Source organism: Bacillus sp. FSL R9-9497, from assembly GCF_038005805.1.
GTDB lineage: Bacteria > Bacillota > Bacilli > Bacillales > Bacillaceae_G > Bacillus_A > Bacillus_A cereus.
Map to the genome: position 1 here is coordinate 300,001 of NZ_JBBOTY010000001.1, position 57,671 is coordinate 357,671.

A 57,671-nucleotide genomic window follows, 5' to 3' on the forward strand; every position below is an offset into this window, starting at 1 on the left:
CTAAGGTAGCGAAATTCCTTGTCGGGTAAGTTCCGACCCGCACGAAAGGTGTAACGATTTGGGCACTGTCTCAACCAGAGACTCGGTGAAATTATAGTACCTGTGAAGATGCAGGTTACCCGCGACAGGACGGAAAGACCCCGTGGAGCTTTACTGTAGCCTGATATTGAATTTTGGTACAGTTTGTACAGGATAGGCGGGAGCCATTGAAACCGGAGCGCTAGCTTCGGTGGAGGCGCTGGTGGGATACCGCCCTGACTGTATTGAAATTCTAACCTACGGGTCTTATCGACCCGGGAGACAGTGTCAGGTGGGCAGTTTGACTGGGGCGGTCGCCTCCTAAAGTGTAACGGAGGCGCCCAAAGGTTCCCTCAGAATGGTTGGAAATCATTCGTAGAGTGCAAAGGCATAAGGGAGCTTGACTGCGAGACCTACAAGTCGAGCAGGGACGAAAGTCGGGCTTAGTGATCCGGTGGTTCCGCATGGAAGGGCCATCGCTCAACGGATAAAAGCTACCCCGGGGATAACAGGCTTATCTCCCCCAAGAGTCCACATCGACGGGGAGGTTTGGCACCTCGATGTCGGCTCATCGCATCCTGGGGCTGTAGTCGGTCCCAAGGGTTGGGCTGTTCGCCCATTAAAGCGGTACGCGAGCTGGGTTCAGAACGTCGTGAGACAGTTCGGTCCCTATCCGTCGTGGGCGTAGGAAATTTGAGAGGAGCTGTCCTTAGTACGAGAGGACCGGGATGGACGCACCGCTGGTGTACCAGTTGTTCTGCCAAGGGCATAGCTGGGTAGCTATGTGCGGAAGGGATAAGTGCTGAAAGCATCTAAGCATGAAGCCCCCCTCAAGATGAGATTTCCCATAGCGTAAGCTAGTAAGATCCCTGAAAGATGATCAGGTTGATAGGTTCGAGGTGGAAGCATGGTGACATGTGGAGCTGACGAATACTAATAGATCGAGGACTTAACCATATAATATGTAGCAATGTTATCTAGTTTTGAAGGAATATGCCTTCAATAGTTTGGTGATGATGGCAGAGAGGTCACACCCGTTCCCATACCGAACACGGAAGTTAAGCTCTCTAGCGCCGATGGTAGTTGGGACCTTGTCCCTGTGAGAGTAGGACGTCGCCAAGCAAGAACCTAAGTCATTTCGACTTAGGTTTTTTTGTGTTTATTTTTATTTACCGAATGCTATAATCCATAAATTTAATAAAGCTAAAGACGAAAAAGAATGAAATAGCCACTAAAGTAATACTTAAAATAGGACACATTATTTCTATCATAAGTATATATTTTAAATAATGAGATGCTATAAATAAGTATTTAATAATTACAGAAATTACTGCAATAGAGAAAAATAAATAGGATAATAGCATAGTTCTTTCTTTAACAGTTATCCTCCTTAGAAATTAAATCGTTATAATAATACAAGAGTGTATATATTTTGATTTAAAACATACTGAAGTGCCATTTAAAAGATTATACGTAAAATAGATGTCTAGAAATATATATTCTAATTCCCTTTTCTTCTTGCATATAGTTGCAATTCTTCTTTTGAATATAACTAAAACACGAACGTTATTGACTACTAATAAAAAAACATTCGATTATTTATTGACATTGTTTATGAAATATTGTTAATATAACCATAGAAACAATAATATAAGACCTCATATAATCGCGGGGATATGGCCTGCAAGTCTCTACCTAACGACCGTTATTCGTTAGACTATGAGGGAAAGTCACTCGGTATTTTTCTATTCACAAGGGATACGTATGCCTGAGTAGAGCGCTTTCTCTCATAGTAAAAGAGAAACTGTTCTATTTCAGGCTTTTTTTATTTGAATCGGGGGGATTCTAATATGAAATCACTAGTTGGAGTCATAATGGGAAGTACGTCAGACTGGGAAATAATGAAATATGCTTGTGACATTTTAGATGAATTAAATATACCGTATGAGAAAAAAGTTGTATCCGCTCATCGGACTCCGGATTATATGTTTGAATATGCAGAGACGGCTCGTGAACGTGGATTGAAAGTTATTATTGCTGGAGCTGGTGGAGCAGCACATTTACCAGGAATGGTTGCAGCGAAGACAAATCTTCCTGTAATTGGAGTTCCAGTTCAATCAAAAGCATTAAACGGCTTAGATTCATTATTATCCATCGTCCAAATGCCAGGAGGTGTTCCAGTTGCAACTGTTGCAATTGGTAAAGCCGGTTCAACGAATGCTGGATTACTTGCCGCACAAATACTTGGATCATTCCATGATGACATACATGATGCATTAGAATTGAGACGAGAAGCGATTGAAAAAGATGTGCGTGAAGGTAGTGAGCTAGTATGACGAGAATCATTTTACCTGGAAAAACAATCGGCATTATTGGAGGCGGCCAGCTAGGAAGAATGATGGCATTGGCAGCTAAGGAGATGGGATATAAAATTGCTGTTTTAGATCCTACAAAGCATTCGCCATGTGCACAAGTTGCTGATATTGAAATTGTTGCACCATATGATGATTTAAAAGCAATTCAGCATTTAGCAGAGATAAGTGATGTTGTCACATATGAATTTGAGAATATTGATTATAGATGTTTACAATGGCTTGAAAAACATGCGTACTTACCACAAGGTAGTCAGTTGTTAAATACAACGCAAAATCGTTTTACAGAAAAGAATGCGATTGAGAAGGCTGGGTTACCAGTAGCAACGTATAGACTAGTTCAAAATCAAGATCAGCTTACAGAAGCAATTGCTGAGTTATCATTCCCTTCCGTCTTAAAAACGACGACAGGTGGATATGATGGGAAAGGGCAAGTTGTTTTAAGAAGAGAAGCTGATGTTGAGGCAGCAAGAAATCTTGTGGATAAAGCAGAATGTATTTTAGAGAAATGGGTGCCTTTTGAAAAAGAAGTATCAGTTATTGTGATTCGTAGTGTAAGTGGTGAAACAAAAGTGTTTCCAGTAGCAGAAAATATTCATGTAAATAACATTTTACATGAATCTATCGTTCCAGCTCGCATTACAGAAGAGCTTTCTCAAAAAGCAATTGCTTATGCAAAGGTACTTGCGGATGAATTAGAACTTGTGGGAACACTAGCTGTAGAGATGTTTGCTACAGATAATGGTGAGATTTATATTAATGAATTAGCGCCACGACCTCACAATTCAGGACACTATACACAGGATGCATGTGAGACGAGTCAATTTGGTCAACATATTCGAGCAATCTGTAATTTACCTCTAGGAGAAACAAATTTGTTAAAACCAGTTGTCATGGTAAACATTTTAGGCGAACATATAGAAGGGGTCCTAAGACAAGTGAATAGATTAACCGGGTGCTATTTACACTTGTATGGAAAAGAAGAAGCAAAAGCACAGCGAAAAATGGGGCATGTTAATATTTTAAATGATAATATTGAAGTCGCTCTAGAAAAAGCGAAGAGTTTGCATATTTGGGACCATCAAGAACAACTGTTGGAGGGAAAAAGATGATTAGTCGTTATACACGCCCTGAAATGGGTGCGATTTGGACGGAAGAGAACAAATTTAAAGCGTGGTTAGAAGTTGAGATTTTAGCTTGTGAAGCATGGGCTGAGCTTGGCGATATTCCAAAAGAAGATGTTAAAAAAATTCGTGAACATGCATCATTTGATATTGATCGTATTTATGAAATTGAAAAAGAAACACGTCATGACGTAGTTGCATTCACTCGTGCTGTATCAGAAACGCCAGCATTAGGCGAAGAACGTAAATGGGTTCATTACGGTTTAACATCTACAGACGTAGTAGATACAGCATTATCTTACATCTTAAAACAAGCGAATGAAATTATATTAAAAGACTTAGAGAACTTTGTAAGCATTTTAGCTAACAAAGCGAAAGAGCATAAATACACAATCATGATGGGAAGAACACATGGTGTTCATGCAGAACCAACGACATTTGGTTTAAAACTTGGTCTTTGGTATGAAGAAATGAAACGTAACGTAGAGCGTTTCAAACAAGCTGCTGATACAGTTCGTGTTGGTAAACTATCTGGTGCGGTTGGTACATATGCAAATATCGATCCATTCGTAGAAAAATATGTTTGTGAAAATTTAGGATTAGAAGCAGCACCAATTTCAACACAAACATTGCAACGTGATCGTCATGCACACTACATGTCAACACTTGCACTAATTGCAACATCTATCGAAAAGATGGCAGTTGAGATTCGTGGTTTACAAAAGAGTGAAACACGTGAAGTTGAAGAAGCTTTCGCAAAAGGTCAAAAAGGTTCTTCTGCAATGCCACATAAACGTAATCCAATTGGTTCTGAAAATATGACTGGTTTAGCTCGTGTTATCCGCGGTTATATGATGACAGCTTACGAAAATGTTCCATTATGGCATGAGCGTGACATTTCTCACTCTTCGGCAGAACGCGTAATTTTACCAGATGCTACAATCGCATTAAATTACATGTTAAATCGCTTTGGTAATATCGTTAAAAACTTAACTGTATACCCAGAGAATATGAAACGCAATATGACAAGAACATACGGCTTAATTTATTCTCAGCGCGTAATGCTTACACTAATTGACAAAGGTATGGTACGTGAAGAAGCTTATGATATCGTACAGCCTAAAGCGATGGAAGCTTGGGAAACACAAGTACAATTTAAAGAGCTTGTAGAAGCTGATGAGCGTATTACAAGCAAGTTAACACAAGAAGAAATTAATGAATGCTTCAACTATGAGCATCATATGCAACACGTTGATACAATCTTTGAACGCCTTGGATTAAACGAAGCGTAAAATTTCATATGGCACAGAATAGAGTCATTCTGTGCCATTCTTTATAAAAACATTATTCACATTTTTCAAACTACAGGGGGCTTGCGAAATGCAAAAGCTAGAATTGCTGTATGAAGGTAAGGCAAAAAGAATTTATCGTACAGAATCAGCAGATATGGTTTGGGTAGAGTACAAAGATAGTGCGACTGCTTTCAATGGGGAGAAAAAAGAGACGATTACAGGAAAAGGTCGTTTGAACAATGAAATTACAACTTTATTGTTCAGAAAGTTACAAGAAGTGGGAATTAAAACGCATTTTGTTGAGAAGTTATCTGAAACAGAACAACTTGTTAAAAAAGTGAGTATTATTCCTTTAGAAGTTGTCACAAGAAATGTAATTGCAGGAAGTCTTTCAAAACGATTAGGAATGGAAGAGGGAACTGTACTTGCAGAACCAATCGTAGAATTTTACTTCAAAGATGATGATTTAGGAGATCCGCTTGTAACGGAAGATCATATTCGTGTATTAAACGTTGCATCACCAGAGCAAGTAAGTGTATTACGAGATATGGCTCTACAAATCAATCAAGTGTTGATTGATCATTTCGCAAGCTGTCGTGTAAGATTAGTAGATTTCAAATTAGAGTTTGGTGTAACGGAAGAAGGAGAAATCATTTTAGCGGATGAAATTTCACCAGATACTTGCCGTTTATGGGATGAAACGAGCAATGAAAAGTTTGATAAAGACGTATTCCGTCGTGATCTTGGAAATTTAACAGATGCTTATGAAGAGATTTTAAAACGTTTAGGGGGAATTTCACATGTATAAAGTTAAGGTATATGTAACATTAAGAGAGAGCGTATTAGATCCACAAGGAACAGCAGTAAAAGGAGCACTTCATAGTCTTTCATTCACAGAAGTACAAGATGTTCGAATCGGAAAGTACATGGAACTAACAATTGATAAATCTGTATCTGATTTAGATAGCAAGGTAAAGGAAATGTGTGAAAAACTATTAGCGAACGTTGTAATGGAAGACTTCCGTTATGAAGTTGAGGAGGTTGTCGCACAGTGAAATTTGCCGTAATAGTATTTCCGGGTTCGAACTGTGATGTCGATATGTTCCATGCAATTAAAGATGAGCTTGGCGAAGAAGTAGATTACGTTTGGCACGATACAGAGAATTTAGATGAATATGATGCAATTCTACTACCAGGTGGATTTTCTTATGGTGACTACTTACGCTGCGGTGCTATCTCTCGCTTTGCTAATGCAATGAAAGCAGTGCAAAAAGCTGCTGAGCAAGGAAAGCCGATTTTAGGTGTATGTAATGGATTCCAGATTCTTGTTGAATCAGGATTACTACCAGGAGCGTTAATGAGAAACGAAAACTTAAAATTTATGTGTCGCACTGTTCAGTTGCGAGTTGAAAATAATGAAACGATGTTTACATCACAATATGGAAAAAATGAAGTAATTAATATTCCAATTGCGCATGGTGAGGGGAATTACTATTGTGATGAAGCGGCTCTTAAACAATTAGAAGAGAACAATCAAATCGCATTCCGTTACGTAGAAAACCCTAACGGTAGCGTTTCAGATATTGCTGGTATTGTAAATGAAAAAGGAAATGTACTTGGTATGATGCCACACCCAGAGCGTGCTGTAGATGAATTACTTGGCGGTGCTGAAGGGTTAAAAGTCTTTCAATCTATCTTAAAACAGTGGAGGGAAACATATGTCGTTAATGCTTGAACCAAATCCAACACAAATTAAAGAAGAGCGTATATATGCGGAAATGGGGCTAACAGACGAAGAGTTTGCCATGGTTGAAAAGATTTTAGGTCGTCTGCCAAATTATACAGAAACAGGGTTATTCTCTGTAATGTGGTCTGAACATTGTAGTTATAAAAATTCGAAACCAGTTCTTCGTAAGTTTCCAACTACAGGTGAGCGCGTTCTGCAAGGACCTGGAGAAGGTGCTGGAATTGTAGATATCGGTGATAATCAAGCAGTTGTATTTAAAATGGAAAGTCATAACCATCCTTCAGCTATTGAACCATATCAAGGAGCTGCAACAGGTGTTGGTGGTATTATTCGTGACGTATTCTCTATGGGAGCACGTCCGGTAGCTCTATTAAACTCACTTCGTTTCGGTGAATTACAGTCACCACGTGTGAAATATTTATTCGAAGAAGTAGTAGCAGGAATTGCAGGATACGGTAACTGCATCGGTATTCCGACTGTTGGCGGCGAAGTACAATTTGATCCATGTTATGAAGGAAATCCACTTGTAAATGCAATGTGCGTAGGTTTGATTAACCACGAAGACATTAAAAAAGGGCAAGCGCACGGTGCTGGTAACACAGTAATGTACGTAGGAGCATCAACTGGTCGTGACGGTATTCACGGTGCAACATTCGCGTCGGAAGAACTATCTGAAAGCTCAGAAGCGAAACGTCCAGCGGTTCAAGTAGGGGATCCATTTATGGAAAAACTTCTTATTGAAGCGTGTTTAGAATTAATTCAATCTGATGCACTTGTTGGAATTCAAGATATGGGTGCGGCTGGTTTAACATCATCATCTGCAGAAATGGCAAGTAAAGCAGGAATGGGTATTGAAATGTACTTAGATGATGTACCACAGCGTGAAACAGGAATGACACCATATGAAATGATGCTATCTGAATCACAAGAGCGTATGTTAATTGTCGTGAAAAAAGGTAGAGAACAAGAAATAGTAGATTTATTTGAGAAGTATGGTCTTGCAGCGGTTACGATGGGGAAAGTAACAGAAGATAAAATGCTTCGTTTATTCCATAAAGGTGAAAAGGTAGCTGAAGTTCCAGCAGATGCTTTAGCAGAAGAAGCACCAATTTATCATAAGCCATCAAAAGAAGCAGCATACTTTGCTGAATTCCAAGCAATGAAAATGGAAACGCCAAAAGTAGAAAATTATAAAGACGCGTTATTTGCTTTATTACAGCAACCAACAATTGCAAGTAAAGAGTGGGTATACGATCAATACGATTACCAGGTTCGCACAAGCACAGTTGTTACGCCAGGTTCAGATGCTGCAGTTGTACGTGTACGCGGTACAGAAAAAGGATTAGCAATGACGACAGATTGTAACTCTCGCTACATTTATCTAGACCCAGAGATGGGCGGTAAAATTGCAGTAGCAGAGGCAGCGCGTAATATCGTATGTTCTGGCGGAGAGCCACTTGCAATTACAGATTGCTTAAACTTCGGTAACCCAGAAAAACCAGAAATCTTCTGGCAGATTGAGAAATCAGTAGACGGTATGAGTGAAGCTTGTCGCACATTACAAACACCAGTTATCGGCGGAAACGTATCGATGTATAACGAGCGTAGTGGTGAAGCTGTATATCCAACACCAACTGTTGGGATGGTGGGACTTGTGCATGACTTAAAACATGTAACAACACAAGAGTTTAAGCAAGCTGGTGATTTAGTGTATGTAATTGGTGAGACGAAAGCTGAGTTTGGCGGAAGTGAATTACAGAAAATGATTCACGGCAAAATTTTCGGTCAATCACCAAGTATCGATTTAGATGTAGAATTAAAACGCCAAAAACAAGTATTAGAAGCAATTCAGGCTGGTCTTGTTCAATCTGCACATGATGTTGCTGAAGGTGGTTTAGCAGTTGCGATTTCAGAAAGTGCAATTGGTGCTAAAGGCTTAGGTGCTACTGTGAATTTAGATGGAGAAGCAACAGCAGCATTATTCGCTGAATCACAGTCTCGCTTCGTGATAACTGTAAAACGTGAAAATAAAGAGGCGTTTGAGAAAGCAGTAGAAGCAATCCAAGTTGGAGAAGTAACAAGTACAAATGAAGTAACAATTCATAATGAAGAAAATGAAGTATTACTTACAGCAAATGTAGATGAAATGAGAAAGGCTTGGAAAGGGGCAATCCCATGCTTGCTGAAATAAAGGGGTTAAACGAAGAATGTGGCGTTTTCGGAATTTGGGGGCATGAAAATGCAGCACAAGTTTCATACTACGGATTGCACAGTTTACAGCACCGTGGGCAAGAAGGCGCAGGCATTGTCGTAAATAATGGGGAAAAAATCGTCGGTCACAAGGGGTTAGGTTTAATATCAGAAGTGTTTTCAAGAGGTGAGCTAGAAGGATTAAATGGAAAATCAGCAATCGGACATGTACGATATGCAACAGCTGGTGGAAGTGAAGTTGCTAACGTTCAACCATTGTTGTTCCGTTTTTCTGATCATAGTATGGCGTTAGCTCATAACGGAAATTTAATTAACGCAAAAATGCTTCGTCGTGAATTAGAAGCAGAGGGCAGTATTTTTCAAACTAGTTCAGATACAGAAGTACTTTTACATCTTATTAAACGTAGCACGAAAGATTCTTTAATTGAAAGTGTAAAAGAGGCTTTAAATAAAGTGAAAGGTGCGTTTGCGTATCTTTTACTAACTGGAAATGAAATGATCGTTGCATTAGATCCGAATGGGTTCCGTCCGCTTTCAATTGGAAAGATGGGGGATGCTTACGTTGTAGCATCTGAAACATGTGCTTTTGATGTAGTAGGTGCAACATACATTCGTGATGTAGAACCGGGTGAATTACTTATCATTAATGATGAAGGAATTCACGTAGATCGTTTCACAAACGATGTAGAACATGCAATTTGTAGTATGGAATATATTTACTTTGCACGACCAGATTCTAATATTGCAGGCGTTAATGTTCATGCAGCACGTAAGAATATGGGGAAACGTTTAGCGGCAGAAGCTCCTATTGAAGCAGATGTTGTTACTGGTGTACCAGACTCTAGTATTTCAGCTGCGATTGGCTATGCGGAGGCGACAGGTATTCCATATGAGTTAGGATTAATTAAAAATCGTTACGTTGGACGTACGTTTATTCAACCTTCTCAAGAACTGCGCGAGCAAGGGGTTAAGATGAAGCTTTCCGCAGTAAGAGGTGTAGTTGAAGGGAAACGAGTTGTTATGATTGATGACTCTATCGTAAGAGGAACGACAAGTAAACGAATTGTTCGTATGCTTCGTGAGGCTGGAGCGACAGAAGTTCACGTAAGAATTGCTTCACCACCTCTGAAATATCCATGTTTCTATGGCATTGATATTCAAACGAGAAAAGAATTAATTGCAGCAAATCATACAGTAGAAGAAATCCGTGAAATGATCGGAGCAGATTCTTTAACATTTTTAAGTGAAGATGGATTAGTAGATGCAATTGGACGTCCATATGAAGGGAAATATGGCGGCCTATGCATGGCTTACTTTAATGGGGACTATCCAACAGCTCTTTATGATTATGAGCAAGAGCTTTTAGAAAGCATGAAATAAGAAAAGTGAGAAAAGCTTCTACTTCTTTTGATGTAGAAGCTAGATCCTTTCTTAAAATAGCCCGCCCTGGATGGGGAGAAATTAAAAGACGAGGTGTAAATAACGATGGCGAATGCATATAAGCAAGCAGGAGTAGATATTGAAGCTGGATATGAAGCGGTATCTCGCATGAAAAAACACGTACAAACAACTATGAGAAAAGAAGTACTAGGCGGTTTAGGCGGTTTTGGAGGTATGTTTGATCTATCAAAATTTGCATTAGAAGAACCTGTATTAGTATCTGGAACAGATGGCGTGGGAACGAAATTGATGCTCGCTTTTATGGCAGATAAACATGACACAATTGGTATTGATGCAGTAGCAATGTGTGTAAATGATATTGTTGTCCAAGGCGCAGAGCCGCTTTTCTTCCTTGATTATATTGCTTGTGGTAAAGCTGAACCTAGTAAAATTGAAAACATCGTCAAAGGTATATCAGAGGGCTGTCGCCAAGCTGGTTGTGCATTAATCGGTGGAGAAACAGCTGAAATGCCAGGAATGTATTCTACGGAAGAATATGATTTAGCTGGTTTTACAGTTGGGATTGTTGATAAAAAGAAAATTGTAACAGGTGAAAAGATTGAAGCTGGTCACGTGCTAATTGGCTTAGCATCTAGCGGTATTCATAGCAATGGTTACTCTTTAGTACGAAAAGTGTTACTAGAAGATGGAGAACTATCTTTAGAGCGTATTTATGGCCGCTTAGAACTACCTCTTGGTGAAGAATTATTAAAACCAACGAAAATTTATGTCAAACCTATTTTAGAACTATTGAAGAAACATGAAGTATACGGTATGGCGCATATTACAGGTGGCGGATTTATTGAAAATATTCCACGCATGTTGCCAGAAGGAATCGGTGCTGAGATTGAACTAGGATCTTGGGAAATTCAGCCGATCTTTAGTTTGCTTCAAGAAGTTGGAAAACTGGAAGAGAAAGAAATGTTCAATATTTTTAACATGGGTATTGGTATGGTAGTAGCAGTGAAGGAAGAAGATGCAAAAGATGTTGTTCGTCTTCTTGAAGAGCAAGGAGAAATGGCTCGTATTATTGGACGTACTATACAAGGAGCTGGCGTTACTTTTAATGGGGGCACAGCACTATGAGTAGATTAGCAGTTTTTGCTTCTGGAAGCGGATCTAACTTTCAATCTCTCGTTAATGCGGTAGAAGAAAAAAGATTGGATGCAGAAATTAGTTTATTAGTATGTGATAAACCAGAAGCACGCGCTGTTGGACGGGCAAATTATCATCATATTCCGTGTTTTGCTTTTTCAGCGAAAGCATATGAGTCAAAAGAAGCGTTTGAAAAAGAGATATTAAAGAAGCTAGAAGAATATGAAATTGATTATGTTATTTTAGCTGGATATATGCGTTTAATCGGGCCGACGTTATTAGAAGCATACGGCGGGAAGATTATTAATATTCATCCATCATTACTACCGAGCTTTCCGGGTAAAGATGCTGTCGGTCAAGCGTTAGAAGCAGGTGTGAAAATAACTGGAGTAACAATTCATTATGTAGATGCAGGTATGGATACAGGGCCAATTATTGCACAAGAAGCAGTGGCTGTTTCTGAAGGGGATACGAGAGAAAGCTTACAAAAGAAAATTCAACAAGTTGAACATAAATTATACGTAAATACAGTGAATCAAATTGTTCAGTCTGTGAAAGAATCAACTGTTAACTAACATACAACCAGGGGTGAAGGATAAATGAAAAAGCGTGCATTAGTAAGTGTTTCAGATAAAACAGGAGTAGTAGAATTTGTTAAAGGATTACTAGAACAAGGGATTGAAGTTATTTCAACAGGTGGTACGAAAAAGTTACTAGAAGAAAACGGCTTACAAGTAATCGGCATTTCTGAAGTAACTGGTTTCCCTGAAATTATGGATGGCCGTGTGAAAACATTACATCCAAATATTCATGGTGGTCTATTAGCAGTTCGTGATAATGAAACACATGTAACACAAATGAATGAGTTAGGTATAGAGCCAATTGACTTTGTTGTTGTTAACTTATACCCATTTAAAGAAACAATCGCTAAGCCTGATGTAACATTTGCTGATGCAATTGAAAATATTGATATCGGTGGCCCAACAATGATTCGCTCTGCTGCGAAAAATCATAAATTCGTATCGGTAATTGTAGATCCAGTAGATTATGATATTGTGTTAGCAGAACTGAAAGAGAACGGTGAAGTAGCAGAGGAAACAAAACGTAAACTAGCAGCGAAAGTATTCCGTCATACAGCAGCGTATGATGCGCTAATTTCTAACTACTTAACAGAGCAAATGGGTGAAGAAAGTCCAGAAACATTAACCGTGACATTTGAGAAAAAGCAAGACTTACGTTATGGCGAGAACCCACATCAAAAAGCAACTTTCTATAAAGCGCCATTCGCAGCAACTTCTTCTGTTGCATACGCAGAACAATTACACGGTAAGGAATTATCGTATAACAATATTAATGATGCAGACGCAGCGCTTAGCATCGTAAAAGAATTTACAGAACCAGCAGTAGTAGCAGTAAAACATATGAATCCATGTGGTGTTGGAGTAGGAACTAATATTCACGAAGCATATACTCGTGCTTATGAAGCAGATCCAGTATCAATCTTCGGCGGTATTATCGCAGCAAATCGTGAAATTGATAAAGCTACAGCAGAAAAGTTACATGAAATTTTCTTAGAAATTGTTATCGCACCTTCGTTCTCACAAGAAGCTTTAGAAGTGTTGCAAAGTAAGAAGAACTTACGTTTATTAACTATAAATATTGAAAAAGCGACAAGTGCAAGCAAAAAACTAACTTCTATACAAGGTGGACTTCTCGTTCAAGAAGAAGATACGTTATCATTAGATGAAAGTACAATTTCAATTCCAACGAAACGTGAACCTTCAGAGCAAGAATGGAAAGATTTAAAACTAGCTTGGAAAGTTGTAAAACATGTGAAATCAAACGCAATTGTTTTAGCGAAAGATGACATGACAATTGGTGTCGGTGCGGGACAGATGAACCGTGTAGGTTCTGCAAAAATCGCAATTACACAAGCTGGTGAAAAAACACAAGGTAGCGCGCTTGCATCTGATGCTTTCTTCCCAATGCCAGATACATTAGAAGAAGCAGCAAAAGCAGGAATTACAGCAATCATTCAACCGGGCGGATCAATCCGTGATGAAGATTCTATTAAAGTGGCAGATACTTATGGGATTGCTATGGTGTTCACTGGCGTACGTCATTTCAAACACTAATAGAGGATGTTTAAAAAGTCCGGTTAAGATAACCTTCGCATGTCGTCGTTGCATCGCCAGTGCGGTACTCATGTAGGAAAGCTACACTCCGTGTCCTCCTGGCAAATGCGCCTAGACCTGCTCGGTTCTCTTAATCCTCCTTTTTAAACCTTTATTGATATGGATGTTTAAAAAGTCCGGTCGAGATAACCTTTTATTGATATGAAAAAGCAAACTAGGAGCATAGCTTCTAGTTTGTACTTATTTAATTATTGGGGGATGAAATATGAATGTTTTAGTAATTGGCCGCGGTGGGCGTGAGCATGCTTTAGCTTGGAAGTTTGCACAATCTGAAAAAGTAGAAAAGGTATATGTAGCACCAGGTAATGAAGGTATGAGAGATGTTGCAACACCAGTTGATATTGATGAAAATGATTTTGATGCATTAGTTTTATTTGCAAAAGAGAATAATGTTGAGTTAACTTTCGTTGGACCAGAAATTCCGCTTATGAATGGAATTGTTGATCGTTTTAAAGAAGAGGGACTTCGCGTATTTGGTCCGAATAAAGCGGCTGCTGTTATTGAAGGTAGTAAAGCTTTTACAAAAGAGCTTATGAAAAAGTATGATATTCCAACTGCGGCGTACGAAACTTTTACAGATTATGAAGAAGCAGTACAGTACATTCAAAAAGTTGGTGCACCAATCGTTATTAAAGCTGACGGCTTAGCTGCGGGTAAAGGTGTAACGGTAGCGATGACGCTTGAAGAGGCATTACAAGCTGTGAAAGAAATGCTGCAAGATGTGAAATTCGGCGCGGCAAGTAAGAAGGTTGTTATTGAAGAGTTTTTAGATGGACAAGAATTTTCATTAATGGCATTCGTGAATGGAACAACTGTACATCCAATGATAATCGCCCAAGATCATAAAAGAGCTTTTGATGGTGATAAAGGTCCAAATACGGGCGGAATGGGTGCATATTCTCCAGTACCACAAATTCCAGAATCAGCAGTTCAAGAAGCGATTCAAACCGTATTGCATCCAACTGCTAAGGCGATGATTGAAGAAAACCGTTCGTTTACAGGTATTTTATACGCAGGTCTTATTTTAACAAATGATGGTCCGAAGGTAATTGAATTTAATGCACGCTTCGGTGATCCTGAAACAGAAGTTGTATTACCTCGATTAGAAAACGATTTAGTTGATGTATGTAACGCTGTATTAGATGAAAGTGAACTAACGTTACAATGGTCAGAAGAAGCGGTAATCGGTGTTGTACTTGCTTCTAAAGGATATCCAGAAGCATATAAAAAAGGTGATATTATTAGCGGACTAGATGCACTGCAAAATGTGATTGTTTTCCATGCAGGTACAGCAATGAAACATGGGGACTTTGTAACGAACGGTGGCCGTGTATTATTTGTTGCTTGTAAGGCAAGTAGTTTACAAGAAGCAAAAGATAAAGTATATAAAGAAATCGGTAAAATTGAGAGTGATGGTCTATTTTATCGAAGTGACATAGGATATCGTGCAATTGGGCATGAGATGACGAAAAGTTAATATGTAAAAATCCCGCTGAGGAATCAGCGGGATTTTTTATGCATCTTTATCTTTTTTTAATTTCCCTTTTTGCTTTGCCATTTCTCGAAGTAAATACTCGATGTGTGCATTGACGCTACGAAATTCATCATTTGCCCATTTTTCGATGACTGCGTGTAATTCAGGATCAATACGTAATGGAAAGCTTTTCTTTTTAGCCATAATTACTTATAGCCCTTAGTATAGGCTTCCTGTATTAATAACTGGCTGCGCACCTTTATCTGAAACGATGGCAACTAATAAGTTGTTTACCATATTTGCTTTACGCTCGTCATCGAGTTCTAGTACGCCTTCTTCATCTAACATATGGATGGAGTCTTTCGCCATCTTCACAGCACCTTCAACAATTTCTTTTCTAGCAGCTAATACTGCTTTTGCTTGCTGGCGTTGTAGCATTGCATGGGCAATTTCTGTTGCGTAAGCTAAGTGCGTTAAACGAGTTTCTAATACTTCTACACCAGCAATTTCAAGACGCGCCTCTAACTCACGTTTTAATTCCTCAGAGATTTCTTCAGTATTTCCGCGTAACGTAACGCAGGTTTCATCTTGGAAATTGTCATAAGGATATTTTGTTGCAACATGGCGGATTGCCGTTTCGCTTTGAATTTCTACAAATCGATCATAATGTTCAACACCAAACATTGCTTTTGCAGAATCAACAACTTTATATACGATAACAGCTGCAATTTCAATTGGATTTCCATCAACGTCATTTACTTTTAATTTTTTACTGTTAAAGTTTTCAACACGTAAAGATACAGTTTGACGGAATGCGAACGGAATCGTTAAAAATAAACCGTTTTGACGAATTGTTCCTAAATAATTACCGAAGAACGTAATAACCTTCGCTTGATTCGGTTGAACAATACCGATACCTGTAGCGAGAACTGCGGCTAATATAATAGTTAGTGCCGCTCCTATGAAAATTTCTTGTGCAAGGAAAAATACACCGATAGCAGCTAAAATCAAAATTCCAATAATACCGAGAAAACCATTTACATAAAATACTTGTTTTTCTTTCATATGATCGCCTCCTGATATAAAAATGATATCACTTTTATATCATTTTAAGCAAGAGGTATGCATCTAATTTTCTGAATTTTATTGGTTGATATCTTTTATATACATTTTAAGGTTCAAAAAGAGAATGTACGTTCTGTTTTATGGTAAAATAAAGAAGACTTAACCGCCCACTGCAGCAGCTAAGTCCCTTTGAGAGCATCTTGCATCGTGACAAATGATTCAAAGCGGTTTTGCCAGGATTATATCTTCAATCGCTGACTCAATCTCTTTGTCAGAAGCGTCATAACTTCCTTTTGACTCTGGCTTGTCATGAGTGGAAGTTTGATTCACTTCTTCTTTAGCATGTCCTTTTTCAGCAAAATTCATGCTAGGCATTTTAAATGCCCCCATATTCATGTATTTTCCGAATTTCCACATTTCAACAACAGGGCAGAAACGAACAATTCCTTCTGCAACTTTCATTGCACCAATCCATAGAAAAATGTTAGACCAAGTGCACCACGGCTTGCGTACAAGTTTAGTTGCACTACATCCGAAGAGGACGAGCCCAAGTGTAATTCGAATTAGAGCGTTTATTGTCCCGATATTTTGCTTCATTAGAAAAACACTCCTTTTTATGAAAGTTGAAATAGATAATACTATTTCTTTTATTAGTATCCCGTTTGATTTTTGGGATATGTAATCCAACATTTGACGTGGAAAAAGATGTTGGAATGTGCGTGTGTGTAAGTAACTTTTTTTGTTATAATGAAAGAATGCATAAAAGGAACTTCAAAATTAAATCCTCTAGTTTAAAAAATATGGAAGAGGTAATTCCAAACTTAATTCTCCGTTTTAAACAAATATTTAAGATGAAGTTAAAACAATAATGATGAAAATAAACTGTTATTTTGAACAGAAATATATATAACTAGAGAAAAGGAAGGGTGTTTTCATGTACGATATTTCCGGATGGAAACATGTATTTAAGCTTGATCCAAATAAGGAGTTAAGCGATGAACATTTAGAAATGATTTGTGAGTCTGGAACTGATGCGGTTATTGTAGGCGGAAGTGATGGAGTTACAATTGATAACGTATTACACATGCTAGTTAGCATTCGTAGATATGCAGTTCCTTGTGTATTAGAGGTCTCTGATGTAGAAGCAATTACACCAGGATTTGATTTTTATTACATCCCAAGTGTTTTAAATAGCCGAAAAGTAGAATGGGTAACAGGTGTTCATCATGAGGCATTGAAAGAATTTGGGGATATTATGGACTGGGACGAAATTTTTATGGAAGGGTATTGTGTTTTAAATCCAGAAGCGAAAGTAGCCCAGCTTACAGAAGCGAAATGTGATGTAACAGAAGATGACGTTATTGCATATGCTCGTTTAGCAGACAAGCTATTACGTTTACCGATATTTTATTTAGAATATAGCGGTACGTATGGAGATGTTGAACTTGTTAAAAATGTAAAAGCAGAATTGAAACAAGCTAAGTTATATTATGGCGGTGGTATTTCTAATGCAGAACAGGCGAAAGAAATGGCACAATATGCTGATACAGTAGTTGTTGGAAATATTATTTATGATGATATAAAATCGGCGTTAAAAACAGTTAAAGCAGTAAAAGGAGAGTAGGTGCAGGCGTATATGAGTATGACAGATAAGTTATTAAACGGTTTAAATCCACAGCAACAAAAAGCAGTACAAACAACGAATGGACCACTTCTATTAATGGCAGGTGCAGGTAGTGGTAAGACACGTGTGTTAACACATCGTATTGCGTATTTACTTGGTGAAAAAGGTGTAGCACCATGGAATGTACTAGCTATTACCTTCACAAATAAAGCAGCTCGTGAAATGCGTGAGCGTATTGATACACTTGTGGGACCAGAAGCAGAAGATATTTGGATTTCGACGTTTCACTCTATGTGTGTACGTATTTTACGACGCGATATCGATCGTATTGGTATTAATCGTAACTTTACAATCTTAGATTCAGGTGATCAGCTAACTGTAGTCAAAAAAATTATGAAAGAGCGCAATGTTGATCCGAAGAAATTTGAGCCGCGCTCTATTTTAGCGGGTATTAGTAATGCGAAAAATGAACTGTTATCTGCGGATAAATATGCAAAAAAAATTACAATGGCTGATCCATATGAAAAATTAACGAGCGATGTATACACAGAGTATCAAAAACGTCTTTTGAAAAATAATTCATTAGACTTTGATGATTTAATTATGACGACGATTCAGCTATTTGAACGTGTTCCAGAAGTATTAGAGTTTTATCAGCGTAAGTTCCAATATATTCATGTTGATGAGTATCAAGATACAAATAAAGCGCAATATCTTCTTGTTAAACATTTGGCAGCGCGTTTTAAAAATCTTTGCGTTGTGGGTGACTCTGACCAGTCTATTTATCGCTGGCGTGGTGCAGATATTTCTAACATTTTGTCATTCGAAAAAGACTATGAGAATGCACAAGTAATTCTGTTAGAACAAAACTATCGTTCGTCACAAAATATTTTAAATGCAGCGAATGCTGTTATTGAAAAAAATACGAATCGTAAGCCGAAGAAATTATGGACAGACAATCAAGTTGGAAGTAAAATCTCGTATTATCGTGCTGCAACTGAAAAGGACGAAGCGTATTTTGTTGCAAAAAAAATTCGTGACGATATTCAAATGGGGAAACGAAAATATACTGATTTTGCAGTGCTATATCGTACGAATGCTCAGTCTCGTATGGTCGAGGAGATTTTCCTTAAATCTAACATTCCGTATAAAATTGTCGGGGGTACGAAGTTCTACGATCGTAAAGAGATTAAAGATATTTTGGCGTACTTACGTTTAATCGGTAATCCAGATGATGAAATTAGTTTTGCACGTATTATAAATGTGCCAAAGCGTGGCATTGGTGCGACTTCTATCGATAAAATTATTAATTACGGTGTGCAAAATGGAATTTCATTAACTGCTGTATTTGATGAGATTGAGCATGTTGGAGTAAGTGCAAAAATTACAAAGGCAGTAAAAGAATTCGCGAATTTATTAAATAACTGGGTAAATATGCAAGAGTATTTATCTGTTACAGAATTAGTAGAAGAAGTTATTGAAAAAACAGGCTATCGCGATATGTTGAAAAATGAACGTTCTTTAGAAGCGGAAGGTCGTTTAGAAAACTTAGACGAGTTCTTATCTGTTACGCAAACATTTGAATCTCAAAGCGAAGATAAGAGCCTTGTTGCATTCTTAACAGATTTAGCACTTGTTGCTGATATTGATCGTGTAGATGAAGACCCAACTGCTGGTGAAGAAGTTATTTTAATGACGATGCACTCGGCGAAAGGATTAGAGTTCCCGGTTGTCTTTATTGTTGGCTTAGAGGAAGGGATATTCCCTCATACTCGTTCTCTTATGGAAGAGGATGAAATGCAAGAAGAACGTCGTCTTGCTTATGTAGGTATTACTCGTGCAGAAGAAGAGCTATATTTATCTAACGCGCAAATGCGTACATTATTTGGTAGAACAAGTATGAACGCTGCGTCTCGATTTATTACAGAAATACCGACAGAACTAGTGGAATCATTAAATGAAACAGCGCCGAAGCGTGAAACATCGTTTGGTACAAAAGGCAGAACGGCAAGTAGCGGCAAAACGACAATCACAACAGCAACACGCTCTCGTTCAGCTTTCGCGCGCCCTGCAGCTAAGACGACAGGTGGCGAACAAATTGGCTGGGCTGTAGGAGATAAAGCTTCCCACCAAAAATGGGGAGTCGGTACAGTTGTAAGTGTAAAAGGTGAAGGTGATGCAAAAGAATTAGATATTGCGTTCCCAAGCCCAATTGGTGTTAAACGTTTGTTAGCAAAATTTGCACCTGTGACGAAACAATAGGAAAGGAATGAGGATATGTCAAAAGAGATAGTAAAAAAACGTATAGAAGAATTACGTGACTTGTTAAATACATTTAACTATCAATATCACGTATTAGACAATCCTTCTGTTTCTGATGCGGAATATGACCGTAATATGCAGGAGCTTATAAAATTAGAAGCAGAGAACCCAGAGTTTATGAGTGAAGATTCTCCCTCCGTTCGCGTTGGGGGGACTGTTCTTGATATATTTGAAAAAGTAACACATAAGTCACCAATGTTAAGTTTAGGAAATGCATTTAACGAAGGAGATTTACGTGATTTCGACAGAAGAGTACGTCAAGGAATTGATGGTGCGAATGTAAGATATATATGTGAATTAAAAATTGACGGGCTTGCCGTTTCGCTTCATTATGAAAAAGGACGCTTCATTCAAGGGGCGACACGTGGTGATGGTGTAACGGGTGAAGATATTACTCAAAATTTAAAAACGATTAAAGCTATCCCACTTCGTTTAAATGAAGAAGTAACGTTAGAAGCACGAGGCGAAGCATATATGCCGAAGCGTTCATTCGTTAAACTAAATGAAGAAAAAGAGCAAAATGGAGAAGATGTATTTGCGAATCCGCGTAATGCAGCAGCAGGTTCAATACGTCAACTTGATCCGAAAATTGCAGCGAAGCGTAACTTATCTATGTTTGTGTATGGTCTTGCGAATGTAGAAGAAAAAACAATTTCATCACATGGTGAATCGCTGGATTTCTTAGGTGAACTTGGATTTAAGACAAATCCAAATCGCCGTACATGTGAAACAGTTGAAGAAGTTATAGCTTATGTAGAAGAATGGCAAGAAAAACGTCCGCATCTTGATTATGAGATTGATGGAATCGTTATAAAAGTAGATGATGTTGCCCTTCAAGAAAGTCTAGGAACTACAGCGAAGAGTCCAAGATGGGCGATTGCTTATAAATTCCCGGCTGAAGAAGTTGTAACGAGATTAACAGGCATTGAATTAAGTGTTGGCCGAACAGGGGTTGTAACACCGACTGCAGAACTAGAGCCAGTGAGAGTTGCTGGTACGATTGTTCGTCGTGCTTCTTTACATAACGAAGATTTAATTCGTGAAAAAGACATTCGAATTGGTGACTACGTTGTTGTGAAGAAGGCTGGAGATATTATTCCTGAAGTTGTGAACGTTATTTTTGATAAGCGTACTGGTGAGGAAGAAGAATACCGCATGCCAACTCATTGTCCAGCATGTGAGAGTGAACTTGTTCGTTTAGAAGAAGAAGTAGCACTTCGTTGTATAAATCCAACTTGTCCTGCTCAAATTCGAGAAGGGTTAATCCATTTCGTTTCAAGAAATGCAATGAATATTGATGGACTTGGAGAACGTGTCATTACACAACTCTTTGATGCTGATTACATTCGTACATTTGCTGATTTATATGCATTGACGAAAGAGCAATTATTACAGTTAGAACGTTTTGGTGAAAAATCAGCAACAAACTTAATACAAGCAATTGAAAATTCTAAAGAAAACTCGTTAGAGCGATTATTATTTGGTCTTGGAATTCGCCACGTTGGAGCGAAAGCAGCACGTACATTTGCAGAGCACTTTGAAACGATGGATGAGCTTGTAAAAGCAACGGAAGAAGAACTAAAAGCAATTAATGAAATTGGCGAAAAAATGGCTCAATCTGTTGTGACATATTTTGATAATGAAGATGTATTAGAGTTATTACAGCAGTTTAAAGAGTATGGCGTGAATATGACATACAAAGGTATAAAAATTGCAGATTTACAAAATGTTGAATCTTACTTCGCAGGAAAAACGGTTGTTTTAACAGGTAAGCTAGAAGTTATGGGACGAAGTGAAGCGAAGAAGAAGATTGAGGCATTAGGTGGAAAAGTAACAGGAAGTGTTAGTAAGAGTACGGATTTAGTTGTTGCAGGTGAAGCAGCTGGTTCGAAATTAGCACAAGCGGAGAAACATAATGTTGAGGTTTGGAATGAAGAGAGGTTCTTACAAGAGCTAAATAAGTAAGAGGTGCAAACTTACCATGAAAAAAATAGCATTAGCGGTATTAAGCCTTGGCCTACTTGTAAGTGGGTGTAGTGCAGGTGCCGACAAAGATGAAAAAGTGGCTGGGAAATCGGGGAAAGCAAAAGAACAATCAGTTGTTCCAAAATACGCTATTTCGGATGAATATTATAAGACGACTATTCCATTTGATGGTGGAAAGGCACGTGGTTTAGTGGTGCAAGGGTTAAATAGTCGCCTTGATATAGATGAATTTGAAACAGGATTAATGCGAATTGCAAAAGAATCATTTAGTACGAAAGATAATTTTTTAAAAGGCGGAAAAGCTCTAGATACTCAAACTATACAGATGCTTGTTAAAAGAAAACGTACAGATGCTGAACAAAAGGAACTAGAGGAAAAATTAAAAAAAGATGCAGTTAAATTTCCTAATATAGGATTAAATCCTGCATTAGGAACAGGATCCGAATCACTAGAAGTGAAAAATAAAAAAAATCCAATATATATTTCAAATATTTTAGAGCATGATTATTACGTGAAAAAAGGCGATAACGGCGAGGAACGTGTTGGTATGGTAGTTGGATTAGCGATGAATTCTGTTCAATATTTTAACGAAGAGCATGGTTACCCACGTGAAGCTGCAATCCCAGATGAAAAGATGTTAGCTGAAGGGAAAAAAATGGCGCAAGAAATTTTGAAAGTCATACATCAAAAAGAACCTGAAACAAAAAATATTCCGATAACATTTGCGATTTATCGCCAAGCTCCAAAGTCTTCGCTCGTGCCAGGTAATTTTGTTTCTTATGCAAATGTCGAAAAAGGTAGTGAAACGGTTGAAGATTGGAAACAAATTAATGAAAAATATTATTTGTTCCCATCAGAGCAAGCGAAAACAGATAATAAACGTGAAGATCTTGCAAGAGTATCCAACTTTAAGGCAAAACTAAGCGATTATTTCCAAGGCGACTATACAGCTGTTATTGGTACTGGTATGTATAGAGATGATGAATTAAGAGAAATGAAGCTTGATATTCCTGTCCAGTTTAATGGAAAAGCTGAAATAGTTGGTTTTACACAATATGTGGCAGGGCTTGTTATGGAATACTTCCCGAATTATATGAAAGTACAAGTAACGATTAAATCTGTAGAACGCCCAGAAGCTATTATTATACGTGAAGCAAAACAAGATGAACCACTTGTGAAAATTTTAGATTAAATATGAAGGCTGTTCCTCTATGGAACAGCTTTTTTTCTTATATAATTTTGTTATAATTTAAAATGTTGTAAAAAATAGGGGTAAGGGGTAAAGCTCATGGAAGAATTAAGTTTTCAAGTCATTATTTTATTAATTGCATTCGGTTTTTTAGCAGCTTTTATTGATTCCGTTGTTGGAGGAGGAGGGTTAATTTCGCTTCCTGCACTTATGTTTGTTGGCTTATCGCCAGCTTCGGCAATTGCAACGAATAAATTAGCGGCAACAATGGGGACGTTTACGAGTGCGATGTATTTCATTCGATCAGGAAAAGTTGATTTTAAAATTGTAGGAAAGTTAATCCCGTTAACTATTGTTGGAGCTGTTGCAGGTGCTTTAGTAGTAAAATTTATTCCATCGGATATTTTACGCCCATTAGTACTTGTAATGTTGGTATTTATTGCTATTTATATTATTGCAAAAAAGAATTGGGGAAGTGTGTCTACCTATAAGAAGATGACGCAAAGAAAAACATTAATATTTTTCTTTGCTATTTTAATGATAGGATTTTATGATGGTTTTTTTGGACCAGGGACAGGGTCGTTTTTAATTTTTGCATTTTTATTAATTGGCTTGGATTTTATTCAAGCGGCAGCATCTGGAAAACTTTTGAACTTTGTTAGTAATATTGTATCTTTAATTACTTTTTTATTTTTAGACATAATTCATTTTGAATACGGTATTATCATGGGATTATCAATGATCTTAGGTGCTTATTTTGGATCGAAGTTTGCGGTTCAAAAAGGTGTTGGATATGTAAGAACTTTATTTTTATTAGTTACTATATTATTGATTGGGAAAAATGTTTTGGAATATACTCATATTTTGTAGATTCATACGCATGTATGAATCTCTTTTTTTATTATATTTTAAAAATTTATTAATTTTTAAAATATAAGTCTAGGAATATTTGAATAAATCTAAATTATCGTGTAGAATAATGTTGTAAAATGTAAACGTTTTTCTAAGGGGAGGCTAAAAAAATGGTAGTAGCATACAAACATGAGCCATTTACAGATTTTTCAGTGGAGGCTAACAAATTAGCGTTTGAAGAAGGTTTAAAGAAAGTAGAATCTTATCTTGGACAAGACTATCCATTAATTATTGGGGGAGAAAAAATCACTACAGAAGACAAAATTGTTTCTGTAAACCCTGCAAATAAAGAGGAACTTGTTGGTCGTGTTTCAAAAGCAAGCCGTGAGTTAGCTGAAAAAGCAATGCAAGTAGCGGATGAAACATTCCAAACTTGGAGAAAATCAAAGCCAGAAATGCGTGCAGACATTTTATTCCGTGCTGCAGCAATCGTTCGTCGCAGAAAACATGAATTCTCTGCTATTCTTGTAAAAGAAGCAGGTAAGCCATGGAATGAGGCAGATGCTGATACAGCAGAAGCAATCGACTTTATGGAATATTATGGTCGTCAAATGTTAAAATTAAAAGACGGTATTCCAGTAGAAAGCCGTCCAATTGAATATAATCGTTTCTCTTACATTCCATTAGGAGTAGGTGTTATCATTTCTCCTTGGAACTTCCCATTCGCAATTATGGCAGGTATGACAACAGCTGCTTTAGTTTCTGGTAACACAGTATTACTAAAACCAGCTAGTACAACTCCTGTAGTAGCAGCGAAATTTATGGAAGTATTAGAAGAAGCTGGCTTACCAGCTGGCGTAGTAAACTTCGTTCCAGGTAACGGTTCTGAAGTTGGTGACTACTTAGTAGATCATCCTCGTACACGTTTCGTAAGCTTCACGGGATCTCGTGATGTAGGTATCCGTATCTACGAGCGTGCAGCGAAAGTAAACCCAGGACAAATTTGGTTAAAACGTGTTATCGCTGAAATGGGCGGTAAAGATACAATCGTTGTTGATAAAGAAGCAGATCTTGAATTAGCAGCTAAGTCTATCGTTGCATCAGCATTCGGATTCTCAGGACAAAAATGTTCTGCATGTTCTCGTGCAGTAATCCATGAAGATGTATACGATCACGTATTAAATCGTGCTGTTGAATTAACAAAAGAATTAAAAGTTGCTAACCCAGCAGTATTAGGTACAAACATGGGTCCTGTTAATGACCAAGCTGCATTTGATAAAGTAATGAGCTATGTTGCAATTGGTAAAGAAGAAGGTAGAATCTTAGCAGGTGGCGAAGGAGACGATTCTAAAGGCTGGTTCATCCAACCAACAATCGTTGCTGACGTTGCAGAAGATGCTCGCTTAATGAAAGAAGAAATCTTCGGACCAGTAGTAGCATTCTGTAAAGCGAAAGACTTTGATCATGCACTTGCAATTGCAAACAATACGGAATACGGTTTAACAGGTGCTGTTATTACTAACAACCGTGACCATATTGAAAAAGCACGCGAAGACTTCCACGTTGGTAACTTATACTTCAACCGTGGATGTACTGGTGCAATCGTAGGTTACCAACCATTCGGTGGCTTTAACATGTCTGGTACAGACTCTAAAGCTGGTGGACCTGATTACTTAGCACTTCACATGCAAGCAAAAACTACTTCTGAAACTTTATAAGAAATAGTAGAGGAGCTCTTCACAGAATGTGAAGAGCTCCTTTTAAAATTGAACCCCCATATATTACCGTCGTTCGAAGAGAATGAGCTAAAACCTATTAATAGCGTGATAAACATGTGAACAGAAATAAAATGATGAGAAAAGTTGACTTATTAGTCATATTTTTTAGTATTCATTTTGAGAATTTCCTGTATAATACAATTTGAAAGAAAATCTATGGTTCGACAAGGAACACTCCTTTCAGTTTTGCTCACTGAAAGGAGTGTTTTTTTATGTAGCTAAAAATTCTTGCGTGCTTATTACATTTGCATATACGCCATTTAAACTAGCTAAAATTGTATTGTGAATATAAACAGCTGGTATAGTAGCGTTCTTAAAAGAAAGGTCTTTTGTAGCACAAGCGTCATGTATAACGGTACATTGAAAGCCAAAATCGAATGCAGCCCTTACTGTTGCATCGATACACATATGAGTCATCATCCCGCATACAACGACATGTTCAATATTTAAACGTTTTAATTGCTCTAGAAGATTAGTTTCTCGGAAGCTATTTGGATAATGTTTGACTATAACTGTTTCTTCTCTAAGTGGACGTACGCTTTCATGAATATGTACACCTTCTGTATTAGGTAGGAAAAAAGTAGCGTCATCTTTTATAGCTACGTGTTGGATATGAAAAATAGGTTCGCTGTTTGTTCTAAAGTGTTGTAATAACTGATTAGCATATTCGCTTGCTTCTACTGGATTACGCAATTCCATCTTTCCATTTGGAAAATAATCGTTTTGAATATCGACGAGTAAAAGAGCTGTTTTCATATATTTATCTTCCTCCGAGTTTCATATTCAAATAAATTTATTCAATTCGTAGAGAGGATTCTCCTGTTTAAAAATATGAGGAAGAAGAATTTTAAATAACCTTGAAAGTTACTATTTTTCAGATGAATATTCATCTGAAAATTTTAATAAAGGAATAATTAATATTTTTCTAAAAAATGTATTGACTCTTATTATTCTGAGTTCTATAATGAGAATTAATTAAACGACAATTAAATCGATACATTCTTATCCAGAGAGGTGGAGGGACTGGCCCTACGATACCTCAGCAACGGGTTTTTTAATACCGTGCTAACTCCAGCAAGCCATATAAAGGCTTGGAAGATGAGAAGATGTGAACGAGTACATATAAGTGCTCTCCTTCTTATCTTTATGGTTGATAAGAAGGAGGGCACTTTTTATTTTACCTCGAAAGCTCTGCTTCAAGTTTTTACAGCATATAGGAGGGAAAAAAATGATTTCTTTTAACAATGTAAGTAAAGTGTATGAATCAGCTGGCCAATCTGTTCATGCGGTGGAGGATGTAACATTATCAGTTGAGAAAGGCGAAATTTTTGGCATTATCGGTTTTAGTGGCGCTGGAAAGAGTACGTTATTACGCTTAGTAAATATGTTAGAGAGACCGACGGCAGGAACGATTTCAATAGATGATAAAGATATTACATCATTATCGACGAAAGAATTACGTAAACTGAGACAAAGAATTGGAATGATTTTTCAAAGTTTTAATTTATTTAATTCAAGAACAGTATTTGGAAATATTGCTTATCCATTAAAGTTAGCGAAAGTACCAAAGAATGAGATAAAAAAAAGAGTAAATGAACTGCTGAAGTTTGTAGGGTTAGAAGATAAAGCAAACTATTACCCAGAGCAGCTATCAGGTGGACAAAAGCAGCGTGTGGGCATTGCTAGAGCACTTGCGACATCGCCAGATATTCTTATATGTGATGAGGCAACATCAGCCTTAGATCCAGAAACAACGACAGAAATTCTAAACTTATTAAAGAAAGTAAATCGAGAATACAATTTAACAATTCTTCTTATTACACATGAAATGCATGTTGTGAAAGAAATTTGTCACCGTGTAGCTGTAATGGAGAAGGGAAAAGTTATTGAAGAAGGAAAACTGTTTGATGTTTTCACACAACCAAAAACAAAGACGACTCAAAACTTTGTACGTTCTGTCATTAATGATCATTTACCGGAAAGTGTTCTAGCGAAAATTCAAAATGGTGGTCAAATTTATCGTCTAACATTTACTGGTGAGGAGACAGGACAGCCGGTACTATCATATATCGCAAAAAACTATAACGTCGATGTAAATGTACTGTACGGAAATATTATTGAACTTCAAAATGTGCTATTTGGAAATCTTCTTGTAGAGTTGCAAGGTGAGCAGAGGGAAATTCAAAAAGCATTACAACATCTAAGACTGCAAGTGCAGCTGAAGGAGGTAGAAGCTCATGCGAGTTGATTGGAGTATATTTTGGCCGCGTATACTAGATGCGACGGGGGATACCCTCTTAATGGTAATTGTAACCCTTATATTTGCTACAATTCTGGGTATACCTCTAGGTTTACTTTTATATGTAACGAGAAAAGGAAACTTTTTAGAAAATAAATGGGTCTTTTCTATTCTTAACATCATAATTAATACAATTCGTCCGGTACCATTCATTATCTTTTTAGTAGCCTTAAGTCCACTAACAAGAAGTGTTATCGGAACGACGATTGGAACAGCAGCGGCAATTTTCCCGATGACGTTAGTCGCATCAATTGGTATTGCTAGAATGGTTGAAACAAACCTTGTTTCCGTTCCGAAAGGAGTAATTGAAGCAGCGCAAGCAATGGGCGCCTCGCCAATTAGAATTGTTTTTGAAATCCTTGTACCAGAAGCGTTAGCACCATTAATCTTAGGTGTCACATTTATGACAGTTGGTTTAATTGAATTCTCTGCAGTTGCTGGGCTTGTCGGTGGTGGCGGTCTTGGTGACTTGGCAATGACATATGGTTATCAACGTTTTGATACATCAGTTATGTTCGTAACGGTCGTGTTACTTATCATTCTCGTACAGATAGCTCAAAATTTAGGAAACTACTTTGCGAAAGTCTTGTTACGCAGATCATAAAAAGGAAGAGAGGAAAAGAAAATGAAGAAAATTTTAGCATTTGCATTATCAGCGATTGTAGGAGTCTCAGCATTAAGCGGCTGCTCAAGTGGAGACACGGGTGCAGGAGCGAAAGAAAAAGTAGTTCGCGTCGGTGTAACTGGAACGGATGGAGACGCTTGGGAAATTTTGAAGAAAAAAGCTGAAAAAGAAGGGATTAAGATTAAACTGGTGGAGTTCTCTGATTACACAACGCCAAATAAAGCGTTAGCTGATGGAGATATTGAATTAAACTCATTCCAGCATATTGCTTTCTTAGAGCAATTTAAAAAAGAGCATAAGTTAGATATTACAGCTGTTGGTACAACGCAAATTGCGCCAATGGGTTTATACTCTGAAAAATATAAGAAAGCAAATGAAATCCCAGATGGTTCAGAAATTGCAATTCCAAACGATCCAACGAACCAAGCACGGGCATTAAAACTTCTTGATGCAGCTGGATTATTAAAGCTTAAAAAAGACTTTGGTCTATTTGGAGATCCAAGTGGTATTGCTGAAAATCCGAAGAAATTAAAAATTACACCGGTTATCGCACAGCAAACACCTCGTGTGTTAAAAGATGTAGCGGCATCAGTTATTAATAACGGTGTTGCTGGTCAAGCTGGATTAGATCCAGCTAAGGATCCTATTTTCTTAGAAGATCCAAAGAATGCAAATGCGAAGCCATATATTAATATTTTTGCAGCTCGTACGAAAGATAAAGATGATCCAACATTGAAAAAAGTAATTGAACTATATCATTCAAAAGAAGTAACAGACGCAATTAAGAAAGAAACAAATGATGGTTCCATTTCAGTAGATCTTTCACTTGATGAGCTTGAAAAAATCGTAAAATAATCATTGGGTTTAATGGACTAACAGAAGGAACCCCTCCGCTGTTAGTTCGTTCAACATATAAACTTAACAAACAAACCCTAATTCTGTACCTTCCAATTTTGTATAACATAGAATCCAATGTTTGTTAAGTAGAGTGATAGACCAGGAGTTTTCCTGGTCTTTTTTTATGAATGAAAGTAGCTAGCGAACAGTAAGGTAATCCAAATTATAATGGGATAAGAAAATAAGCTGAAAAGGAGTGTAATTACGAATTGCTTTGGATGAATTAAGTGTTTTTTTGATAAAAAAAAGAAAATAGAAAAGAGAGTAATGAAAAATGCTGATATTACGCCGGGGTTATAGGAGCGATAAATGAAAAACAAAATAATATGTTGAACAGAGTTGAAGAAGATGGCCCCTTGTATAAAAATAATCCAGCATATAGAAGACAAGAAGTTAAGTTGATATAGAAAGACGATAAGTAATACAAAGATTGTTAATACGGAAATGGCAATGAAAAATTGTTGGCTAGTTATAAGACGGATTGAAAATTGATTAGCAAGGTATTGTGGCATTTGGAAAGCTTCTTCAAGGTTATGAATGAAAAATAATAAGGGAATGATCCAGAATATAGTAGTGGGATGTTTTTTCATCAATTTACATCACTCCAATAAAGTATAGAAAGCCTAAAAAAGGCCCTCTATACAGAGATAGTTATTCAATTATGATATTTTTTAAATTAACTTCATGATGCTCTTGTTCTTTCGGATAAGCAGCTAGTTCCTCTTGTAAAATATTTAATATTTGCTTAGCTGAATGCTGGATGGGATTAGGTAGCTCTTCTAATATATGCATCCCGACTTTTACTTTTGTACGAATTACCCTTCGTAGTAATTCCTCATGCATGTACTACACCTCCAAACCGAATATTTAGTACATCTTCTTCAAATTTTGCTCCTTGAATAGAAAGGTGTGTTAATGTTTTTGGTAACGTGATGTTCCGTTTAACAGAACCAGCTCGAATAATAAGTTCATCACCTTTTTGATTTAAGGAAAGTTCACTTTTGTTTGAGAAGGGAATGGACAGAACGAAAATATACTCATCGCCATCCTTTTTTACATATTGAGTGCGCCCGTTAAATTTCACTTCTGTAGGGGAATGATCAGTTTTAAATAAAGAATCTCCTACACGTTCTAACATAGACAAACCAACAACTTCTTGTTCAAACATTGGAGCTTCGTAAATAGGAAGGGGTTGAAAACTATCTTTAATTAATGTTTTATATTTCTTCTGTGTATCTTTCCATGCCTGAAAATAAGGATCGGTGACAGTGTTAGGGATGACGCGGTTAATCATAATGGCATCTACGTTATAATCGTATAAATTCAAATAAGTAAAGCTGCGCTGGGCTTCTTTAATGACCATTTTTTCAGGATTTACAACGATGCGGATACTTGTTACTTCTCGATTTGATAAAATATCTCTCATTTCTCCGAGCTGTTCAAGTGTACTTGTTAATTCGTCCATAATATCGTCGGTTGGAAGAGGGACACCAAGGAGTGGTTGAGCTACAGGACGAACGACTTTTAAAACTTTTCTTTTAATAGGAAATAATTTTTCCATCCACCAGCCGAGCATGTCTGGAAAGCTTAGCATTGCTAATGTTTCTCCTGTTGGAGCACAATCAATGATAATAACATCATATGTGTTTTGTTTATAATAATCGAGTACGCGAAGTAGGCTAATTAAATCTTCCATACCAGGAAACATCGTTAACTCTTCTGTTGTAATATCATCAGCTGCTTTGGAAGTGAAGAGTAGTGTAATATATTTCTGTAATTTTCCCCAGCCTTTTTCCATTTCATAAATCGTATTAATTTCTTGTGCCCACAAATTTTCACGAATTTCTAGTGGTTCAGAAGATAGCCTTATACCAAATGAATCTCCTAAACTATGAGCAGGATCTGTGCTCATTACTAATGTTTTTAATCCTTGTTTCGCACTTTGAATTGCTGTTGCTGCTGAAATGCTAGTTTTTCCTACGCCGCCTTTACCTGTATACAAGATAATTCTCATCATTCATATCCCCTTTGTTTCGAATGTCGAATATTACGAGTGTCGAAGTAAATGATTGAATAAAAACCCAGATAGGGTTTTATTCAATCGGAATGTTTTTCATTTTAGGTGTAGAAATCTTTTCTTCTGTTTTTCGCTGTGACGTAGCGATGTGATTCATGATTTTTTGGAAGATTTGTAGTAAGAATGCTTTTTCTTCTTCTGATAATGCTTCTGTTACTAAGCTAAAGTAATGGGCCGCATTTTGTTTTACTTCTTGAACGAGCATTACGCCGTTTTCTGTTAACCGAATTAATACAATACGTCGGTCATTTTCATCACGGTAGCGTTCAATATATCCCTTTTTTACAAGGCGATTTACAACGCCCGTTGTTGTACTCATCGGTATATCAAGAAGATCAGCAATTTTCGTCATTGTAATATCTGTATTTCGTTCCATCCAAAGTAAACAAAATACTTCTGTTTTAGAAAGTGTTAAATCTAGGCTTACCCATTCTTCAGGATAGAAAAGTTTCTTGGCGTTATCTAGCAGTAAGTCTAAAAAATGTTCATATTGCAACAATTAATTCCACTCCCGTATATTTCGAGGTTCGTAATATTTATTTTTATTTTATGTAGAATAGAAATAATTGTCAATGATTTTAATTGTTTTTTCAGATTAGGCAGAAAACTTTCTTTAAAATAGTATTCTTTTATGGTAGATTTATAAATATAAAACTAGAATTTACATAAAAATCCATCATGGTAAATATACTTATCTATAATGGGTATACAGCTAACGAGGGGGAGAACGATGAGAAGACGTAATACGCAAGCGTTCACGTTTTTAGCATGGACTTCATTTGTTTGTGCGCTTTCAGGTATGCTAATTGGGATTTATACGTTAGATGAAACGCTTAGTGTAAAAGGATACTATTTAATTGGAACATTATTTTTAACGATGTCTTGTTTTGTATTACAAAAAACAATTCGTGATAATGAAGAAGATAACGAGAGATTTCCGAAAAATAAAACGTTAGATAAAGAGTAAATTGTAAAGAAAGGCATTTGCCTTTCTTTTTTTATGTAAAAATGGCGTAAGTACTCTGTGTTGACTTGCTTGAAGTACTGAAAATTTGGTATCATCAATAGTATTGTAGATTGAACGATATATTATGGAGGTGGCCTAGCCGTGTCAAGAATTTCCGTTGAGAATGTAAAGCACGTAGCACATTTAGCACGTCTTGCAATTACTGATCAAGAAGCAGAAAAATTTCAAAAACAACTAGATGCAATTGTTACATTTGCAGAACAGTTAAATGAATTAGATACAACAGATGTAAAACCAACAACTCATGTATTAACTATGAAAAATGTTATGCGTGAAGATGTACCAGAAAAAGGTTTACCAGTTGAAGAAGTATTAAAAAATGCACCGGATCACAAAGATAATCAAATCCGTGTTCCAGCAGTATTAGAATAGAGGAGGGGAATTTCGATGTCATTATTTGATCATTCAGTATCAGAGTTACATAAGAAGTTAAACAACAAAGAAATTTCCGTTACGGATTTAGTAGAAGAATCTTACAAACGTATTGCGGATGTTGAAGATAACGTAAAAGCTTTTCTTACATTAGATGAAGAAAATGCACGCGCAAAAGCGAAAGAATTAGATGCAAAAATCGGCGCTGAAGATAATGGTTTATTATTCGGTATGCCAATTGGTGTAAAAGATAACATTGTAACTAACGGCCTTCGTACAACTTGTGCGAGCAAAATGCTAGCAAACTTCGATCCAATTTATGATGCGACAGTTGTGCAAAAGCTAAAAGCTGCTGACACGATTACAATCGGTAAATTAAACATGGACGAGTTTGCAATGGGTTCTTCAAATGAAAACTCAGGATTCTACGCTACGAAAAACCCATGGAACTTAGATTACGTTCCGGGCGGATCTAGTGGTGGTTCTGCAGCAGCTGTAGCAGCAGGAGAAGTACTATTCTCTCTAGGTTCTGATACGGGTGGTTCTATCCGTCAGCCAGCTGCATATTGCGGTGTTGTAGGTTTAAAACCAACTTACGGACGCGTATCTCGTTACGGATTAGTAGCATTCGCATCTTCACTTGACCAAATCGGACCGATTACACGTACAGTCGAAGACAATGCATACTTATTACAAGCTATTTCAGGTATTGACCGCATGGATGCAACTTCTGCAAACGTTGAAGTTGGAAACTATTTAGCTGGTTTAACAGGCGATGTTAAAGGTTTACGCATTGCTGTACCGAAAGAATACTTAGGCGAAGGTGTTGGCGAAGAAGCTCGTGAGTCAGTACTAGCTGCTTTAAAAGTATTAGAAGGTATGGGCGCAACTTGGGAGGAAGTATCTCTTCCACACTCTAAATACGCTCTAGCAACGTATTACTTACTATCTTCTTCTGAAGCATCTGCGAACCTTTCACGCTTTGATGGCGTGCGTTACGGTGTTCGTTCTGATAATGTAAATAACTTATTAGATCTTTACAAAAACACACGTAGTGAAGGTTTCGGTGATGAAGTTAAACGTCGTATTATGCTTGGTACTTTTGCACTTAGCTCTGGTTACTATGATGCATATTACAAGAAAGCACAACAAGTACGTACATTAATTAAAAACGACTTTGAAAATGTATTTGCTAACTATGATGTTATTATTGGACCAACAACGCCAACTCCGGCATTTAAAGTGGGCGAAAAAGTTGATGATCCAATGACAATGTATGCAAATGACATTTTAACAATCCCAGTAAACTTAGCGGGTGTTCCAGCGATTTCTGTTCCATGTGGATTCGGTGCTAACAACATGCCACTTGGTCTACAAATCATTGGTAAACACTTCGATGAAGCGACAATTTACCGCGTTGCACATGCGTTTGAGCAAGCAACAGACTATCATACAAAAAAAGCAAGTCTGTAAGGAGGCGAGCATAGATGAATTTAGAAACAATTATTGGTTTAGAGGTTCACGTTGAGTTAAAAACAAATTCGAAAATTTTCTCTGCGAGTCCAACAGAATTCGGAGCGGAGCCAAATACACAAACAAGTGTAATTGACTTAGGATACCCAGGGGTACTTCCTACTTTAAATAAAGAAGCAGTTAACTTTGCAATGAAAGCTGCAATGGCATTAAACTGTGAAATCGCAACGGAAACGAAGTTTGACCGTAAAAACTATTTCTATCCAGATAACCCGAAAGCTTACCAAATCTCTCAATTTGATAAGCCAATTGGTGAAAATGGTTGGATTGAAATCGAAGTAGACGGTAAAAAGAAACGTATCGGTATTACACGTCTTCATTTAGAAGAAGATGCTGGTAAATCAACGCATACAGCTGATGGTTCATTAGTAGACTACAACCGTCAAGGTATGCCTTTAATCGAGATCGTATCTGAGCCAGATATGCGTACGCCAGAAGAAGCATATGCATACTTAGAGAAGTTAAAATCAATCATTCAATACACTGGTGTATCTGATTGTAAGATGGAAGAAGGTTCCTTACGTTGTGATGCGAACATTTCTCTTCGTCCAGTTGGACAAGAGAAGTTCGGTACAAAAGCGGAACTGAAAAACTTAAACTCATTCACTTACGTACAAAAAGGTCTTGAGCATGAGCAAGTGCGCCAAGAAAAAGAACTGTTATCTGGTGGCATCATCCAACAAGAAACACGTCGTTATGATGAAGCAACGAAGAAAACAATCTTAATGCGTGTGAAAGAAGGATCTGACGATTACCGTTACTTCCCGGAGCCAGACTTAGTTGAACTTTACATCGATGATGAGTGGAAAGAAGCAGTTCGAGCTTCTATTCCAGAACTTCCAGATGCACGTAAAGCTCGCTACGTTGCAGAACTAGGCTTACCAGCTTATGATGCACACGTGTTAACATTAACGAAAGAAATGTCTGATTTCTTTGAAGCAACTGTTGCAGACGGTGCTGATGCGAAATTAACATCGAACTGGTTAATGGGTGAAGTACTTGCATACTTAAACAAACAACAAAAAGAATTAAAAGACGTTGCATTAACGCCTGCTGGTTTATCTAAAATGGTTCAATTAATTGAAAAAGGTACAATTTCTTCTAAAATCGCGAAGAAAGTATTTAATGAATTAATTGAAAAAGGTGGAGACCCAGAAGAAATCGTTAAAGCGAAAGGTCTTGTTCAAATTTCTGACGAGGGTACACTTCGTAAAGTTGTAACAGAAATTCTTGATAATAATGAGCAATCTATCGAAGACTTTAAAAACGGTAAAGACCGTGCAATTGGCTTCTTAGTTGGTCAAATTATGAAAGCTACAAAAGGACAAGCAAATCCACCGCTTGTTAACAAAATCTTACTTGAAGAGATTAATAAGCGATAATAGTAGTGACTTTTAAAGATTAAGCAGAAAAACACCCGTACATGGGTGTTTTTCTAGGTTAATCAAACGTTTGTTTAAATGAGACAAAATCGTTTAAACAAACGTTTGATTAACTGTCAAAAGTGGAAAAATGTTTGTATAGCAACTATGGTATGATAGTTGCAAAAAGGTGGGAATAATGATAAATCTAAACATAGAGGTTTTTTTCATCTCATGAAATAATAGATAGTTATTATTCGTTATATGTAAATTTTTATGGAAGAATGGATAGAAATAAAGTGAAACTTTAATCAGTAGGAGGTTCATCCACCATTGATTATTAGCCCTCACCAATCGGGCATTTACTGCCCGCAAATAGCGGGATAAATTTTGGAGTCAAATAAAAAACCATTGAAATGAATATTTACTTTTGATGGACTACACGAATCGGGTTCTTACTGCCTGTTTGAGCGGGATAAAAGAAGGATAGCAAGATGAGAGGAGGTAGGCATGGGAATACTGAATAGAAGTTCAGTATGTTCTTTTTCGATATATAAAGAAATTTCCTGTGCTAATAAATGATGAAGCGAGCAAGAATTATTTATAATCCTACTTCTGGGCGTGAGCTATTTAAGAAGAGCTTACCAGAAGTATTACAAAAATTAGAACAAGCTGGCTATGAGACATCTTGTCATGCGACAACGGGTCCTGGAGACGCTACTGTGGCGGCGAGACAAGCTGCGGATCGTAAGTTTGATGTTGTTATTGCGGCTGGTGGCGACGGTACATTAAATGAAGTAGTAAACGGTTTAGTTGGGCATGAATTCCGTCCGAAATTTGGAATTATTCCAGTTGGAACGACAAATGACTTTGCACGTGCAATTGGTGTACCTCGTTCTATTGAAGAGGCAGCAGATATTATTTGCGAAGGAAAAACAGTGCCATTAGACCTTGGTAGAGCGAACGATACATATTTTATTAACATCGCTGGTGGCGGTCGTATTACAGAATTAACATACGAAGTACCGAGTAAGTTAAAGACAGTATTAGGACAACTTGCTTATTACCTAAAAGGTATCGAGATGTTACCATCATTGCATCCGACATATGTTGAAATTGAGTATGATGGAAAGTTACTACAAGAAGAAATTACGATGTTTTTAATTACGAATACTCGTTCAGTAGGTGGATTTGAAAAGGTAGCACCGTATGCATCTATTAACGATGGGTTATTTGACCTATTAGTACTGAAAAAAGGTTCTATCGCTGATTTAATTAAAGCAGCAACACAAGCACAACGTGGTGAACATATTAATAATCCAAAAGTGTTATATACACAAGCGAACCGAATTAAAGTACATTCACCAGATAAACTAATGATTAATTTAGATGGTGAGTATGGTGGAGATGCACCGATGGAATTCGAAAATATATATCATTGTTTAGAACTATTTGTTCCTGAACATCAAGAGGATGCCCTGTAAAGGCATCCTTTTTACTTTGTTAAAATGAATTGTAAATTGGGAGTTAGTTTGATTTTTATGGTATTTTTACAATTCTTTTATTTTACATCCATACTTTATTGATACACTGGAAGAGATAAGAAATGAGAGGTAGGGTGCTATGGAGAAGGTAAAGGCGATATTATTTGATAAAGATGGGACATTAATGGATTTTCATTCAATATGGATAAAAGTAGCTGAAGAACTTGTAGCTGAATGTATAAGTTTATATCATTTACCAAGTACAATAGGGCAGACCTTATTAGAAGAGATCGGTGTAGAGGGAGCATTTGTTAATCCGAGGAGTGCAATAGCTGCTGGAACAAGCCTTGATGTAGCGAAGGGGCTTTGTAATTATATTGAGTCTGCTAGAGAAGAAGAGATGCATCATTGGGTAAGTGAGAAGTTATTTTCCCTTATGTATGAGCATCGTTCGCATATGAAAATGACAGCAGATTTACCGAAAGTGTTACAGGCATTAAAAGATAAAGGATTTATATTAGGGGTTGTCACGGCGGATGATTTTGCACCAACAGAATTATTTTTAAAACAATATAAGTTGGAGAACTTTTTTGATTATATTATAGCCTCGGATACATTCCCTGCGCAAAAACCAGATAAAAAGATTATAGAAGTGTTTTGTGAGAAATTTAATTTAGCATCATGTGAGGTTGCGGTTGTTGGAGATACGCCAACTGATTTACATTTAGCCAAAAATGGCGATTGCTATGCAATTGGGGTGCTATCTGGTACGGGAGACCGTCCAACATTAGAACCACTTGCTGATTTAGTGTTAGATTCTGTTGAAGAGTTTATTTCTCAATCGGGTGAGTTTTTCTGGGAGAAAGAAAAATCTAATGTGTAAGGAAAATAAGTCTATAAAGACTCTTAATGAGTCTTTATAGACTTATTTTTTATGCCTGGATACAAAGAATATAGGATAAATGCTAGAAAAGAAAGTTGGCATACATTTTGCAATAAAAAGAGAAAACAATGTAAAGAAAAGGATGGGGTACGCAATGAACACAAAAAAATTTGCTAAAGTAAATGAACAAATTCCAGGACCGAAAGCGGCATCTTTATTAGAACGCCGTCAAAATATAGTACCAAAAGGAGTAAGTAACGGCATCCCAACGTTTGTACAATCTGCAAATGGTGCTCTTGTAACAGATGTTGATGGTAATCAGTACATTGATTTTGCAGGAGCAATTGGGACAATTAACGTAGGGCATTGTCATCCAACGGTTAAAGAAGCGCTCCATAAACAAGTCGATCAATACATTCATACTGGATTTAATGTCATGATGTATGAGCCATATATTGAATTAGCGGAAAAGCTTGCGGCATTGGCACCGGGAAGTTTCGATAAGCAAGTCCTCTTTTTAAATAGTGGTGCAGAAGCAGTTGAGAACGCGGTGAAGATCGCTCGTAAATATACGAAGAGACCTGGTATTATCGCATTTTCTAAAGGTTTCCACGGGCGTACATTAATGACAATGACGATGACAAGTAAAGTGAAGCCATATAAATTTGGGTTTGGTCCATTTGCTCCAGAAGTATATAAAGCGCCATTTCCATACGAATACCGTCGCCCAGAGGGATTAACGGAAGAGCAGTATGATGATTTTATTATTGAAGAGTTTAAGAACTTCTTCATATCGGAAGTAGCACCAGAAACAATCGCAGCTGTTGTAATGGAACCTGTTCAAGGGGAAGGTGGGTTTATCGTCCCAAGTAAGAAATTTGTTCAAGAAGTACGCCGCATTTGTTCAGAGAACGGCATCTTATTTGTAGCGGATGAAATACAAACAGGCTTTAGTCGTACAGGAAAATATTTTGCAATTGATCACTATGATGTCGTTCCAGATTTAATTACAGTGTCTAAATCATTAGGTGCTGGTGTACCGATAAGTGGTGTCATTGGACGTAAAGAAATTATGAATGAGTCTGCACCAGGTGAACTTGGTGGAACGTATGCAGGAAGTCCATTAGGATGTGCGGCTGCATTAGCTGTTCTCGATGTAATAGAAAATGAGAAATTAAATGATAGAGCGATAGAATTAGGAAAAGTCGTAATGAACCGATTCAAGGAGATGAAAAATAAATATCATTGCATCGGCGATGTGCGTGGGTTAGGTGCAATGTGTGCATTTGAGGTCGTTCAAGATCGTAAGACGAAAGCACCTGACAAAACGTTAACGGCTAATCTATGTGCAGAAGCAAATAAGCGTGGGTTACTGTTATTATCAGCAGGAACATATGGAAATGTTATCCGTGTGTTAATGCCTTTAGTTATTACAGATGAGCAACTTGAAGAAGGTTTAACAATAATTGAAGAATCATTGCAAGCTTGTTATGAGCAAACAAACATCGCTCGCGTTTAAAAACTGAAGTATAAATAGCAAACATTCTAGCTGACTCTATATTAAATGCAGAAAATTCACTTTATAATAAAGGTAGTGAAGTGGATCGATGGATTTGAAGTTAGGGGTGGCTAGGATGGTTGCAGAAAAGGAACGAGTGTTAATGGATTTAAAAGATGTATTTGAATATGCGTTTGACGAAATTTTTGTTACAGATGAGCAGGGGATCGTTGTGCGTGTAAATAGTACATGTGAAAGGCACTACCAACTAGCTGCCGAAGAGTTAGTTGGTAAGCATGTAAAAGAACTACAAAAGGATGGAATCTTTTATCCATCAGCGACATTAGAAGTGATTGAAAAAAAGAGGCCAATTGAACTCGTTCAAACTACAAAATCAGGAGAGTATTTACACGTTCGTACAAGGCCTGTTTTTGATGATGAGGGAAATTTAAGAAGAGTGATTAGTTATTCTCGGGACCTTACTGAACTCTATCAATTACGTCAAAAGGTAGAGGAAATGGATAATCAGCTAAAAACATATAAAAAAGAATTAAGAGAAACATATGAGCATGAAGGACTTATTTTTAAAAGTCTAGCTATGCAAAAAATAGTCGATACAATCAAAAAAGTATCTGTAGTGGATAGTACTGTTCTCGTTTTAGGCGAGACTGGAGTTGGGAAAAGTCGATTAGTACGCCATTTACATGAAGTGAGTCACCGTAAGAATGAAAGTTTCTATGAAATTAATTGTGCGGCATTGCCAACTAATTTAATTGAATCGGAGCTTTTTGGATATTCAGGTGGATCTTTTACAGGTGCGAATCGTGAAGGGAAAAAGGGACTATTAGAATCCGCGCATAAAGGAACTCTTTTTTTAGATGAAATCGGTGAAATGCCGCTGGAAATTCAAGCGAAGCTTTTGCAAGTATTGCAAGAAAAAACATTTCGTCCTATAGGCGGAAGAGAATTAAAAAAAGTGGATGTTCGAATTGTGGCGGCAACAAATAGAGATTTAAGTATGATGGTGAAACAAGGAACATTTCGGAAAGATTTATACTATCGTCTGAATGTTATTCCAATTGCAATTCCCCCGCTTAGGGAAAGAACAGAAGATATTTTGCCGCTTATTTATCATTACTTGCAGCACTTTAATAAAAAGTACGGACGTGATGTGAAACTAGCGCCGAGTACGTTACAAATGTTTGTTGGATATCCGTGGGAAGGAAACAATAGAGAAATAGAGAATGTAATTGAGAGAATTGTTATTACTGTCGATGATGTTGTAACGGTAGAGGATTTGCCACTCTCTATGCAAGAGGCTGCAGTTGAACAATCGGGGCAAAGCCTTTATAAAATGCTGGAAGAGGTAGAGAGAAATATTATTCTTAAAGCGTATAAAACGTATGGATCAAGTTATAAAGTGGCTGAGTTTTTGCAAATTAGTCAATCTGCTGCTACTAGGAAAATTAAGAAGTTCATAGAGGAGGAAGAAAACATTGGATAAAAAGGCGACTTTCGTAAGTATAGATAAAAAGGCGATGTATATAAATGGTGAGTGGATTACACTACAAGAACAAATTGAAGTAAATAATCCTGCGACGAAGGAAATATTTGCAACTGTACCAAAAGGCGGAGTAACAGAGGCAAAGCAAGCTGTTGATGCTGCACATGAAGCTTTTAAAACGTGGTCTAAGTTAACGGCAGCAGATCGTGCAACGAAGTTAAAAAAGTGGTTCATGCTTATTGATAAAAACAAAGAAGAGATCGCAGCGATTATGACAAAGGAACAAGGAAAGCCGTTTGCAGAAGCGCTTGGTGAAGTAAATTATGCAAATAGTTTTGTTGAATGGTATGCAGAAGAAGGGAAACGTGTGTATGGTGAAATGATTCCTGCTTCTCATCCGAATAAGCGCATTTTAGTTATGAAGCAACCAGTTGGCGTTATGGCAGCTATTACACCTTGGAACTTCCCGGCAGCGATGATTACGAGAAAGGTAGCCCCAGCGCTTGCAGCAGGCTGTACAGCCGTTGTGAAACCGGCGAGTCAAACGCCATTAACTGCATTGAAATTGGCTGAATTAGCTCATGAAGCAGATATTCCAAAGGGCGTAATCAATATCGTAACAGGTAGTGCAAAAGCAATTGCTGATACATGGATGGAAGATAGTCGCGTTCGAAAAGTGTCCTTTACAGGGTCAACGGAAATTGGGAAAGAGTTAATGGCTAGTGCGGCGCAAACGATGAAAAAAGTTTCACTTGAGTTAGGTGGTCACGCTCCGTTTATCGTAATGAATGATGCAGATTTAGATAAAGCAGTAGAAGCGGTGATTGGTTCGAAATTCCGTAACGCAGGACAAACGTGTATATGTACAAACCGAGTATTCGTTCAAGAAGAAGTATACGAAGTATTTGTAGAGAAGTTCCAAAAGGCAGTAGGGCAGTTGAAAGTAGGAGACGGTTTCAGTGACGGAACGACTGTCGGACCACTTATTGATGAGAATGCAGTTTCAAAAGTACAAGAACATATTGAAGATGCTATTCAAAAAGGTGGAACAGTTTTATATGGTGGTCAAAAGGTCGCAGAGTTAGAGGGACATTTCATTCAACCGACTGTAATTGGATTGGCAAATGATACGATGCTTTGTATGAATGAAGAAACATTTGGGCCAGTGGCACCAGTTGCGAAATTTAAAACAGTTGATGAAGTAATCGAACGTGCAAATAATACACCATACGGTTTAGCTGCGTATATTTTCACGAAAGACATTAGCCAAGCATTCCAAATTAGTGAAGCGTTAGAGTACGGTATTATCGGTCTAAACGACGGTCTTCCATCAGTTGCACAAGCACCATTCGGTGGCTTTAAAGAAAGTGGTATCGGTCGTGAAGGAGGCCATTTCGGCATCGAGGAATATTTAGAAATTAAATATATTTCATTGGGACTATAAGTAGTATACTAGAATCTCTATAAGGTAACAGAGAAGGAGATTTTAGTATGGTATATTGGCTATTATTACTTGTTACAATTATTTTTGAAGTAGCTGGAACAATTGCGATGAAACTATCAAATGGTTTAACAAAGCTCGTTCCGAGTGTACTGATTTTCGTATTCTATGGTATTTGTTTTAGCGTATTTGCCATCGTCGTTAAAAAGATTCATTTAAGCATTGCTTATGCTATTTGGTCTGGCGTTGGAACATTACTTATTACAATCATTAGTGTTTACTTTTTTAAAGAGCATATTAGTTTATTCCAAGCATTTTGTATTCTTTTTATTGTTTTGGGTGTCATTGGGCTTAAGGTTTCATCGGCATCATGAAAGCTATCTTTTGTAGAAGATAGCTTTTTTCTATTTGTGCAGTTAGCAATTAATACGACAAAATATGACAAGAAAGCGTAAAGCATTTTGTTATGATACATATGAAATATTGTCTTATGTGGGGGAAAGAGTATGTTAAAAAAGGTGAGTCAAATTTTTTTGATTTTTGGCATAGCTTTTAGTTTAAGTGCTTGCACTGAGACTAAAGATAGTAATGAAAGTAAACAAGAAGATGTTCAAGATAAAGTGTATAAAATAGGGGAGACAGTAGAAGTAGATGGTTTGCAAGTAACTATCGATTCAGTTAAATTAGGATATCCGGATTATGATGAGGATAAAAAGAAAGAGGAGATTTTGGGGATTATTTTCAAAGTGGAAAATAATAGTAAAAAGGAAATACCTTTTGCATTTTATGAATTTGAGATTACCGATAAGAAAGGTACAAGATTTAAAGAATATAATAACCCTGATAGCTTTATTAGTAAAAAGTTAGCACCAGAAGAAAAAATTCAAGATATCATGCTATTTGACGTAGCGAAAGAAAATACGTATATCGCTACGTATAGACCAGAGTTTACACGTGAAAATAGAATAATAAAATTTGAATTGAAACCAAATAAATAAAGAAACACATTGGATTATCCAATGTGTTTCTTTATGGTAATAAATTTAAAACGCCCAGTTACCTTTACGGAAGATAGGCTCATGTCTGCCATCAGCAGTAATACCGTCAATATCAAGCTCAGCTGATCCAATCATGAAGTCGTTGTGTGTGATACTAGCGTTTGCGCCGTTTTCAGCAAGTTCTTCTTTAGACATTGTTTTTCCGCCAACTAAGTTAAATGCGTAAGCATTTCCAATCGCAAGGTGGCAAGATGCATTTTCGTCAAATAGTGTATTGTAGAATAAAACATTTGTGTTTGAAATTGGTGAGTCATGAGGTACTAAAGCTACTTCCCCTAAGAAGTGAGAACCTTCATCTGTTTCTACTAAATGTTTTAAAGCTTCTTCACCAGCTTCAGCTTTATAGTCTACAATACGTCCGTTTTCAAATGTTAACGTGAAATTATCGATAATATTACCTGCAAATACTAACGGTTTTGTACTAGAAACTTGGCCGTTTACACCTGTTTTAAGTGGCATTGTAAATACTTCTTCAGTTGGAATATTAGCCATAAATGGTACGTTCTTTTCATTTAAGCTACCAGCACCAGCCCATACATGTTTTTCTGGAAGTTCGATTGTTAAATCTGTTCCAGGACCTGTATAGTGAAGAGCTTTATAATGCTTTTCGTTTAAGTAATCCACTTTTGTATGTAATGTTTCATCATGTTCTTTCCATGCTTCTACAGGATTTTCTAAATCAGCACGAGTAGCTTTGAAAATAGCATCCCATAACTTTGCTTCTTGTTCTTCTGGCGCTACGTCAGGGAATACTTTCGCAGCCCATTCTTTCGTAGGAACAGAAATGACACACCAACTTACTTTATCTGCTTGTACGTAATCACGGTATACTTTCATTGCTTCTCCAGCTACTTTATGAGCTGTTGCGATACGCGATGGTTCTACACCTTTTAATAAATCAGGGTTTTCTGCATAGATAGACATAAATGCAGCGCCTTCTTTTGCTAATTCTTCACGAGCATGTGCTTTCCAAGATGGAAATTCAGCGAAAGCTTCTTCAGGAGCTAGATCGAATTTTAAGCGTGTTAACGTCTCATCATTCCAATCTACATATACGTGTTTTGCACCAGATTTATATGCTTTTTCTGTAACGAGGCGTACAAATTGTACAGCTTCAAGAGGTGCACTAATTGATAAAGTTTGTCCAGGTTGAATATTAACACCAACATTAACTGCAAGAGCAGCATATTTCTCTAACGTTTGTTCAAATGACATATGTATAATCTCCTTTAATTTGAAAGATTTCTTACTATATATAATACAAGAAAATTCTAAAAATATATATAAATATAAAGTAAAAAGAGAGCTCAAAATGTATTGAGCCCTTATATTTACTTAATTGAAGAAGCAAACTGCTCTACAGTCGTTGTATGGTGTATACGAACGCGCTTCATCTTTAACAATTCATCAGGTTCACCCTTCGTAATGAATTGCCCAGGCTTTGTCGTCGGCGCAAATTGATAATACTTCTTCGTTTCTGCAACAACCTTATCATCTACATGACCGAATGGATAAGCAATCGCGATAACAGGCTTACCTGTTATTTTTTCTAGCTTTTCTTTTGAACCTTTTAACTCTTCCTCATAGTTTGTAATTTTCGGTAAATCTGCATGTGTTGCAGTATGAGATTGCACCGAGAAAATGCCGGAATCAACCATTTCTTTTATTTCAGAAGTAGACAATGCTCCTTCTACATCAACGTTATCAACAATCATATATTCTGTTGCTGCCGGTTTAAAAGTATCATCTTTTAGCTTTTGTAAAATGCGAAATGCATTCATATTATTTTTCATACCGTCATCAAATGTAACAAAAATCGGCTTATTTACTTTATTTATATCGCCCCAGCGTTCAAACGTTAAAAGCGTATAACCATTATCCTTTAAATATTTTATTTGTGCTTCAAAGTTAGCTGGTGATACGAATAAGTCTTTAATACCTTGACCATGATAATCATCGATTGCGTGATACATAAGAACAGGAACCTTTTGTTCGAAAGTAATAGTAGATTTCGTAAGCGGGATTGTTTTCCCATCTTCTTTCATTCCTGTTGCTTCAATTTGAAACTCACCGCGTTTTCCTTCAAATTCTTTTATATCAAAAGAAATTGCAAATTGTTTCTCCTTTTCTTTAGAAGAAAAAGATTTAGCACGTTCCTTTCCATCAGCTGTGCGCCAAATTTTATATTGTACTTCATTTAAAGAATCTTTTATGTCTGTAATATGAATACTTGTGTTTGTAGATTCATGTGTAATTGCATTATATGAGATTTTACCTTGTTCTTGCACAGTCTCTGCTTGTTTCTTAATCCCTTGAGCCGTTTTCTCTTTTTTAGGTTCTGGACTTACATTGTTAGTATTACAGCCTGCTAGAATGGCAGACGTACATAAAGCAATTGCTGCGTATTTTCTCATAAAAATCACCTTCTATTGTGTAGTATGTTGCATATTTACATTAAAATCCCCACCGCTATAAGAGTGGTGGGGATATACCCTTGTTCATCATATCATTTGAAGAAAATGAGGGGAATATGATTTTTAGGAGGTTATTAATGTAATAGATTAGTGACTTTGAATAGATGTGTTTTTTTGTTTCTTATTAGAATTAATAATAATATAACCGACTACAAAGATAAGAGGAATAATGAAGACATAGATAGGCATTCCCCATACATAATAGCTTTTCAGGGTTAAGACTAGTAAATGTAAGAAATCGAAAAGGGCGTGAATTTTCATAAGGTCCTCCAATGTTTTTTTACAAATTATAACATTTAATACTTGTTATTTGTATAATTTGGAAAGTAATTTAAGCTAATTTTAAAGTAAGAAGAAGACTTATTAATATGCAATTTTGCATAAGGATATGTATTTTATTAAAATATAAAGATTTTATACTATAATAAAAACCGCTATAAAACTAAGTAAGAATAATGTATGGAGTGGAGAATAGAAATGAAATATAAAAAAATAATATATATCTTTTTCATATCGCTATTTATAGTTGGTTGTCAAAGTGAAGTGAGTAAAGCAAATAGTGTGGAAGAGTATATTCCATCGCATTTTATGAATGCGGAAGTGACGGCGGATATTATGACACTTGAGATGGAACCAGATACTCTTAAAAAGGTAGGGAGTATTGGTCAAAGAATGAGAGAACATCTAGCAAGTAATATGGAATGGTATTTAAAATATGTAGAAGAACATGCAGAGAAAAAAAGTTTTCCATATCACCCTAATTTCGGTGTTACAAAAGAAGAGTATGAGTTTGTACTAAATGCAATTGATCAAAGTAAATTGGTTAATACAAAAGATGGAAAGCTGAAATTTAAGAAAAAAAATGATCATGAAGTAGAGATTTTTTCAAGTGAAAGCATAAAGCTCCTTAAATATGTAGTTATTGATACGAAGAAGAATATAGTAAAAACATCTCTAGGCGAATGTGAATATTTTGGAGAAATACTGGCGTCACCAGAACAGAAGTTAACTGGACCTTGGCACGGAAAACAATGGATGTTAAAAAAAGATGATTTAATATATATATTTTCTTTAGGGAAAATGGAAGCAGAAAATAAATCAATTATTGATATTTCGGTGAAAGGTAAATATAAGGGGGAAATTATTAATAAGGAAGAGGCATTAGAGTTTTCTTCAGTTTCTTAAATGATGACAATAAAAAAATCACCTTGCTGTCTAAGCAAAGGTGATTTTTTATTAAATAAACAATCCAGCGATTGTCGCAGATAAAATAGAAGCAAGTGTTGATGCAAATAGCATTTTCCAACCAAATTTAGAAACAACGCTTCCTTGTTTTTCAGAAAGGGCACGGATTGTACCAACGATTGCACCAATTTGGCTAATACTTGCGAAGCTAATTAAGAATACTGTAACGATTCCAACTGTACGTGGAGCTAATGTTGTAGCTGTGTCTTTTAAATCAAGGATTGCTACAAACTCATTTAAAACAATCTTCGTACCCATAATACCACCAGCTGGGATAATATCTTGAGTTGGAATACCCATTAAGAATGCGAATGGAGAAAGTACGTAACCGAAGATTTGTTGTAAAGTAATGGCATGTCCCATTGCGCCTGAAGCTGCACTAATTACGTAGTTTACAACTTCCATCACACCGATAAAGGCGATCATTAATGCGGCAACGATACCAGCTACTTTTAAACCATCAAGCGCACCGTTAATCATTGCACCGATAAAGCTGTCCCCGAATAGCGTTCTATCAAATTTTTGAATCACTTCATCTTCTTTCTTCGTATCAACTGGTGTTAATAACGAACAAACGATTAAGCTTGAGAATAAATTTAGCGGAAGAGCTGCTAGTACGTATTTTGCATCTAACATCATTACGTATGATGCTGTAACAGAAGCAGAAACGGAGCTCATCGCAGAACAACAAATGATAAACATACGGTTTTTATTGAAATGCTGTAAATCGTTTTTAATAACGATTAACGCTTCACTTGAACCGAAGAATACAGAGTTTACTGCGTGGAATGACTCAACGCGTGGTAAACCAGTGATTTTTGAAATTGCACCGCCGACAACGCGAACGATGAATGGTAAAACACCTAAATAACTAAAGATTGAAAGTAGTGCTGAGAAAAATACGATAATTAATAATACGTTTAAGAAAAAGACAAAATCTCTTTGAATTCCATTAAAGAGAAAATCGACACCTGTCGTACCAAGTTTAATTAGTTTGTTGAAAACTTTACTAATGAAAATAATGATTTGTTGACCAATCTTTGTAGCAAACATAAACCAACCGATTAAAATTTGGAAACCAATCATAATTGCAATTGCACGGAAGTTGATTTTACTTTTGTTGTTTGACAAAGCAAAACATAAACCTAACACGGCAATAATACCGATAATGCTCATTACATATTGCATGTAGTTGCCCCTTTCAGAAGTTCGTATAAAGTTTGTACATAAAACGCTCGTTATATTACTAAAAATAAAGGAATGAGGTTTTATGTCATACGTAAGATGTCTGACCTTTTAGAAAAATAAAAATAAAAAAAGACCCATATGGATTCACTTTCATCTATGAGAGAAAGCTAATCAATATGAGTCCTTTTTTGCGCATAGGCTAATATTCATTAGTTTTCCCCATAGTCCAGCAATTTAAGGTTGCCGGGTAGAAACTCTCGATCCATATTATCAAGTATATATGAGGTAACATCGTCCGTATTAAATTAGTAGTAGCGTAACATTAACAGAGAAGTATCGTCAATAGCTTTTTTTCTTCCAATAGAAAAAGACCATATAAGTATGATAAAATGTAACGCAGTGTTATGAAAAAGAGAGGTCGGAAAATGAGTATTAAAATGACGCCACCAGTTGAGAAAAACGAGTTTATAGATGTAGTATTTGAAGATTTAACACATGATGGTGCCGGTGTTGCGAAAGTAAAGGGCTATCCTATTTTCGTTAAAAACGGATTACCAGGTGAAGAAGCGCAAATTAAAATTATTAAAGTGAAGAAAAACTTCGCATTTGGTCGTTTAATGAAGCTTCATACAGAAAGTCCATATCGTAAAGATGCTGAATGCCCAGTATATAATCAGTGCGGCGGTTGTCAGCTTCAGCACTTAACTTATGAAGGACAATTACAAGCGAAAGAAAAACAAGTACGTGACGTTATGCAACGTATCGGAGGACTAGGCGATGTTCCTGTTCATCCTGTACTTGGCATGAAGAACCCGTGGGTATATCGCAATAAAGCACAAGTACCAATCGGAGAACGTGAAGGCGGACTTGTAGCTGGTTTCTATCGCCAAGGAACGCATGATATCATTAATATGGAATCATGCTTAATTCAGGCAGAAGAAAACGATACATTAATTCAAGAAGTAAAACGTATTTGTGAAAAGCACGGTATCACTGCGTACAACGAAGAGCGTAACAAAGGAACACTTCGTCACGTAATGGCTCGTTACGGACAAGTAACAGGGGAAATTATGCTTGTCTTCATTACACGTACAGCAGAATTGCCGAACAAAAACGCAATCATTGAAGAAATTGCAGCGAAATTCCCAGAAGTAAAATCCATTGTTCAAAACGTAAATACGAAGCGTACGAATGTAATCTTCGGAGATAAAACGACAGTACTATACGGATCAGAATATATTTATGACTTTATCGGGGACATTAAATTTGCGATTTCAGCACGTTCATTCTATCAAGTAAACCCAGAACAAACGAAAGTGCTATACGATAAAACGTTAGAATACGCAAAATTAAGCGGTAACGAAACAGTAATTGATGCCTATTGCGGAATCGGATCAATCTCGTTATTCCTAGCGCAAAAAGCGAAAAAAGTGTACGGCGTTGAAATCGTCCCAGAAGCAATTGAAGACGCAAACCGAAATGCAGCACTAAACAACATGACAAACGCTGAATTTGGGGTAGGAGAAGCAGAAGTAGTCATTCCAAAATGGTACAAAGAAGGCGTAATTGCTGACACAATGGTCGTAGACCCACCGCGTAAAGGCTGTGACGAAGCATTACTAAACACAATCATCGACATGAAGCCAAAACGCGTCGTATACGTATCATGTAACCCAGCAACATTAGCACGTGATTTAAAAGTACTAGAAGAAGGCGGATATAAAACACAGGAAGTACAACCTGTTGATATGTTCCCGCATACGACTCACGTAGAGTGTGTCGCTTGGCTTAAGTTAGTATAATAGGAAAGCAGTTGATATAGGAAAATCTATACCATCTGCTTTTTGGTTTACAAAAATACCATTCATAAGCGATTTTAGTTAAAATAAATATTGCTGATTTTCACAAATTATAAATTGAGATTTTGAAATTGTATTCATAGTGAGAGGATTTGAATTTAAAATGATAGATAATTTTTGGCGTGAATTACCACGACCATTTTTCGTACTTGCACCAATGGAAGATGTGACAGACGTTGTTTTCCGTCACGTAGTAAGTGAAGCTGGTCGTCCGGACGTATTCTTCACAGAGTTTACAAACTCGGATAGCTATTGCCATCCAGAAGGTATGAAAAGTGTACGTGGCCGTTTAATTTTTACAGAAGACGAACAACCGATGGTAGCACATATTTGGGGAGACAATCCCGAATACTTCCGTCAAATGAGTATCGGTATGGCAGAACTAGGATTTAAAGGCATCGATATTAATATGGGTTGCCCAGTACCGAACGTTGCATCAAGAGGAAAAGGTAGTGGCCTTATTCTACGTCCAGACGTTGCAGCAGAACTTATTCAAGCAGCAAAAGCGGGCGGACTACCTGTCAGCGTAAAAACAAGACTTGGCTTTAAAGAGTTAAGCGAGTGGGAAGATTGGTTAACGCACATCTTCAAACAAGATATTGCGAACCTTTCTATTCATTTACGCACAAGAGAAGAAATGAGCCAAGTAGATGCGCATTGGGAACTAATTCCGGAAATAAAAAAATTACGTGACCGCATTGCACCAAATACGTTAATAACAATCAATGGAGACATCCTTGATCGTAAAATGGGACTGGAACTTGCTGAAAAATACGGCATTGATGGCGTAATGATCGGACGAGGCATCTTCAAAAATCCATTTGCTTTTGAAAAAGAGCCAAGAGAGCATAGCAGTAAAGAACATCTAGATCTTTTAAGACTACAACTTGATCTTCAAGATCAATATGCAGAAGTATTACCACGATCCATAACAGGATTACATCGCTTCTTCAAAATTTATGTGAAGGGCTTCCCAGGAGCTGCTGAACTAAGAAATCAATTGATGAGCACGAAGTCGACGGATGAAGTGCGTGCTTTGTTGGATAAGTTTGAGGATAGTGTTGGTGTGGCTCAGGATAGTGAGACGGTTTAACTTTTAAGCAGTTAAATCATTTCATATGTAGTGCATGACATGAGTGAGTTGAAAATAAGTGCAGAGCTGGAAAAGAACAGTGTATTTGAGAAATCAAAGCACTGTTTTTTTCTTTTAGTTAATGTTAAGAGAAAAATCTTTTTATAGGCATATAAAAAACATGTAAGAGCTCTGTAGATACAATGATAGAGAAAAGTTCGGGTAAGACTATAAAACATATCTTTAAAATGTTAAAGTATTAATTTAGCGGACAATAACTAAAAGGTTAGATTAAACATGATAATTTAAAGCAGGTTATAGCATAAACTTTAACCGCTGAATAAATAATCAACATTTCAGGAGGAAACCCAATGGCAATGAGCAACAACGATATATTAAAAAGAGTAAGATACGCTTTAGATATAAAAGATATAGATATGGTAGAAATCTTTAAACTAGGTGGCGTAGAAGTAACGAAAGAAGACGTAGTTGATATGCTTACAAAAATAAAGAGAGCGCCTCAGCATGAAGCTGAAAATGATGAGGTAGCTGAAGATGAGTACGTAAAAATATGCGATATGATGATGTTAGAGGCGTTTTTAAATGGATTTATTACCTTAAAAAGAGGGAAGCAAGATCCGAAACCAGGGCAGCCTGCACCTGTACAGAGCAAGGAGAGTGCCAATAACCTTCTTCTAAAGAAAATGAAAATCGCACTATCTTTAACGAGTGAGGATGTACTTGATATATTAGATAGCGTGGGCGTTACGGTAACAAAAGGAGAGTTAGGCGCTCTATTAAGAAAAAAAGGCCATAAAAATTACAAAGAGTGCGGCGATAAATACGCAAGGAATTTCATTAAAGGATTAGCTGTAAAGTATAGAGGATAATGAGTTCGTTAAAGCAGTAAATGATATAATAGGTAGAGTAGGACGTTTGTATCCTACTCTTTTTTATTTGTAAAAATACTATGCTAGGTGATGAAATGGTACATACATATTTAGGTGAGACAATTAATTTTCATATAACTTATAAGAAGAAAAAGTCTGTGCGTCTTTTTGTAGATTCATACGGAAATGTGGAAGTGCAAGCTCCGAAAGGAACACCTGTTGAATACTTAGTCCAGTTGCTAGAGGAGAAGTGGGATTGGATTAAGACAACACGTAAGGAAATGCAGGAGCGAGCGCATGGACCACAGGAAAAGGATTACGATCAAGGAGAAGGCTTTTTGTATTTAGGGAATACGTATCCGATACAGATTTCCCAAGATGTAAGCATTGAGCAAGACAATGCGATTTTTGAAGGGGATAAGTTACATATTTATGTGAAAGAGCTTAAGGATGAGAAAATACAGCAAGCTTTAAAACGATTTTATTATAAGCAGTGTAAAACTTTAGTAGAGAAGAGTATTAAATCGCATCAAAGTAATTTCAAAACAAAACCACGTTCTATTCGTATTACAGATAGTAGTCGTACTTGGGGTACTTGCGATTCGAATTTACAGCTAACATTCAATTGGAAGTTAGCAATGGCACCACAGCGAGTAATTGATTATGTAGTTGTTCATGAAATGTGTCATATGGTTCATTTAAATCATGATCGATCTTTTTGGCGTCTTGTCGGGAAGATAATGCCTGACTATAAGGAAATGGAGAACTGGTTAGCTTTATCTAGTTGGAAGATGACGGTTTAATGTTGCGCTTTGTATAGGTTGCGATTATTGTCAATCTTTGTCGGTAAGTCGATATATTTCGAAAATCGCTGATATATTTGAAGTTGCGCCGATATATTTGGAGTTGCAATCGATATGTTCAATGAAGAGAAAGTAAAAGGAGATGTCACAGCAGACATCTCCTCTTTTCGAGTATATAGATTATCGTCCAAACTTCACAACAAAATCTTCATCAACTTTCTCCATCTCATACCCACGATATCCATCCGAAAGCAACGCCTGCTGTCCAACAGCATCATTCATTAGAATACTTTGAACATCCGTCCAATCTCTTTCTTTATCTCCGCGCAATTCCTTCACAAAAACATACCGCAGACTACCACCATACTTCTCTTTCAGTGCAGCAATCTCCATCCCTTGCGCAAACTTATCCTTCAAACTCGGAATGTTAAAAGGAGCAACGGTGCAGCATACATAATCATATTTGCTGTCTTCTTTTTGCAATTCGGCCATGATGACCTTTGCTAATATTTTTTGCATACCATTTCCTCGGCAGTTCGGATGAACGTTTGAGATTTCTTGATAGATGACGCGGTGTAGTTCACTTTCTGGCAAACCAATATCAAACCCTAAATGTTCATCGTCGATAGGAGGGACGAGTAGAGCGCGAAATGCGATGAGTTCGTTTTCGATAAAAGCACCGATCATCATGCCGTTTCCTTCTAGAATGTATTGAAATTCTTCTTGTGAGAGTGGTTGTAAACGACTTTTATCTTCTAGTGCTTCAACTACAATGTTTTGTAGTGATAAAATTTGTTCGATGTGCTCTAGTGATAGTAATGTAACGTGAAATGATTCGTTATTTTGTTTTAATGTTCCTTCGTATAGAACCGTCATATGATAGTCCTCCTTTAGCGTACAACATCTTGAAAGACGGTTAGTTCTTGTAGTGTATCTTCATTTATTTCAATGCCGAGTCCGGGCTTTTCGTTTAAGCGAATGAATGGTACATCGTAATGTAAGTTTCCGATGTCTTTCGTGAATTTTAATGGTCCCGTTAGCTCTACGCTCGTAATGATTTTCTTTGAGAAAGCGACATGGAATCCTGCGGAAGAGGCAACAGATGATTCGACCATTGATCCCACTTGGCATTCAATGCCGGCCATTTCAGCTTGATGAGCGAGCTTTACAGCTGGATATATGCCACCGCATTTCATTAGTTTTATATTCACTTTATCAGCAGCTTCTAATTTAATAATTTGGCGCATTTCACGAGAACTTTTTAGTCCTTCATCAATCATAAGCGGGAGGTCTGTCTTAGAACGGATATGAGCCATGGCATCAATATCGTCCGCGATAACAGGTTGTTCAATCCAGTCAATGTTTAAATGTCCTAATGAACGCAGTGCTGTTAATGTGTTTGCGCTATTTTTCCAGCCTTGATTTACATCAACGCGAATCGCAATGTCATTTCCTACACGTTCTCGTACAGCTTCAATACGTTTCACATCTTCTTTTACATTCGTACCAACTTTCATTTTGAAAGATTGGTAACCTTTTTGAATCATAGAAGCAGCTTCTTCAGCCATATCTTCAGGATCGGCAATACTTAAAACGTGAGTGACAGGGAATTCTTCATGATAGCGCCCGCCAATTAATTGATATACAGGTTGATTTAGTTTTTTGCCCATTATATCAAAACAAGCAATATCAATTGCGGCTTTCGCTGTTGGAACACCGTAAATTGTATTGTCCATCATGTCGTGTATTTTTTCGATATTCATTGGATTTTGTCCGATTAGGGCCGGGGTTAGCGTATGTTTTAAAGTATGGAAAGTACTTTCCCATGATTCACCTGTGACGTGATCATCAGCAACGCCTTCACCGTAACCGATAATACCTTCATCTGTTTCCATTTTGACGATAATAGAGGGCATATCAGAATAAGAGCCATAACTAATAACAAACGGATTGCGAAGCGGTAAACGAATTGCGTAAAGATGAATAGCTGTAATTTTCATTGAATAGAAACCCCTTCCTGTTTACAATAGTTTTATACATTTGATATAGTTGACGTTAAATAGTCGTTAATTAATGATAAGGAGTTAGAGAAAATGATGATAAAAATTGCAGTTGTCGGTTCAAAGGAGTTTATGGAGAACCTTTTTCCTATTGCTCAAAAATTAGAAGGAATAGAAATTGATCCATATATTTACCTTCATCCGACGGAATCTTCTGAACTATTAAAGTGTCTAAAGCCTTGTGATGTCATCTTTTTCTCAGGTGCTTTACCTTATTATATGGCAAAAGAAATAAGAGAACAATTACGAATTCCAAGTACATACTTACAGCAAGACGAGACAACTGTCGCATCTTCAATTCTTTCTATCATGTATCATCAGAGTATTCAACCACATAACATTTCCATCGATTTAGTAGACCGCTCGTTTATTACAAATGTGTTCCATGATATCGGTATAAAAGAAAGTCCGCAAGTGTTGGATTATGAAAATATGCTGTGGAGTAAAGATGAGATAAATAGAGTTATCGATTTTCATGTAGCTAAATATCAATCTGGAGAAGCTCATTTAGCTTTAACTAGTATTCACGCTGTTTACGACGAGCTTCAAAAAATAGGTGTTCCTTCAGAGCGCATGATTGATCCAACACAATCCATTATACATGGGCTAAAAGATGCAAAAATAAAAGCTGAGTTAGCAAAAAGCTATTCAGCTACTGTTGGTGCTTGTATTATTTCTTCCTTAGAATTACGAGCGAGTTTGCTTGAAAAACTAGATGTCATTTCAAAAGAACTACGTGGTTCATTTAAACAAGTGGATGAAATGACATGCATTTTGTATACAACTCGTGGTGATATCGAATCAATTATTAAAACAAATGCAATAGATAACTTGTTTGCGAGCGTAGAAGGAACGATAGCTATTGGATTTGGTTATGGGAAAACCGTGAAAGAAGCGGAGCAAAATGCAAAAATTGCTCAAAGTTTTGCAAAGAACAATCCAATAGATCGTTGTTTTTATATACTAACAAGTGATAAAGATTTGTTTGGTCCGTTCCCGAAAGAACAGAGAGTACAAAGTTTGAAAAATGATAATCCGGAACTAATGAAAATAGCGAAGGAAACAAAGCTTAGTCCGGCCAATTTGTCAAAAATCATTCAATTTAGTCAATCGCACCCGTCATTGAAGTTTACAGCAGCTGACCTTTCTGAGTACTTACAAGTGACTCGAAGATCGACAGAAAGGTTGTTAAAGAAATTAGTTGATTACGGGTATGCTCATATTTGCGGCGAGGAAATGCCCTATCAACAAGGGCGACCTCGCGCACTATATGAACTGAATTTACCGCTATTTTTAAGCTTCTAGTTGAGCTTTTTGTTTCTTTAGTAGTTCTGCTTTTTCAATGTCTGATAGTTTTACAATTGTGAAGCCTGTTATACCATAAATGATTGAGATAATAGGTACGATGAAATTCAAAATAGCATAAGGAGCATATTCAAATGCACCTACGCCAAGTGTTGCGAGAATAAATACACCGCACGTATTCCAAGGAACGAAGACAGAAGTTAATGTTCCACCATCTTCTAATGCTCTGGATAAGTTTTTTGAATGTAGTCCTTTTTCCGTGTATGCATTTGCGTACATTCTTGAAGGGACAACAATTGAAATATATTGTTCAGAGCAAGTAAGGTTTGTTGCAAAACAAGATGCGATAGTAGAAGCGATAAGCCCTTTTGCTGATTTCGCTAACTTTAAAATTTGATTTACAATTGAGCGAAGAATACCTGTATGTTCTAATACTCCTCCGAAAGTCATAGCGACAATTGTCATAGAGACTGTATTCATCATCGAATCTAAGCCACCGCGGTTAAATAGTTCGTCTACTAGCTTGTTTCCAGTGTCTATAACAAATCCAGCTTGGAGTGCACCGACAGATGCTGAGACAGAACCACCTTGAATAAAGACTTGTGATAAAAATCCTAAAATAATACCGACGAGAATCGCTGGTATGGCAGGGACCTTTTTAGCGACCAATACCATAACGACTACGGGTATAATGAGTAGGAAAGGTGAGATAACAAAGTTTTGTTGCAATACTTGTAACGTTTGATCGATGCTCTTCGCATCAATATTGTTAGCGCCGAAGCTTCTTCCTAAGACCGCGTAAACGATAAGAGTAATAATTAAACCTGGAACTGTAGTAAATAACATATGACGAATGTGTGCGAATAAATCTGTATTTGTTAATCCTGCGGCTAAGTTAGTTGTATCTGAAAGCGGTGACATTTTATCGCCAA

The 57,671-nt window shown here is 37.0% G+C and carries 51 protein-coding genes, 2 rRNA genes, 2 pseudogenes and 3 riboswitches (2 of these 58 only partly in view); of the genes and pseudogenes, 40 read left to right on the forward strand and 15 right to left on the reverse strand.

Annotated features, from left to right (window positions below; translation table 11 throughout):
• Positions 1-975 (forward strand): 23S ribosomal RNA (locus tag MKY21_RS01655); it begins 1,948 nt to the left of the window's first position.
• A gap of 49 nt (positions 976-1,024) precedes the next feature.
• Positions 1,025-1,140 (forward strand): 5S ribosomal RNA (rrf, locus tag MKY21_RS01660).
• A 43-nt stretch (positions 1,141-1,183) separates the two neighbouring features.
• Here the strand turns inward: rrf and MKY21_RS01665 are convergent.
• A pseudogene (locus MKY21_RS01665) lies at positions 1,184-1,382 on the reverse strand (hypothetical protein).
• A 274-nt stretch (positions 1,383-1,656) separates the two neighbouring features.
• A riboswitch (purine riboswitch) is annotated at positions 1,657-1,758 on the forward strand.
• Between the two features lie 110 nt (positions 1,759-1,868).
• Between MKY21_RS01665 and purE the strand changes: the two are divergent.
• From purE to purD, 12 genes are all read left to right on the forward strand, one after another.
• A complete protein-coding gene (purE, locus tag MKY21_RS01670) occupies positions 1,869-2,354 on the forward strand; it encodes a 5-(carboxyamino)imidazole ribonucleotide mutase (protein WP_341075288.1) in 486 nt (161 codons plus the stop codon).
• Positions 2,351-3,502 carry a 5-(carboxyamino)imidazole ribonucleotide synthase gene (purK, locus tag MKY21_RS01675; protein ID WP_000196769.1) on the forward strand — a complete coding sequence of 384 codons (1,152 nt, stop codon included), beginning with the start codon at positions 2,351-2,353 and terminating at the stop codon, positions 3,500-3,502. The genes purE and purK overlap by 4 nt, the downstream gene beginning before the upstream one ends.
• On the forward strand, positions 3,499-4,806 hold the full coding sequence (gene purB, locus MKY21_RS01680; RefSeq protein ID WP_000625682.1) for an adenylosuccinate lyase: 1,308 nt from the start codon (positions 3,499-3,501) through the stop codon (positions 4,804-4,806). Before purK ends, purB begins: the two co-directional genes overlap by 4 nt.
• Positions 4,807-4,894: 88 nt before the next feature.
• Positions 4,895-5,614 (forward strand): phosphoribosylaminoimidazolesuccinocarboxamide synthase, encoded by a 720-nt coding sequence (gene purC, locus MKY21_RS01685; RefSeq protein WP_001170544.1) that lies wholly within the window; start codon positions 4,895-4,897, stop codon positions 5,612-5,614.
• Positions 5,607-5,861: a phosphoribosylformylglycinamidine synthase subunit PurS gene (gene purS, locus MKY21_RS01690; RefSeq protein ID WP_000278823.1), complete on the forward strand. Its 255-nt coding sequence runs from the start codon at positions 5,607-5,609 to the stop codon at positions 5,859-5,861. Before purC ends, purS begins: the two co-directional genes overlap by 8 nt.
• Complete coding sequence (gene purQ, locus MKY21_RS01695; RefSeq protein WP_341075291.1) at positions 5,858-6,541, forward strand: phosphoribosylformylglycinamidine synthase subunit PurQ; 684 nt, start codon at positions 5,858-5,860, stop codon at positions 6,539-6,541. Before purS ends, purQ begins: the two co-directional genes overlap by 4 nt.
• Entirely contained in the window at positions 6,525-8,744 is a 2,220-nt protein-coding gene (gene purL / locus MKY21_RS01700; protein ID WP_341075293.1) for a phosphoribosylformylglycinamidine synthase II, read from the forward strand. Before purQ ends, purL begins: the two co-directional genes overlap by 17 nt.
• Positions 8,729-10,144 carry an amidophosphoribosyltransferase gene (gene purF / locus MKY21_RS01705; RefSeq protein ID WP_000879025.1) on the forward strand — a complete coding sequence of 472 codons (1,416 nt, stop codon included), beginning with the start codon at positions 8,729-8,731 and terminating at the stop codon, positions 10,142-10,144. Before purL ends, purF begins: the two co-directional genes overlap by 16 nt.
• Before the next feature lie 105 nt (positions 10,145-10,249).
• On the forward strand, positions 10,250-11,290 hold the full coding sequence (gene purM / locus MKY21_RS01710; protein WP_001262439.1) for a phosphoribosylformylglycinamidine cyclo-ligase: 1,041 nt from the start codon (positions 10,250-10,252) through the stop codon (positions 11,288-11,290).
• The gene (purN, locus tag MKY21_RS01715) at positions 11,287-11,874 is read left to right on the forward strand and encodes a phosphoribosylglycinamide formyltransferase (RefSeq protein ID WP_000088588.1); all 588 of its coding nucleotides are present in this window, start codon (positions 11,287-11,289) and stop codon (positions 11,872-11,874) included. Before purM ends, purN begins: the two co-directional genes overlap by 4 nt.
• Positions 11,875-11,898: 24 nt before the next feature.
• A complete protein-coding gene (gene purH, locus MKY21_RS01720) occupies positions 11,899-13,434 on the forward strand; it encodes a bifunctional phosphoribosylaminoimidazolecarboxamide formyltransferase/IMP cyclohydrolase (protein ID WP_000745433.1) in 1,536 nt (511 codons plus the stop codon).
• Between the two features lie 265 nt (positions 13,435-13,699).
• Positions 13,700-14,971 (forward strand): phosphoribosylamine--glycine ligase, encoded by a 1,272-nt coding sequence (gene purD, locus MKY21_RS01725; protein WP_016117072.1) that lies wholly within the window; start codon positions 13,700-13,702, stop codon positions 14,969-14,971.
• A gap of 36 nt (positions 14,972-15,007) precedes the next feature.
• Here the strand turns inward: purD and MKY21_RS01730 are convergent, their stop codons facing one another.
• The 3 genes from MKY21_RS01730 to MKY21_RS01740 form a co-directional block, all read right to left on the reverse strand.
• Complete coding sequence (locus tag MKY21_RS01730) at positions 15,008-15,172, reverse strand: toxin-antitoxin system HicB family antitoxin (RefSeq protein WP_001085171.1); 165 nt, start codon at positions 15,170-15,172, stop codon at positions 15,008-15,010.
• 15 nt (positions 15,173-15,187) lie between these two features.
• Positions 15,188-16,033: an SPFH domain-containing protein gene (locus MKY21_RS01735; protein WP_000660669.1), complete on the reverse strand. Its 846-nt coding sequence runs from the start codon at positions 16,031-16,033 to the stop codon at positions 15,188-15,190.
• A 219-nt stretch (positions 16,034-16,252) separates the two neighbouring features.
• The gene (locus MKY21_RS01740) at positions 16,253-16,630 is read right to left on the reverse strand and encodes a YgaP family membrane protein (RefSeq protein ID WP_000812345.1); all 378 of its coding nucleotides are present in this window, start codon (positions 16,628-16,630) and stop codon (positions 16,253-16,255) included.
• Between the two features lie 337 nt (positions 16,631-16,967).
• Between MKY21_RS01740 and MKY21_RS01745 the strand changes: the two genes are divergently transcribed.
• The 6 genes from MKY21_RS01745 (at position 16,968) to pruA (ending at position 25,724) form a co-directional block, all read left to right on the forward strand.
• On the forward strand, positions 16,968-17,657 hold the full coding sequence (locus MKY21_RS01745; RefSeq protein WP_000272103.1) for a heptaprenylglyceryl phosphate synthase: 690 nt from the start codon (positions 16,968-16,970) through the stop codon (positions 17,655-17,657).
• Between the two features lie 12 nt (positions 17,658-17,669).
• Positions 17,670-19,919: a DNA helicase PcrA gene (gene pcrA / locus MKY21_RS01750; RefSeq protein ID WP_002100669.1), complete on the forward strand. Its 2,250-nt coding sequence runs from the start codon at positions 17,670-17,672 to the stop codon at positions 19,917-19,919.
• 15 nt (positions 19,920-19,934) lie between these two features.
• On the forward strand, positions 19,935-21,944 hold the full coding sequence (gene ligA, locus MKY21_RS01755) for an NAD-dependent DNA ligase LigA (protein WP_341075296.1): 2,010 nt from the start codon (positions 19,935-19,937) through the stop codon (positions 21,942-21,944).
• A gap of 16 nt (positions 21,945-21,960) precedes the next feature.
• Positions 21,961-23,157: a CamS family sex pheromone protein gene (locus MKY21_RS01760; RefSeq protein ID WP_000717034.1), complete on the forward strand. Its 1,197-nt coding sequence runs from the start codon at positions 21,961-21,963 to the stop codon at positions 23,155-23,157.
• Positions 23,158-23,253: 96 nt separating this feature from the next.
• The gene (locus MKY21_RS01765; RefSeq protein WP_000391975.1) at positions 23,254-24,024 is read left to right on the forward strand and encodes a TSUP family transporter; all 771 of its coding nucleotides are present in this window, start codon (positions 23,254-23,256) and stop codon (positions 24,022-24,024) included.
• Positions 24,025-24,176: 152 nt separating this feature from the next.
• Positions 24,177-25,724 (forward strand): L-glutamate gamma-semialdehyde dehydrogenase, encoded by a 1,548-nt coding sequence (gene pruA, locus MKY21_RS01770; protein ID WP_000259552.1) that lies wholly within the window; start codon positions 24,177-24,179, stop codon positions 25,722-25,724.
• Positions 25,725-25,974: 250 nt separating this feature from the next.
• Here pruA and MKY21_RS01775 read toward each other — a convergent pair.
• Positions 25,975-26,540, reverse strand: a pseudogene (locus tag MKY21_RS01775) (cysteine hydrolase family protein).
• Positions 26,541-26,783: 243 nt separating this feature from the next.
• A riboswitch (SAM riboswitch) is annotated at positions 26,784-26,889 on the forward strand.
• Between the two features lie 123 nt (positions 26,890-27,012).
• Between MKY21_RS01775 and MKY21_RS01780 the strand changes: the two are divergent.
• Genes MKY21_RS01780 through MKY21_RS01790 form a run of 3 tightly spaced genes read left to right on the forward strand, consistent with a single transcriptional unit; the run spans position 27,013 to position 29,563 of the window.
• Complete coding sequence (locus tag MKY21_RS01780; protein WP_000622972.1) at positions 27,013-28,032, forward strand: methionine ABC transporter ATP-binding protein; 1,020 nt, start codon at positions 27,013-27,015, stop codon at positions 28,030-28,032.
• On the forward strand, positions 28,022-28,687 hold the full coding sequence (locus MKY21_RS01785; RefSeq protein WP_001261865.1) for a methionine ABC transporter permease: 666 nt from the start codon (positions 28,022-28,024) through the stop codon (positions 28,685-28,687). Before MKY21_RS01780 ends, MKY21_RS01785 begins: the two co-directional genes overlap by 11 nt.
• A 21-nt stretch (positions 28,688-28,708) precedes the next feature.
• The gene (locus MKY21_RS01790) at positions 28,709-29,563 is read left to right on the forward strand and encodes a MetQ/NlpA family ABC transporter substrate-binding protein (protein ID WP_000721593.1); all 855 of its coding nucleotides are present in this window, start codon (positions 28,709-28,711) and stop codon (positions 29,561-29,563) included.
• 164 nt (positions 29,564-29,727) lie between these two features.
• Here MKY21_RS01790 and MKY21_RS01795 read toward each other — a convergent pair whose 3' ends face one another.
• From MKY21_RS01795 to MKY21_RS01810, 4 genes are all read right to left on the reverse strand, one after another.
• On the reverse strand, positions 29,728-30,195 hold the full coding sequence (locus tag MKY21_RS01795; RefSeq protein WP_016117075.1) for an HXXEE domain-containing protein: 468 nt from the start codon (positions 30,193-30,195) through the stop codon (positions 29,728-29,730).
• Positions 30,196-30,256: 61 nt separating this feature from the next.
• Entirely contained in the window at positions 30,257-30,448 is a 192-nt protein-coding gene (locus MKY21_RS01800) for a DUF3926 domain-containing protein (protein WP_000544104.1), read from the reverse strand.
• A complete protein-coding gene (locus tag MKY21_RS01805; protein ID WP_016117076.1) occupies positions 30,441-31,622 on the reverse strand; it encodes an ArsA family ATPase in 1,182 nt (393 codons plus the stop codon). Before MKY21_RS01805 ends, MKY21_RS01800 begins: the two co-directional genes overlap by 8 nt.
• 76 nt (positions 31,623-31,698) lie before the next feature.
• Positions 31,699-32,181, reverse strand: coding sequence for a MarR family winged helix-turn-helix transcriptional regulator (locus MKY21_RS01810; RefSeq protein ID WP_000942484.1), 483 nt, complete (start codon positions 32,179-32,181; stop codon positions 31,699-31,701).
• A gap of 231 nt (positions 32,182-32,412) precedes the next feature.
• On the opposite strand from MKY21_RS01810, the gene MKY21_RS01815 reads away from it, so the two are divergent.
• From MKY21_RS01815 to MKY21_RS01865, 11 genes are all read left to right on the forward strand, one after another.
• Positions 32,413-32,649, forward strand: coding sequence for a YiaA/YiaB family inner membrane protein (locus MKY21_RS01815; RefSeq protein WP_001254395.1), 237 nt, complete (start codon positions 32,413-32,415; stop codon positions 32,647-32,649).
• Positions 32,650-32,790: 141 nt separating this feature from the next.
• Positions 32,791-33,081 carry an Asp-tRNA(Asn)/Glu-tRNA(Gln) amidotransferase subunit GatC gene (gene gatC, locus MKY21_RS01820; protein WP_000086999.1) on the forward strand — a complete coding sequence of 97 codons (291 nt, stop codon included), beginning with the start codon at positions 32,791-32,793 and terminating at the stop codon, positions 33,079-33,081.
• A gap of 15 nt (positions 33,082-33,096) precedes the next feature.
• Complete coding sequence (gene gatA, locus MKY21_RS01825; protein ID WP_000051441.1) at positions 33,097-34,554, forward strand: Asp-tRNA(Asn)/Glu-tRNA(Gln) amidotransferase subunit GatA; 1,458 nt, start codon at positions 33,097-33,099, stop codon at positions 34,552-34,554.
• A 14-nt stretch (positions 34,555-34,568) separates the two neighbouring features.
• Positions 34,569-35,996 carry an Asp-tRNA(Asn)/Glu-tRNA(Gln) amidotransferase subunit GatB gene (gene gatB, locus MKY21_RS01830; RefSeq protein WP_001047685.1) on the forward strand — a complete coding sequence of 476 codons (1,428 nt, stop codon included), beginning with the start codon at positions 34,569-34,571 and terminating at the stop codon, positions 35,994-35,996.
• 557 nt (positions 35,997-36,553) lie between these two features.
• Positions 36,554-37,459, forward strand: coding sequence for a diacylglycerol kinase (locus MKY21_RS01835; RefSeq protein ID WP_000977679.1), 906 nt, complete (start codon positions 36,554-36,556; stop codon positions 37,457-37,459).
• Between the two features lie 139 nt (positions 37,460-37,598).
• Entirely contained in the window at positions 37,599-38,342 is a 744-nt protein-coding gene (locus MKY21_RS01840) for an HAD family hydrolase (RefSeq protein ID WP_000416659.1), read from the forward strand.
• Positions 38,343-38,496: 154 nt separating this feature from the next.
• A complete protein-coding gene (gene gabT / locus MKY21_RS01845) occupies positions 38,497-39,861 on the forward strand; it encodes a 4-aminobutyrate--2-oxoglutarate transaminase (RefSeq protein ID WP_016117078.1) in 1,365 nt (454 codons plus the stop codon).
• 115 nt (positions 39,862-39,976) lie between these two features.
• Complete coding sequence (locus MKY21_RS01850; protein ID WP_044795613.1) at positions 39,977-41,344, forward strand: sigma-54 interaction domain-containing protein; 1,368 nt, start codon at positions 39,977-39,979, stop codon at positions 41,342-41,344.
• On the forward strand, positions 41,337-42,788 hold the full coding sequence (gene gabD, locus MKY21_RS01855) for an NADP-dependent succinate-semialdehyde dehydrogenase (RefSeq protein WP_000358129.1): 1,452 nt from the start codon (positions 41,337-41,339) through the stop codon (positions 42,786-42,788). Before MKY21_RS01850 ends, gabD begins: the two co-directional genes overlap by 8 nt.
• A 47-nt stretch (positions 42,789-42,835) precedes the next feature.
• On the forward strand, positions 42,836-43,159 hold the full coding sequence (locus MKY21_RS01860) for a DMT family transporter (protein ID WP_000263262.1): 324 nt from the start codon (positions 42,836-42,838) through the stop codon (positions 43,157-43,159).
• Between the two features lie 132 nt (positions 43,160-43,291).
• Positions 43,292-43,783, forward strand: a complete 492-nt coding sequence (locus MKY21_RS01865) for a DUF4352 domain-containing protein (RefSeq protein ID WP_000915099.1) — start codon at positions 43,292-43,294, stop codon at positions 43,781-43,783.
• 45 nt (positions 43,784-43,828) lie between these two features.
• Here the strand turns inward: MKY21_RS01865 and MKY21_RS01870 are convergent, their stop codons facing one another.
• Both MKY21_RS01870 and MKY21_RS01875 read right to left on the reverse strand, forming a co-directional pair.
• A complete protein-coding gene (locus MKY21_RS01870) occupies positions 43,829-45,058 on the reverse strand; it encodes an aminopeptidase (RefSeq protein WP_000007357.1) in 1,230 nt (409 codons plus the stop codon).
• A 116-nt stretch (positions 45,059-45,174) separates the two neighbouring features.
• Positions 45,175-46,257: a polysaccharide deacetylase family protein gene (locus MKY21_RS01875; protein ID WP_341075302.1), complete on the reverse strand. Its 1,083-nt coding sequence runs from the start codon at positions 46,255-46,257 to the stop codon at positions 45,175-45,177.
• A gap of 537 nt (positions 46,258-46,794) precedes the next feature.
• Here MKY21_RS01875 and MKY21_RS01880 point away from each other — a divergent pair.
• Entirely contained in the window at positions 46,795-47,502 is a 708-nt protein-coding gene (locus MKY21_RS01880) for a hypothetical protein (protein WP_267378173.1), read from the forward strand.
• A gap of 51 nt (positions 47,503-47,553) precedes the next feature.
• Here the strand turns inward: MKY21_RS01880 and MKY21_RS01885 are convergent, their stop codons facing one another.
• Positions 47,554-48,750 carry a NupC/NupG family nucleoside CNT transporter gene (locus tag MKY21_RS01885; protein ID WP_044795616.1) on the reverse strand — a complete coding sequence of 399 codons (1,197 nt, stop codon included), beginning with the start codon at positions 48,748-48,750 and terminating at the stop codon, positions 47,554-47,556.
• Positions 48,751-48,952: 202 nt separating this feature from the next.
• Positions 48,953-49,054, reverse strand: a riboswitch (purine riboswitch).
• 121 nt (positions 49,055-49,175) lie between these two features.
• Here MKY21_RS01885 and rlmD point away from each other — a divergent pair.
• The 4 genes from rlmD to MKY21_RS01905 all read left to right on the forward strand — a co-directional run bounded on the left by rlmD (position 49,176) and on the right by MKY21_RS01905 (position 53,374).
• A complete protein-coding gene (rlmD, locus tag MKY21_RS01890) occupies positions 49,176-50,552 on the forward strand; it encodes a 23S rRNA (uracil(1939)-C(5))-methyltransferase RlmD (protein ID WP_341075308.1) in 1,377 nt (458 codons plus the stop codon).
• Positions 50,553-50,712: 160 nt separating this feature from the next.
• Positions 50,713-51,702 carry a tRNA dihydrouridine synthase gene (locus MKY21_RS01895; RefSeq protein ID WP_000566708.1) on the forward strand — a complete coding sequence of 330 codons (990 nt, stop codon included), beginning with the start codon at positions 50,713-50,715 and terminating at the stop codon, positions 51,700-51,702.
• Between the two features lie 350 nt (positions 51,703-52,052).
• Positions 52,053-52,571, forward strand: a complete 519-nt coding sequence (locus tag MKY21_RS01900) for a YehS family protein (protein ID WP_144575835.1) — start codon at positions 52,053-52,055, stop codon at positions 52,569-52,571.
• Positions 52,572-52,666: 95 nt separating this feature from the next.
• Entirely contained in the window at positions 52,667-53,374 is a 708-nt protein-coding gene (locus MKY21_RS01905; RefSeq protein ID WP_144575837.1) for a M48 family metallopeptidase, read from the forward strand.
• 180 nt (positions 53,375-53,554) lie between these two features.
• Here the strand turns inward: MKY21_RS01905 and MKY21_RS01910 are convergent, their stop codons facing one another.
• Together MKY21_RS01910 and MKY21_RS01915 are read right to left on the reverse strand one after the other, a co-directional pair.
• Positions 53,555-54,250 carry a GNAT family N-acetyltransferase gene (locus MKY21_RS01910; RefSeq protein ID WP_137074069.1) on the reverse strand — a complete coding sequence of 232 codons (696 nt, stop codon included), beginning with the start codon at positions 54,248-54,250 and terminating at the stop codon, positions 53,555-53,557.
• Positions 54,251-54,264: 14 nt separating this feature from the next.
• Complete coding sequence (locus MKY21_RS01915) at positions 54,265-55,374, reverse strand: mandelate racemase/muconate lactonizing enzyme family protein (protein ID WP_016117088.1); 1,110 nt, start codon at positions 55,372-55,374, stop codon at positions 54,265-54,267.
• A 93-nt stretch (positions 55,375-55,467) separates the two neighbouring features.
• Between MKY21_RS01915 and MKY21_RS01920 the strand changes: the two genes are divergently transcribed.
• On the forward strand, positions 55,468-56,739 hold the full coding sequence (locus MKY21_RS01920; protein ID WP_000972818.1) for a hypothetical protein: 1,272 nt from the start codon (positions 55,468-55,470) through the stop codon (positions 56,737-56,739).
• On the opposite strand, the gene nhaC is transcribed toward MKY21_RS01920, so the two are convergent.
• Positions 56,728-57,671, reverse strand: the 3' portion of a protein-coding gene (gene nhaC, locus MKY21_RS01925) for a Na+/H+ antiporter NhaC (protein WP_000711529.1). Its footprint extends 478 nt past the window's final position; the window shows 944 of its 1,422 coding nt (coding positions 479-1,422); its start codon lies off the right edge, out of view; the stop codon is at positions 56,728-56,730. The two genes, MKY21_RS01920 and nhaC, sit on opposite strands and share 12 nt — an antisense overlap.

Coding starts and splice junctions, on each gene's coding strand:
- purE (WP_341075288.1), top strand. CDS start 1,869: ATGAAATCACTAGTTGGAGTCATAATGGGAAGTACGTCAGACTGGGAA.
- purK (WP_000196769.1), top strand. CDS start 2,351: ATGACGAGAATCATTTTACCTGGAAAAACAATCGGCATTATTGGAGGC.
- purB (WP_000625682.1), top strand. CDS start 3,499: ATGATTAGTCGTTATACACGCCCTGAAATGGGTGCGATTTGGACGGAA.
- purC (WP_001170544.1), top strand. CDS start 4,895: ATGCAAAAGCTAGAATTGCTGTATGAAGGTAAGGCAAAAAGAATTTAT.
- purS (WP_000278823.1), top strand. CDS start 5,607: ATGTATAAAGTTAAGGTATATGTAACATTAAGAGAGAGCGTATTAGAT.
- purL (WP_341075293.1), top strand. CDS start 6,525: ATGTCGTTAATGCTTGAACCAAATCCAACACAAATTAAAGAAGAGCGT.
- purF (WP_000879025.1), top strand. CDS start 8,729: ATGCTTGCTGAAATAAAGGGGTTAAACGAAGAATGTGGCGTTTTCGGA.
- purM (WP_001262439.1), top strand. CDS start 10,250: ATGGCGAATGCATATAAGCAAGCAGGAGTAGATATTGAAGCTGGATAT.
- purN (WP_000088588.1), top strand. CDS start 11,287: ATGAGTAGATTAGCAGTTTTTGCTTCTGGAAGCGGATCTAACTTTCAA.
- purH (WP_000745433.1), top strand. CDS start 11,899: ATGAAAAAGCGTGCATTAGTAAGTGTTTCAGATAAAACAGGAGTAGTA.
- purD (WP_016117072.1), top strand. CDS start 13,700: ATGAATGTTTTAGTAATTGGCCGCGGTGGGCGTGAGCATGCTTTAGCT.
- MKY21_RS01730 (WP_001085171.1), bottom strand. CDS start 15,172: ATGGCTAAAAAGAAAAGCTTTCCATTACGTATTGATCCTGAATTACAC.
- MKY21_RS01735 (WP_000660669.1), bottom strand. CDS start 16,033: ATGAAAGAAAAACAAGTATTTTATGTAAATGGTTTTCTCGGTATTATT.
- MKY21_RS01740 (WP_000812345.1), bottom strand. CDS start 16,630: ATGAAGCAAAATATCGGGACAATAAACGCTCTAATTCGAATTACACTT.
- MKY21_RS01745 (WP_000272103.1), top strand. CDS start 16,968: ATGTACGATATTTCCGGATGGAAACATGTATTTAAGCTTGATCCAAAT.
- pcrA (WP_002100669.1), top strand. CDS start 17,670: ATGAGTATGACAGATAAGTTATTAAACGGTTTAAATCCACAGCAACAA.
- ligA (WP_341075296.1), top strand. CDS start 19,935: ATGTCAAAAGAGATAGTAAAAAAACGTATAGAAGAATTACGTGACTTG.
- MKY21_RS01760 (WP_000717034.1), top strand. CDS start 21,961: ATGAAAAAAATAGCATTAGCGGTATTAAGCCTTGGCCTACTTGTAAGT.
- MKY21_RS01765 (WP_000391975.1), top strand. CDS start 23,254: ATGGAAGAATTAAGTTTTCAAGTCATTATTTTATTAATTGCATTCGGT.
- pruA (WP_000259552.1), top strand. CDS start 24,177: ATGGTAGTAGCATACAAACATGAGCCATTTACAGATTTTTCAGTGGAG.
- MKY21_RS01780 (WP_000622972.1), top strand. CDS start 27,013: ATGATTTCTTTTAACAATGTAAGTAAAGTGTATGAATCAGCTGGCCAA.
- MKY21_RS01785 (WP_001261865.1), top strand. CDS start 28,022: ATGCGAGTTGATTGGAGTATATTTTGGCCGCGTATACTAGATGCGACG.
- MKY21_RS01790 (WP_000721593.1), top strand. CDS start 28,709: ATGAAGAAAATTTTAGCATTTGCATTATCAGCGATTGTAGGAGTCTCA.
- MKY21_RS01795 (WP_016117075.1), bottom strand. CDS start 30,195: ATGAAAAAACATCCCACTACTATATTCTGGATCATTCCCTTATTATTT.
- MKY21_RS01800 (WP_000544104.1), bottom strand. CDS start 30,448: ATGCATGAGGAATTACTACGAAGGGTAATTCGTACAAAAGTAAAAGTC.
- MKY21_RS01805 (WP_016117076.1), bottom strand. CDS start 31,622: ATGATGAGAATTATCTTGTATACAGGTAAAGGCGGCGTAGGAAAAACT.
- MKY21_RS01815 (WP_001254395.1), top strand. CDS start 32,413: ATGAGAAGACGTAATACGCAAGCGTTCACGTTTTTAGCATGGACTTCA.
- gatA (WP_000051441.1), top strand. CDS start 33,097: ATGTCATTATTTGATCATTCAGTATCAGAGTTACATAAGAAGTTAAAC.
- gatB (WP_001047685.1), top strand. CDS start 34,569: ATGAATTTAGAAACAATTATTGGTTTAGAGGTTCACGTTGAGTTAAAA.
- MKY21_RS01835 (WP_000977679.1), top strand. CDS start 36,554: ATGATGAAGCGAGCAAGAATTATTTATAATCCTACTTCTGGGCGTGAG.
- MKY21_RS01840 (WP_000416659.1), top strand. CDS start 37,599: ATGGAGAAGGTAAAGGCGATATTATTTGATAAAGATGGGACATTAATG.
- gabT (WP_016117078.1), top strand. CDS start 38,497: ATGAACACAAAAAAATTTGCTAAAGTAAATGAACAAATTCCAGGACCG.
- MKY21_RS01850 (WP_044795613.1), top strand. CDS start 39,977: ATGGTTGCAGAAAAGGAACGAGTGTTAATGGATTTAAAAGATGTATTT.
- MKY21_RS01860 (WP_000263262.1), top strand. CDS start 42,836: ATGGTATATTGGCTATTATTACTTGTTACAATTATTTTTGAAGTAGCT.
- MKY21_RS01865 (WP_000915099.1), top strand. CDS start 43,292: ATGTTAAAAAAGGTGAGTCAAATTTTTTTGATTTTTGGCATAGCTTTT.
- MKY21_RS01870 (WP_000007357.1), bottom strand. CDS start 45,058: ATGTCATTTGAACAAACGTTAGAGAAATATGCTGCTCTTGCAGTTAAT.
- MKY21_RS01875 (WP_341075302.1), bottom strand. CDS start 46,257: ATGAGAAAATACGCAGCAATTGCTTTATGTACGTCTGCCATTCTAGCA.
- MKY21_RS01880 (WP_267378173.1), top strand. CDS start 46,795: ATGAAATATAAAAAAATAATATATATCTTTTTCATATCGCTATTTATA.
- MKY21_RS01885 (WP_044795616.1), bottom strand. CDS start 48,750: ATGCAATATGTAATGAGCATTATCGGTATTATTGCCGTGTTAGGTTTA.
- rlmD (WP_341075308.1), top strand. CDS start 49,176: ATGAGTATTAAAATGACGCCACCAGTTGAGAAAAACGAGTTTATAGAT.
- MKY21_RS01895 (WP_000566708.1), top strand. CDS start 50,713: ATGATAGATAATTTTTGGCGTGAATTACCACGACCATTTTTCGTACTT.
- MKY21_RS01900 (WP_144575835.1), top strand. CDS start 52,053: ATGGCAATGAGCAACAACGATATATTAAAAAGAGTAAGATACGCTTTA.
- MKY21_RS01905 (WP_144575837.1), top strand. CDS start 52,667: ATGGTACATACATATTTAGGTGAGACAATTAATTTTCATATAACTTAT.
- MKY21_RS01910 (WP_137074069.1), bottom strand. CDS start 54,250: ATGACGGTTCTATACGAAGGAACATTAAAACAAAATAACGAATCATTT.
- MKY21_RS01915 (WP_016117088.1), bottom strand. CDS start 55,374: ATGAAAATTACAGCTATTCATCTTTACGCAATTCGTTTACCGCTTCGC.
- MKY21_RS01920 (WP_000972818.1), top strand. CDS start 55,468: ATGATGATAAAAATTGCAGTTGTCGGTTCAAAGGAGTTTATGGAGAAC.